General features: G+C 56.2%; 48 protein-coding genes and 1 pseudogene (2 of these 49 cut by a window edge). 28 read left to right on the top strand and 21 right to left on the bottom strand.

The window, feature by feature from the left end:
- From HNR55_RS10370 to HNR55_RS10305, 14 genes are all read left to right on the top strand, one after another.
- Nucleotides 1–1,431, top strand: partial view of an AMP-binding protein gene (locus HNR55_RS10370; RefSeq protein WP_166115110.1) — the 3' portion only. It extends 231 nt beyond the left edge of the window; the window shows 1,431 of its 1,662 coding nt (coding positions 232–1,662); its start codon lies beyond the left edge, outside the window; its stop codon occupies nt 1,429–1,431.
- A complete protein-coding gene (locus HNR55_RS10365; RefSeq protein ID WP_166115108.1) occupies nt 1,415–2,317 on the top strand; it encodes an LpxL/LpxP family acyltransferase in 903 nt (300 codons plus the stop codon). The genes HNR55_RS10370 and HNR55_RS10365 overlap by 17 nt, the downstream gene beginning before the upstream one ends.
- Nucleotides 2,314–2,889: a LolA-related protein gene (locus tag HNR55_RS10360; RefSeq protein WP_166115105.1), complete on the top strand. Its 576-nt coding sequence runs from the start codon at nt 2,314–2,316 to the stop codon at nt 2,887–2,889. Before HNR55_RS10365 ends, HNR55_RS10360 begins: the two co-directional genes overlap by 4 nt.
- The gene (locus tag HNR55_RS10355) at nt 2,886–5,222 is read left to right on the top strand and encodes an MMPL family transporter (protein WP_253545772.1); all 2,337 of its coding nucleotides are present in this window, start codon (nt 2,886–2,888) and stop codon (nt 5,220–5,222) included. Before HNR55_RS10360 ends, HNR55_RS10355 begins: the two co-directional genes overlap by 4 nt.
- Nucleotides 5,219–6,409, top strand: a complete 1,191-nt coding sequence (locus HNR55_RS10350) for a beta-ketoacyl-[acyl-carrier-protein] synthase family protein (RefSeq protein ID WP_166115102.1) — start codon at nt 5,219–5,221, stop codon at nt 6,407–6,409. The genes HNR55_RS10355 and HNR55_RS10350 overlap by 4 nt, the downstream gene beginning before the upstream one ends.
- On the top strand, nt 6,409–7,200 hold the full coding sequence (locus tag HNR55_RS10345) for a beta-ketoacyl synthase chain length factor (protein WP_166115196.1): 792 nt from the start codon (nt 6,409–6,411) through the stop codon (nt 7,198–7,200). Before HNR55_RS10350 ends, HNR55_RS10345 begins: the two co-directional genes overlap by 1 nt.
- Entirely contained in the window at nt 7,194–7,664 is a 471-nt protein-coding gene (locus HNR55_RS10340) for a phosphotransferase (protein WP_166115099.1), read from the top strand. The genes HNR55_RS10345 and HNR55_RS10340 overlap by 7 nt, the downstream gene beginning before the upstream one ends.
- Nucleotides 7,661–8,380: a 3-oxoacyl-ACP reductase FabG gene (gene fabG, locus HNR55_RS10335; RefSeq protein WP_166115096.1), complete on the top strand. Its 720-nt coding sequence runs from the start codon at nt 7,661–7,663 to the stop codon at nt 8,378–8,380. The genes HNR55_RS10340 and fabG overlap by 4 nt, the downstream gene beginning before the upstream one ends.
- Nucleotides 8,377–9,645 (top strand): tryptophan 7-halogenase, encoded by a 1,269-nt coding sequence (locus HNR55_RS10330; protein ID WP_166115093.1) that lies wholly within the window; start codon nt 8,377–8,379, stop codon nt 9,643–9,645. The genes fabG and HNR55_RS10330 overlap by 4 nt, the downstream gene beginning before the upstream one ends.
- A gap of 1,545 nt (nt 9,646–11,190) precedes the next feature.
- Nucleotides 11,191–11,880: a cupin domain-containing protein gene (locus HNR55_RS10325; protein ID WP_166115090.1), complete on the top strand. Its 690-nt coding sequence runs from the start codon at nt 11,191–11,193 to the stop codon at nt 11,878–11,880.
- Between the two features lie 445 nt (nt 11,881–12,325).
- Nucleotides 12,326–14,782, top strand: a complete 2,457-nt coding sequence (locus tag HNR55_RS10320) for a TonB-dependent receptor (RefSeq protein WP_166115087.1) — start codon at nt 12,326–12,328, stop codon at nt 14,780–14,782.
- Between the two features lie 24 nt (nt 14,783–14,806).
- Complete coding sequence (locus HNR55_RS10315) at nt 14,807–15,517, top strand: HAD-IA family hydrolase (RefSeq protein WP_166115084.1); 711 nt, start codon at nt 14,807–14,809, stop codon at nt 15,515–15,517.
- Nucleotides 15,518–15,530: 13 nt separating this feature from the next.
- On the top strand, nt 15,531–16,859 hold the full coding sequence (locus tag HNR55_RS10310; protein WP_166115081.1) for an MFS transporter: 1,329 nt from the start codon (nt 15,531–15,533) through the stop codon (nt 16,857–16,859).
- A gap of 21 nt (nt 16,860–16,880) precedes the next feature.
- Nucleotides 16,881–18,164 carry an NAD(P)/FAD-dependent oxidoreductase gene (locus HNR55_RS10305; RefSeq protein WP_166115078.1) on the top strand — a complete coding sequence of 428 codons (1,284 nt, stop codon included), beginning with the start codon at nt 16,881–16,883 and terminating at the stop codon, nt 18,162–18,164.
- Between the two features lie 137 nt (nt 18,165–18,301).
- Here HNR55_RS10305 and HNR55_RS10300 read toward each other — a convergent pair whose 3' ends face one another.
- From HNR55_RS10300 to HNR55_RS10240, 14 genes and pseudogenes are all read right to left on the bottom strand, one after another.
- Nucleotides 18,302–19,231, bottom strand: a complete 930-nt coding sequence (locus HNR55_RS10300) for a 2-hydroxyacid dehydrogenase (RefSeq protein WP_166115075.1) — start codon at nt 19,229–19,231, stop codon at nt 18,302–18,304.
- Nucleotides 19,232–19,270: 39 nt separating this feature from the next.
- Nucleotides 19,271–20,158 carry a GNAT family N-acetyltransferase gene (locus HNR55_RS10295; protein WP_166115072.1) on the bottom strand — a complete coding sequence of 296 codons (888 nt, stop codon included), beginning with the start codon at nt 20,156–20,158 and terminating at the stop codon, nt 19,271–19,273.
- Nucleotides 20,155–20,652, bottom strand: coding sequence for an Lrp/AsnC family transcriptional regulator (locus HNR55_RS10290; protein ID WP_166115069.1), 498 nt, complete (start codon nt 20,650–20,652; stop codon nt 20,155–20,157). Before HNR55_RS10290 ends, HNR55_RS10295 begins: the two co-directional genes overlap by 4 nt.
- Before the next feature lie 79 nt (nt 20,653–20,731).
- Complete coding sequence (locus HNR55_RS10285; RefSeq protein ID WP_166115066.1) at nt 20,732–22,192, bottom strand: NAD-dependent succinate-semialdehyde dehydrogenase; 1,461 nt, start codon at nt 22,190–22,192, stop codon at nt 20,732–20,734.
- 25 nt (nt 22,193–22,217) lie between these two features.
- Nucleotides 22,218–22,478 carry an oligopeptide/dipeptide ABC transporter ATP-binding protein gene (locus HNR55_RS17285; protein ID WP_242005552.1) on the bottom strand — a complete coding sequence of 87 codons (261 nt, stop codon included), beginning with the start codon at nt 22,476–22,478 and terminating at the stop codon, nt 22,218–22,220.
- Between the two features lie 234 nt (nt 22,479–22,712).
- Nucleotides 22,713–23,887 (bottom strand): annotated as a pseudogene (locus HNR55_RS16975) (ABC transporter ATP-binding protein); the annotation flags it as partial.
- A 119-nt stretch (nt 23,888–24,006) separates the two neighbouring features.
- Entirely contained in the window at nt 24,007–24,822 is an 816-nt protein-coding gene (locus tag HNR55_RS10275) for an ABC transporter permease (protein ID WP_166115064.1), read from the bottom strand.
- Complete coding sequence (locus HNR55_RS10270) at nt 24,819–25,775, bottom strand: ABC transporter permease (RefSeq protein ID WP_166115062.1); 957 nt, start codon at nt 25,773–25,775, stop codon at nt 24,819–24,821. Before HNR55_RS10270 ends, HNR55_RS10275 begins: the two co-directional genes overlap by 4 nt.
- Complete coding sequence (locus HNR55_RS10265; protein WP_242005544.1) at nt 25,772–27,397, bottom strand: ABC transporter substrate-binding protein; 1,626 nt, start codon at nt 27,395–27,397, stop codon at nt 25,772–25,774. The genes HNR55_RS10270 and HNR55_RS10265 overlap by 4 nt, the downstream gene beginning before the upstream one ends.
- Before the next feature lie 93 nt (nt 27,398–27,490).
- Complete coding sequence (locus HNR55_RS10260; protein WP_166115059.1) at nt 27,491–28,159, bottom strand: haloacid dehalogenase type II; 669 nt, start codon at nt 28,157–28,159, stop codon at nt 27,491–27,493.
- 181 nt (nt 28,160–28,340) lie between these two features.
- Entirely contained in the window at nt 28,341–29,498 is a 1,158-nt protein-coding gene (locus HNR55_RS10255; RefSeq protein WP_166115055.1) for an NAD(P)/FAD-dependent oxidoreductase, read from the bottom strand.
- On the bottom strand, nt 29,495–30,880 hold the full coding sequence (locus HNR55_RS10250) for an FAD/NAD(P)-dependent oxidoreductase (RefSeq protein WP_166115052.1): 1,386 nt from the start codon (nt 30,878–30,880) through the stop codon (nt 29,495–29,497). Before HNR55_RS10250 ends, HNR55_RS10255 begins: the two co-directional genes overlap by 4 nt.
- Nucleotides 30,865–31,164 carry a (2Fe-2S)-binding protein gene (locus HNR55_RS10245; protein ID WP_166115049.1) on the bottom strand — a complete coding sequence of 100 codons (300 nt, stop codon included), beginning with the start codon at nt 31,162–31,164 and terminating at the stop codon, nt 30,865–30,867. Before HNR55_RS10245 ends, HNR55_RS10250 begins: the two co-directional genes overlap by 16 nt.
- 54 nt (nt 31,165–31,218) lie before the next feature.
- Nucleotides 31,219–32,598: an aminotransferase class III-fold pyridoxal phosphate-dependent enzyme gene (locus tag HNR55_RS10240; RefSeq protein WP_166115046.1), complete on the bottom strand. Its 1,380-nt coding sequence runs from the start codon at nt 32,596–32,598 to the stop codon at nt 31,219–31,221.
- 245 nt (nt 32,599–32,843) lie between these two features.
- Here HNR55_RS10240 and HNR55_RS10235 point away from each other — a divergent pair, with 245 nt between their 5' ends.
- From HNR55_RS10235 to HNR55_RS10225, 3 genes are read left to right on the top strand one after another with little or no spacing between them, the layout of a single operon-like run.
- Nucleotides 32,844–34,322, top strand: a complete 1,479-nt coding sequence (locus HNR55_RS10235) for an aldehyde dehydrogenase family protein (protein WP_166115043.1) — start codon at nt 32,844–32,846, stop codon at nt 34,320–34,322.
- A gap of 7 nt (nt 34,323–34,329) precedes the next feature.
- Nucleotides 34,330–35,499 carry an amidohydrolase gene (locus HNR55_RS10230; RefSeq protein WP_166115041.1) on the top strand — a complete coding sequence of 390 codons (1,170 nt, stop codon included), beginning with the start codon at nt 34,330–34,332 and terminating at the stop codon, nt 35,497–35,499.
- 45 nt (nt 35,500–35,544) lie between these two features.
- Complete coding sequence (locus HNR55_RS10225) at nt 35,545–36,612, top strand: tartrate dehydrogenase (protein WP_166115038.1); 1,068 nt, start codon at nt 35,545–35,547, stop codon at nt 36,610–36,612.
- A gap of 58 nt (nt 36,613–36,670) precedes the next feature.
- On the opposite strand, the gene HNR55_RS10220 is transcribed toward HNR55_RS10225, so the two are convergent.
- The 4 genes from HNR55_RS10220 to HNR55_RS10205 all read right to left on the bottom strand — a co-directional run bounded on the left by HNR55_RS10220 (nt 36,671) and on the right by HNR55_RS10205 (nt 41,324).
- Nucleotides 36,671–37,570 (bottom strand): delta(1)-pyrroline-2-carboxylate reductase family protein, encoded by a 900-nt coding sequence (locus HNR55_RS10220; RefSeq protein ID WP_166115035.1) that lies wholly within the window; start codon nt 37,568–37,570, stop codon nt 36,671–36,673.
- A 50-nt stretch (nt 37,571–37,620) separates the two neighbouring features.
- Entirely contained in the window at nt 37,621–39,243 is a 1,623-nt protein-coding gene (locus HNR55_RS10215) for an ABC-F family ATP-binding cassette domain-containing protein (RefSeq protein ID WP_166115033.1), read from the bottom strand.
- 240 nt (nt 39,244–39,483) lie between these two features.
- The gene (locus HNR55_RS10210; RefSeq protein WP_166115029.1) at nt 39,484–40,296 is read right to left on the bottom strand and encodes a family 1 encapsulin nanocompartment shell protein; all 813 of its coding nucleotides are present in this window, start codon (nt 40,294–40,296) and stop codon (nt 39,484–39,486) included.
- Nucleotides 40,297–40,307: 11 nt separating this feature from the next.
- The gene (locus tag HNR55_RS10205) at nt 40,308–41,324 is read right to left on the bottom strand and encodes a Dyp-type peroxidase (RefSeq protein ID WP_242005543.1); all 1,017 of its coding nucleotides are present in this window, start codon (nt 41,322–41,324) and stop codon (nt 40,308–40,310) included.
- A 382-nt stretch (nt 41,325–41,706) separates the two neighbouring features.
- Here HNR55_RS10205 and HNR55_RS10200 point away from each other — a divergent pair, with 382 nt between their 5' ends.
- A complete protein-coding gene (locus HNR55_RS10200) occupies nt 41,707–44,121 on the top strand; it encodes a recombinase (RefSeq protein WP_166115027.1) in 2,415 nt (804 codons plus the stop codon).
- Nucleotides 44,122–44,196: 75 nt separating this feature from the next.
- Here HNR55_RS10200 and HNR55_RS10195 read toward each other — a convergent pair whose 3' ends face one another.
- Nucleotides 44,197–44,694: a lipocalin-like domain-containing protein gene (locus HNR55_RS10195; RefSeq protein ID WP_166115025.1), complete on the bottom strand. Its 498-nt coding sequence runs from the start codon at nt 44,692–44,694 to the stop codon at nt 44,197–44,199.
- Nucleotides 44,695–44,892: 198 nt separating this feature from the next.
- Between HNR55_RS10195 and HNR55_RS10190 the strand changes: the two genes are divergently transcribed.
- Nucleotides 44,893–45,804: a LysR family transcriptional regulator gene (locus HNR55_RS10190; RefSeq protein WP_166115022.1), complete on the top strand. Its 912-nt coding sequence runs from the start codon at nt 44,893–44,895 to the stop codon at nt 45,802–45,804.
- A 13-nt stretch (nt 45,805–45,817) separates the two neighbouring features.
- Here HNR55_RS10190 and HNR55_RS10185 read toward each other — a convergent pair whose 3' ends face one another.
- On the bottom strand, nt 45,818–46,738 hold the full coding sequence (locus HNR55_RS10185; protein WP_166115019.1) for a LysR family transcriptional regulator: 921 nt from the start codon (nt 46,736–46,738) through the stop codon (nt 45,818–45,820).
- A gap of 119 nt (nt 46,739–46,857) precedes the next feature.
- Between HNR55_RS10185 and HNR55_RS10180 the strand changes: the two genes are divergently transcribed.
- From HNR55_RS10180 to HNR55_RS10165, 4 genes are read left to right on the top strand one after another with little or no spacing between them, the layout of a single operon-like run.
- Complete coding sequence (locus tag HNR55_RS10180; RefSeq protein WP_166115016.1) at nt 46,858–48,495, top strand: MFS transporter; 1,638 nt, start codon at nt 46,858–46,860, stop codon at nt 48,493–48,495.
- 16 nt (nt 48,496–48,511) lie between these two features.
- Nucleotides 48,512–49,588, top strand: a complete 1,077-nt coding sequence (locus tag HNR55_RS10175; RefSeq protein ID WP_166115013.1) for an HlyD family secretion protein — start codon at nt 48,512–48,514, stop codon at nt 49,586–49,588.
- Between the two features lie 4 nt (nt 49,589–49,592).
- The gene (locus tag HNR55_RS10170; protein ID WP_166115188.1) at nt 49,593–51,116 is read left to right on the top strand and encodes an efflux transporter outer membrane subunit; all 1,524 of its coding nucleotides are present in this window, start codon (nt 49,593–49,595) and stop codon (nt 51,114–51,116) included.
- Nucleotides 51,117–51,125: 9 nt separating this feature from the next.
- Nucleotides 51,126–51,857 (top strand): pirin family protein, encoded by a 732-nt coding sequence (locus tag HNR55_RS10165; protein WP_166115008.1) that lies wholly within the window; start codon nt 51,126–51,128, stop codon nt 51,855–51,857.
- Between the two features lie 22 nt (nt 51,858–51,879).
- Here the strand turns inward: HNR55_RS10165 and HNR55_RS10160 are convergent, their stop codons facing one another.
- A complete protein-coding gene (locus HNR55_RS10160; protein WP_166115005.1) occupies nt 51,880–53,628 on the bottom strand; it encodes a Na+/H+ antiporter in 1,749 nt (582 codons plus the stop codon).
- A 408-nt stretch (nt 53,629–54,036) separates the two neighbouring features.
- Between HNR55_RS10160 and sodC the strand changes: the two genes are divergently transcribed.
- From sodC to HNR55_RS10135, 5 genes are all read left to right on the top strand, one after another.
- A complete protein-coding gene (gene sodC, locus HNR55_RS10155; protein WP_166115186.1) occupies nt 54,037–54,561 on the top strand; it encodes a superoxide dismutase[Cu-Zn] in 525 nt (174 codons plus the stop codon).
- Between the two features lie 232 nt (nt 54,562–54,793).
- Entirely contained in the window at nt 54,794–55,822 is a 1,029-nt protein-coding gene (locus tag HNR55_RS10150; RefSeq protein ID WP_166115002.1) for an MYG1 family protein, read from the top strand.
- A gap of 276 nt (nt 55,823–56,098) precedes the next feature.
- Entirely contained in the window at nt 56,099–56,917 is an 819-nt protein-coding gene (locus HNR55_RS10145; RefSeq protein ID WP_253545778.1) for an MBL fold metallo-hydrolase, read from the top strand.
- Nucleotides 56,918–57,163: 246 nt separating this feature from the next.
- Nucleotides 57,164–57,373: a hypothetical protein gene (locus tag HNR55_RS10140; protein ID WP_166114802.1), complete on the top strand. Its 210-nt coding sequence runs from the start codon at nt 57,164–57,166 to the stop codon at nt 57,371–57,373.
- Nucleotides 57,374–57,584: 211 nt separating this feature from the next.
- On the top strand, nt 57,585–57,671 hold the start of the coding sequence (locus HNR55_RS10135; RefSeq protein ID WP_166114996.1) for an OprO/OprP family phosphate-selective porin. The gene runs 1,596 nt beyond the window's last position; the window shows 87 of its 1,683 coding nt (coding positions 1–87); its start codon is at nt 57,585–57,587; its stop codon lies beyond the right edge, outside the window.

Here is a 57,671-nt window from a genome sequence, read left to right as displayed (position 1 = left end):
CTGAGTAGTGAGCGGAATCCTGCACGGTTGGCCGAACTTGCTCTGGAACATAATGCCGTCTGCGCCAGTGTTGAGGGGGATTCCGAGAGCGCCCTGCTGGCTGGTAGCGGGCTGGTGGTGCCAGATGTTCTGGCAATGTCTTCTTCCGCCGGGCATGCGACCCGGCTCTGCCATAATCCTGTCATCAGGGCGGATGCTCTGGTGGCTCTGGTTTTTACTTCGGGCAGTACGGGGCAACCGGTCGGGCATCGTAAATATTGGGGTGGGCTGGTGACACGCAGTGTGACCGCCCGTGTTCTGCTGGACCCCGATGATGCTCCTGCCTGTCTGGTCGGCACAGTGCCACCTTATCATATGTACGGGTTCGAGGCACTGGTTCTGCAATGCCTGAATACACGCGTCACAGTGGTTGCTGGGAGCGGGGGGTATCCGGCGGACTGGCAGGCCAGTCTGAGCCGGGCGTTTGCTCCGCGTATTCTGGTCACAACACCTCTGCAACTGAGGACCATGCTGCGTTCGGGTCTGACATGGCCCGCCATCCGGCGCGTGGTTTCGGCCTCGGCTCCTCTGGCCTCCGATCTGGCTGCTGAGGCGGAAAAGGTTCTGGATACAGAAGTAACCGAAATTTACGGTTCGACTGAAACAGGCTCCATGGCCATGCGGCGAACGGTAAGCGGGGCGCACTGGCGATGGTATGAAGGTGTCACCCCGCATGAGAGTGCGGACGGTGTTGAAGTTTCGGCACCGGGTGTGCAGGGCTATCTGCTCGCCGATTTTATTCAAACTCAGAGCGATGGTACATTCCTGCTGCTGGGCCGCATGAAGGATGTGGTCAAACTGGGTGGCAAGCGGGCCTCGCTTGCTGCGCTGAATGCCGTGTTAAACGCCATTCCTGGCGTGGAGGATGGGGCATTTCTTCCTCCTGAAGGTGATGCCAGCAATGTTCTGGCGCGGATGCAGGTTTTTGCCGTCTCTTCCACCTTGAGTGCCCAGAGCATTCTGCTGTCCCTGCGGGAGCAGATTGAGCCGGTTTTTCTGCCGCGCAGTGTCAGGCTGGTGCCCGCCTTGCCCCGTAATGCCTTGGGCAAGCTGACCCTGCAGGCGTTGCGCGCCATGGCAGGGCAGGCCATGCAGGAGGAGGAAGTCGGGTCTTTTACGCTGTCTTCTGATCATCCCTGCCTGCCGGGCCATTTTCCCGGTAATCCGGTTGTACCGGGCGTTTTGCTGCTGGAGGCCGGGCTGGAACAGTTGGGGCAGGCCGGGTTGCATGTGGATATGGTCAAGTTTCTGCATCCGGTTCTTCCGGGCCAGAAAGTGATTTTTCTGGCCCGGAGTACAGGCCCCGTTGTGCGCCTGACCGCCAAGTTGAATGATCAGCCTGTCATGCGGGCCGTGTTAAAGGCAAAACAAGAGCATGCCACGCACGGCTGACAGGCGCTGGATTGTACCGGAGCGGGGGAACCGCTTTGCCATGCAGGTGGCGCTGCTTCTGGCCCGCAAGGTTGGAAGGCGGCGGCTGGAGTGGCTTCTTGGCCCCATTACGCTGTATTTTTTTCTGTATAACGGGGCGGCCCGTAGGGCATCGCGCGCTTATTTGCGTCGTGCTTTGCCCATCCGCCCCACAATAATCACCATTATGCGGCATATGCGGTGCTTCGCACAGGTTGTGCTGGACCGTATCTTTTTTCTGCAAAACACCACGGACATGCCCCATGTGCGGGTTACGGGGCGGGAGAGTTTTTTACAGGTCCTGGCGGGTGGGCGAGGGTGCCTTCTGCTGGGGGCGCATATTGGGTCGTTTGAGGCGCTCAGGGCCTTGGGGCGGGAGCATTCCATAACATTACGTATGCTCATGTACCGTTCCAATCTGGGGGGAGCCACGGATGTGCTGGAGACGCTGGACCCCACGTACGCGCAAACCATTATTGCCATCGGGCAGGTGGATACCATGCTTCGCGTTGCGGAAAGTCTGGGGCGTGGGGAGGTAGTTGGTATTCTGGGCGACAGGGCGCCCGATACAGACCGGTGTATCCGCACAAAAATGCTGGGAGGGGATATTTTCCTCCCCGAAGGGCCTTTTCGGCTGGCGCTGGTTACAGGGGTTCCCATTGTGCTCGTGAGCGCCATACGTGCGGCAGATGGTGTTTATGACGTAAATTTTGTGCCGTTTGATGTGTCTTACCCCACATCCCGGCAGGGACGGTCCGCTTTTGTGCAACAGGCGGCGGAGCGATACGCCTGCTGGATGGAGGCGCTGTGCCGCAGGCACCCGTTCTCATGGTTTAATTTTTATGATTACTGGAAAGACCTGCCGTGAAAGTTTTTTCTCTTCTGGTGGCATGGGGGCTGCTTGCAGGCATGGGGCAGGCATGGGCGGCCGATAACGGAGCAGACCTGAGCGGACAGATCATTGCACATCTGGGGCAGGTGCCCGAGCGTGCCCAGCCTTTCCATGAACAGAAGGATATGGCGGCTCTTACGCACCCATTGCTCTCCAGTGGCGTGCTACTGTTCCATCGCCCCGCATATCTGGAGAAAAACACGCAGGCTCCACGCCCCGAAAAACTGGTGATCGACGGGAGTATGGTCTCCATCCAGCGGGGAGCGGGGAGTGTGCATAATGTGCCGCTGTCGCAAAGCCCTGCTCTGGCACTGCTGGTCACAACCATGCGTGCTCCGCTGGAAGGCGACATGGCAAGCCTGGCGCATGATTACACCCTGAGCGCACAGGGAGACCTTGGCGCATGGACACTCAACATGGTGCCTCTTTCCCCGCAGGCGGTGCATCTGGTGCGTCTGGTCGTGCTGAAGGGGCGCAATAACGCCATACAGAGCCTGAAGATTGTACAGGCCAATGGGGATGTGCAAACCCTGACCCTCGACCCGTGAGGCCGCGTAGAAAGCCCGGGGTTCTGGCCATTACACTGGCGGTTTCGGCTCTGTTTGCCGTGCTGGTGTTCCTGAATATCCCGCTGCGGATGGATATGGCGGGGTTTTTGCCCAAAGGGCACGATGACGGAACACGCTTTTTATTGCGCGAAGTGCAGGGCGGTGTGGCGGGTACTGTCATCATGCTGGGGGTGGAGGGAGCCCCCGAGCCTGAGCTTGCGCGGCTTAGTCTGGGCCTGCATGCAGCCCTTGCTGGGGATTCCCAGTTTGTCTCCGTCCTGAATGGCGTTTTCGCCACGGATCAGGCCGAAGCCTTGCGTAATCTCCTGTTTGAGCATCGCTACCAGCTTGTCCCTGATAATTCTGTGCGCAAGCTGGATGCACTGGCACTGGGGCAGGCGTTTTCCAATGTTCTGGATGGGCTGGATTCCGCCGCAGGTTCCATTTTGTCGGACGCACTCCTGCGGGACCCGACAAACGCTTTTGTGCAAACTGTGCGCGCATTGGAGCCGGATGTGCGTGTCCGGGTGGTGCAGGGCGTCTGGTTTGCGCCGGACCGGCCTCGTGCCCTGCTGTTGTTACGCACACGGGCCCCGGGTATGGACCTTGCCCGGCAGGCTCGTGTTGAACAGACCATAACGACGGCATTTGCCGCCTTGCACCCCGGTTCGGCCAGACTGCTCATGAGCGGCCCGTCGGTTTTTGCAGTGTCCAGTGCCGCGGGCATGCGGCGCGATGTGGATATGATGGCGCTGTGCTCCTTTGTGCTGGTTGTGGGTATTCTTTACTGGCGGTTCCGCTCACTGTGGGTGCTGGCAGCTATTGGTGTGCCGTTTTTGCTCTCGCTGAGCGCTGCCATGCTTGTTGTGCGTCTGGCCTTTGGCTTTGTGCATGGCATTGCATTCGGCTTTGGCATGACCATGCTGGGTGTTGCGCTGGATTACCCGGTGCTGCTTATCGGGCATCGTGACCATGGCGAAGGCCCACAGTCAACCCTGCACCGTATTGGCCATAGTTTGCGGTTGGGTGTTGCAACGGCTGTGCTGGGGCTGACCGGCATGGTGTTTTGCGGTCTGCCGGGGCTGGCGCAACTGGGCGTATTTGCTGCCGTGGGGCTTGTGGTGGCAGCGCTTGTTACCCTGCATATCATGCCCGGACTGGTCGTGGCAGCGGATCTGGCACCGTATGTGAGCGGGCCCTCCAGACCTTTGGCTGTGGCGGAAGGCTGGCGGCGTTACCGGGTTCTGGCCTGCCTTCCTGTCATGTTCTGCGCCGTGGCGTTATGGCGTTCTCCCCCACTTATGGACACACGCCTGACAGCCCTTAGCCCCCTGCCAGAAGAAACCCTGCGACTGGACGATTCATTACGCCGTGATCTTGGTGTGCCGGACTCTTCACTCATGCTGGCAGTCTCAGGGCAGAATGCGCAGGCAGTGCTGGAGCGGGAGGAGGCTCTGGCGCCAGTATGGGCGCAATTGCAGCAAAAGGGTGCTCTGGCTGGTGTGCAGGAGGCCGCGCGTCTGCTGCCTTCGGTGCAGATGCAGCGCAGCCGGGCCAGCCAGTTGCCGCCCCCGGCCGCGTTGCAGGTAGCTATTGCACAGGCAAGGGAGGGACTACCCTTCAGTGCAACGGCCTTTGATGCATTTGTGGCTGATGTGGCGCGTGCACGGCAAATGCCCCCGTTGTTACCGCAGGATATGCTGGGAACGCCGGTTGGGGCTGCAATGGCTCCCTTGCTGTTTGCACGGGGTGGACAATGGTTCGGTCTCGTTTTTCCGGAAAGTGTGAAGGACCATCAGGCTGTAGAACGCGCACTGGCTGGGCAGTCGGATGTTCTGGTGCTGGATATGCGCAGGGAGGTGGATAGCCTTTCTGCCTATCATACCGGTCGTACCCTGCGCTGGATGGCAGTCGGGAGTGCGTTAGCGTTTGTCGTGCTGCTGGTTGGCCTGAGCGATGCCGGGCGCATGTTCCGTGTAATCGCGGCTGTGGGAGCGGTGCAGATTACGGTGCTGGGGGCGTTTGCCCTGTTACATCAGCCTCTTACACTCATTCATCTGATTGCCCTGCAGTTTGTGCTGGGCGTTAGTCTGGATTACGCTCTGTTCTTCGCACGCTCCCAGCTGGACGCGGAAGAACGGGCCAGAACCATGCGCACATTGCTGACCTGCAATGCCATGACCGTGCTGACTTTTGGCCTTCTGGCAGCCTGCCAGACCCCATTACTGCGCGAAATTGGGATAACCGTTGCGTTTGGTGTTGCGCTAGCCATGATCTACGGCTTTCTTCTGGCTGGACAACGCCCGAATATTGGACCACCAGACCGACCATGAAACCACTCGCCATAACCGCTGGAACAGTCCTGAGCGCAATCGGGCGAGGATTGGCCGAGACCGAAGATGCGTTGCTGGCGCGCCGCTCTGGGCTGACGCCATGTGACTTTGCCGGAATAAAAACAGGCTATGTCGGCTGTGTGCCACAAGCTGGTACGTATGTGCTGGAGGGAGTTGCCCCTAGCTTTACGTGCCGCAACAACCAGTTGGCGGATATGGCCTGTGCGCAGGACGGGTTTGCGCAGGCGGTGCGGAATGCCCGCCAGTTTTATGGTGCCCACAGGATTGCCGTGGTGCTGGGCACTTCCACGTCTGGCATTCTTTCAGCCGAAGATGCCTATGAGGCACTGGACCCGGTAACCGGCGCCCCGCCCATGAAGTTTGATCAGGCGCATACGCAGGACCTGTTCTCACTTCCCCGGTTTGTCGCCGCCCGACTGGGGCTGGAAGGGCCAATACTGAGTGTTTCCAACGCCTGTGCGTCCTCATCCCGTGCGTTTGTGGATGCCCGTCACTGGCTGGAGGCTGGGTTGTGCGATGCCGTTGTCGTTGGTGGGGCAGACAGCCTGTGCCGTATGACATTACGTGGGTTTGCCGCCCTCGGGCTGGTGAGTGCGGAACCAACCCGCCCGTGTGACGCGCAGCGCACCGGCATTTCCGTAGGGGAAGGAGCAGGTTTTGTTCTGCTTGAGCGTGAAGGAGCGCGCTCTGGTGCTGACGTCATGGGCCGGTGGGTTGGCTATGGGGTGAGTAGTGATGGCCACCATATGTCCTCCCCCGACCCGCTGGCACGCGGGGCTGTGGCGGCCATGCGTGAGGCGCTGGAACGGGCCGGGCTGGATGCCACACAACTGGACTATATCAATCTGCATGGGACCGGTACGGTTGTGAATGACGCCATGGAGGACCACGCCGTGCATACCCTGTTTGGCCGTAGCGTGCCCTGTTCTTCCACCAAAGGCTGGACGGGGCATACTCTGGGGGCCTCCGGGATTATCGAGGCCATGTTTGCACTTGTTATGATGCGGGCGGGATTTGCGCCGGGCTGCCTGAATGTGCAGCAGATTGACCCCACATTTAACAGCCATGTGCTGACAGACACACTCCATAAGCCGGTCCGGCGGGTGATGAGTAATGCTTTTGGTTTTGGTGGAACCAATTGCAGCCTGATTTTTGAGGGCGTGTGATGCAGGTTTCTGTGCAGGGGATTTCGGTCTGGGGGCCGGGTTTGTCTGGGTGGCCACATACCGCCCGTGTTTTGCAAGGGCAGGAAGACTGGGAACCCGCACCGGTGCAGGTTCCGCCTGCGACCTGCCTGCCCGCCAATGAGCGGCGGCGTTGTGGCCCGTTAACCCGCCTGGCAATTGCACTGGCGGAGGAAGCCTGCGCACAGGCGGGCGTGCAGGCGGCAGACATAAGGGGGGTATTTGCCAGCTCCAATGGGGATGGGGCCGTGGTGGATAGTATTTTAACCGCTCTGAGCACACCCGGAGGGGAGGTTTCTCCAACCCAGTTTCATAACTCGGTGCATAATGCGCCTGCGGGGTACTGGACCATAGGGCATGCCAGTCTGGCCCCCGTTGTGGCATTGGGGTGTTATGACTGGTCCTTTGCACAAGGGTTACTTAAGGCGGCGGCCGAATGCGTGGTGGAAAATGCTCCCGTGTTGTTTGTGGCTTATGACCTGCCCATACCCGGGCCAATTGGCAAAGTCCGTATTACGCACAACACATTTGGTTGCGCTTTTGTGCTGGTGCCACAGGCCAGGCAGGGCGCGGTTTGCACGCTGGATATAACCCATGCTCCCGGTGCCATGGCGCAGGATACAACCTTGCCACCCCAACTTGCAGAGCTTGCGCGGAGTAACCCCGCGGCAGGGGGGCTGGCATTACTCCAGCAGATTGCCAGCGGGCAGGAGGGTACTGTGCATATGACCTGCCAGCCGGGGACCATTCTGGCGGAGGTAAAGCCATGTTAGAGCGTGTAAAGCTGGAGCGTGTGGATATTCTGGCCTTAATCCCGCATCAGGGGGCCAGTTGCCTGCTGGATACCTGCTCCTTCTGGTCGGATACCACGTTGCGCGCGCATACAACGGCCCATTTGCGCCCCGATAACCCATTGCGCCATGCTGGACGGCTGGGGGTGCTGGTCGGGGCGGAAATGGCCATGCAGGCCGCTGCCCTCCATGGTGCCCTTACAGGGCAGACCATGGCCAGAACAGGCGGTTATCTAGCAGCCCTGCGCGACCTGCAGGCGCAGTGCGACAGGCTGGATTGTGCGGAGTATGGCCTGTTGCAGATTGACGTCCTGCGTGAGCAGGTCGATAGCGCTGGTATGGTCTATGGGTTTTCCGTCCATTCCCAATCTGGGGATTTGCTTTTGCAAGGTCGCGGAACGGTCATGTTTCAACGGGTTGCAACTGGCGCAGGGGCGACGGAATGAAGCGCGCACTTGTAACCGGTGGTAGCAGCCCGATCGGGGCCGCAATTTGCCATAAACTGGCGGGGAATGGCCTGCATGTTCTGCTGCATGCCCATGCCTCGCGCAGCAGGGCGCAGGAAGTTGTGGAGCGCATACGGGCCGAAGGTGGCTCCGCTGAATTATGGTGCTGCGACCTGACAGATGCAGATGCGACGAGGCAAGGTCTGGCCCCCGTGCTGGAAGCGGGCGTTCCGCAGATTATCGTCCACAATGCAGGCACCCATGATGACGTAACGATGGCGGGCATGGCTCCGGCCCAGTGGCGGGATGTGCTGGCCGTATCGCTGGATGGTTTTTTTAATGTGGTGCAACCACTGCTGCTCCCCCTGACCCGTACCCGCTGGGGGCGTATTATTGCCCTGTCGTCCATTACCGCGCAGATGGGGAACAGAGGGCAGGTCAATTACGGCGCAGCAAAAGCCGGGCTGGAGGGTGCGGTACGCTCCCTTGCGCGCGAAGTTGGCAGCCGTGGCATTACAGTGAATGCCATCGCGCCGGGCATTATTGCGTCCCCCGCTACGGCAGCGGTTATGAGCGAAGCTGATATTGCCGCTGTGGTTCCGGCCCGCCGTGCGGGACAACCGGAGGAAGTGGCTGATCTGGTCGGGTTTCTGGCCTCGGAGCAGGCTGCCTACATTTCGGGGCAGACCATTGGGGTTAATGGGGGTATGGCATGAGTGGTTCGGATATGACTGCGCGGGAATGCGATGTTCTGGTTATTGGCGGCGGGCCTGCGGGGAGCACAGCGGCCACGTTGCTGGCCCGGCAGGGTGTGTCAGTCATTATGCTGGAAAAAGACCCGCATCCCCGCTTCCATATTGGTGAATCCCTGCTGCCTTGCAACATGGAACTGCTCCGCGACATTGGCGTGCTGGATAAGGTGCGCGAGATCGGGGTGTTCAAGCCCGGTGCCGAATTTGTATCAGACCGGGGTGAAGGGCGGCTGGCTTTTCCCTTCAGCCATGCGATCCGCCCGAAGGATACGCATGCCTATCAGGTCAGGCGCTCGGAGTTTGATGAAATCCTGTTCCGCAACGCTCAGGCTCATGGGGTGGAAGCCCTTGAAGGCTTGCGGGTAGCAGAAGCCCGTTTTACGCCCCGCCAGCCAACGCAGGTTGTTGCGCAGGATGAGGCCGGGCAAACCCACACCTTTACGCCCCGTTTTGTGCTGGATGCATCGGGGCGGGACGGATTTCTGGCGCGGCGTTTGCATACGCGGCATGCCGATAAAAACAACTCCACAGCCGCCATTTTTGCGCATTTCCGCAATGTTGAACGCCGTGAAGCCGATATGGAAGGCTATATTTCCATCCATCTGGTGGATGACGGATGGTTCTGGATGATCCCCCTGCGTGACAATATTATGAGCGTTGGTTTTGTGGGGGACAAAAATGCGTTCAGCTCCCATACCGGCCCCAAAACAGACCTGTTCTGGAAAAAAGTGGCGGAAAGCCCCAGTGTCTCACAGCGTCTGGCGCCAGCGGAACAGTTGGGGGAACTGACAACCACCGGAAACTACTCCTATTGCGCGGACAAAACATGGGGGGAAGGGTATTACATGATCGGGGATGCGTTTGCGTTCCTTGACCCTGTGTTTTCGTCCGGTGTGCTGCTGGCCATGAAGAGTGCTTACCGTGGGGCACGGGTGGCGCGGGCATGGCTGCGCAGTCCAGCGCAGGGGCGCAAGGCCGCCCGGCATGAGGAAAATTGCACACGGCAGGAAATGCGCCGCGTAGCCTGGCTGATTTACGGGATTAATGACCCGGTGCAACGGGAGTTATTCCTCAATCCCCGGAATATCCTGCGTATGCGTGATGCCATTATCTCGCTGCTGGCGGGGGATTTTGTGGGGCGTTGGCGGGTGCAGGCACCTCTGCTGGCGTTTCGCTCCGTGCTGGCGGCCATGCGCTGGAAATGGGCGAAGAAGCGGGCAGCAAACTAAGCCCTTTTGCCACAAGAGCCTGCTGGTTGTCGAGCCATATGTAATAGGCATTGTAAAACGCAGCAAAATCCGCAGGCTCTTTTTTCAGCCACTCAGCGAGAGGCCGACGTTCCGCTGCAATCCGTGCGTAAAGTGCTTGATACCAGAGCAGGTTGGCACGCAGGTCATGGTAACGCGGTTGAGCCAGGTAACGGCTGAATGCCCGGTTGTAGTGGCCAAGCAGCGGGTCATCATAAAAAATAAGGGACAGGTTGGTGTTATAGACCGCATTGGGGGTCTGTACGGGGTTAGAGTCCAGAATAATCCCCGGTTCCCCCGGTAGCCAACCATCACGCAACAGGGTCTGGCGGGTTTGCGGGTCATGGAACAGTGCGTGGAGATCCCCCGGTTTGTGGCGGTCTGCCCGGTCCAGCAGGTTGACCACCTCGTTTTTGGGAACAGGGAAGGTCAGCGCCGCCTGAAGAATGAACTGATGAACAGGCAGTTCATGCCAGAAGTCCGTTGCAGCGAGTGCATTATGGATAAGATGGTTGCAGTTATCCTGCATGACATTGGTTTCAAATGTCTTGGGGCCGTAGCGGTACAGTGCGTTGCGACTGTTCAGAAAATCGACAATCTGAACCATCTGGGTCGAACTGACCGGTAATCGGGCGCAGTATCGTGCCCGTCCGTAGCTTATAGCGTAATCCGTGCCGATGGAAACTTCGTATTTCCAGTCTTCTGGCGGGGTGCTGGCTGGCCTGTCTGCCAATGCCCAGTCCCGGAACGTAATGGCACTGTATAAGCCGCGCTTCTGTGCCGCATTTTTTGTGCTCTGGTAGGCCTCCCGCGTCAGGCCGTCTCCGGGTTTGAGAATGCCATTATAAAAAAACGCACGTCCGGGTATGCCAACCCAGTTTGCATTTACAAAATGGGCGTTCATGCTCACCCCGGTCTCACCCTGCGGGCAGGTTTTGAGCACAGGGTAGGGGGAGGAAGGGTCCAGACAGGCCCCATGCAGGAACAGGACGGCATGCCCCCCCGGTCCTCCGGCAATATCTGCCCCGTAACCGGGTTTTTTGGAAATTTGTGAAACAGCACAGAGTTCTGCCCATTGGGGGAACATCGCGTTGTAGGCGTTTTCCTGCGGCAAGGGGCCGGGGGTGTTAAAATTAGGTGGTGTGCAGCCCGCAAGAAGACAGAACGCGACAGATACCGCGCAGGTAGCTTTGGAAGAAGGCACACACAGTCTCGAAATCAAAATGGAAGGAACACGCTTGACCTCTAAACTGGCCGTTTCTGGGAGATAAGGCAAGCGGCAGGATTATCACAATAAAGGGCATGTCCAGTCCGGGGCATCCGGGTGCCTCGTACTGTAAGGCACAGGAGTTTGCAGTATCCGGGCTTAACAGGGAAGATGTATGGGATACGGCTTTGCAATAAATTTAAATAACGTTTTTTGCCCTGAAACCACCATTTCCTGCGCAGTGGATAAGGTTATCCTCACTGGTAATAGGCCTGCCCGGCCTGAGCGATTTGAACCATGCGCAACAGGAATTGAGAAAAATGCTCGATATGCAACGTGCCCTGGACCTGAAGGCACTGGCGGCAACATGCCCTCTTACAGCCGGAGATTACATAACAGCCCGCTACGCTCTGCCTGTAACAGATGGTGCGGTTCAGCTTGAACTGATAGCACCGCAGGGGACTGGGCATGTTGACGCCGTTGATAAAGATGTTTTTCTGTTTGTACTGAATGGCCAGTTTTCCATCAATGACACCTCCATGTTTGAAGGGCAGGGAAGCAAGGTCAATGCAGGCACGGCGTTTGAATGGTCTGCCACGCCGGGTACCCGGCTGTTTGCCATGGGGGTAACGGAAACGGAAAAGGGAGAGCCCGGTGTGGTTGAAATTGATACCGCAGCGGCTATGTCTCCCTCTAATCCGCCTCCGGCCGAATATCTGATTGGCCCTACTCCGGAATGCCAGAGCGCGCCTGCATGGCGGTCGTGCAAGGGACAGTTCTATGGTGGCACATGGTCAGCAACCCCTTATTACAGGAAAAAGATTCCTTATGTGCATGACGAGTTCATGTACCTGCTTGAAGGTTGTGTCTCTTTTGTCAACGCGGCTGGCGAAAAACAGACTTTTAAAGCTGGGGATGCTTTTCTGATCTGTCGCGGGGCGAGCTGTTCGTGGGAGAGTCTCGAGGTGGTAAAAAAAATATATGGTATTTTCCGCCCAGCAGAACTGTAAAAAAGTGGGTATCTGAGGATGTGGTGACATAACCTTCTCCTTCAAAAAGTATCATAAAGGCTGCCATTCCCTGATGGCAGCCTTTTTTTATGCTTACTTTCAAGGATGCTCCGAGCCGTCCTGTATCAAAGCAGATCACCCGCGACAGGGCTTCTTTCAGGTCGGCAGGAAAGGGCGGTCTTAGGCCATTATGAAAGGATGGCAAGCTTCGGGAGAATTTCGCTCATTCCGATATAAAAACGATATGATGTACTGTATAGCTTGGCAAATCGGAGTATTCCGCTGCACTGATCCGCACATAATCATTCGGACAACTGGCGCTGTCTCACGCTTTACCGCCCTATTTTGGGTGTTCCGGAGGATAGGCATGGCAAACACTCAAACTTCTTTTGTTTCGCGGAACTGTACGCTGGCGCGGTTCCCGCGCAATGTGGCGCAGAGGGGTATGTCCCGTTCTCTGGCTCTGCTGCTCTCGGTTTCCTCATTAGCCAGTTTTGGCGGGCTATATTGTTCCGGTATCGGAACAGCATGGGCGGAAACCGATCAGTCCACACAGGTGGCAAAACGGCAAGCCAGAGCGCTGCCGCGTAAAAACTCCGTGGCGTCCAAGACAGGTACCGCCGAACGCCGTGCAACAGCAGTTGAATCAGCTGGAACGGAAGAAGTGGGCGTAACAGGGCACGTGACCCTGTCCAATGGGGTGACCAACAGAACGCCCGGTGGGGGCATGATGCCGCCGCAGACCATTGCCAAATCCCGCAGTGGTCTGACGCGTGATTATATTGCCAAGCAGAGCCCCACCAGCAACCCCGCCGCCCTTGTGGCCAGCCTTCCCGGCGTTGTGTATGCAGGTAATGACCCGCTTGGCACGAATGATGACCAGCAGGGCCTGACCGTGCGTGGGCTTAACCAGCAGGAAATCGGCTTTCTGTTTGAAGGTATTCCTGCAGCCGCTCCTGTGTATCTGCTGCCTTATACCTCTGCGGCAGCGGATAACGAAAACATCCAGTCCCTGACACTTACGCAGGGTTCGCCAGATACACGCTCCCCACTCTATAATGCGGTTGGGGGTGAACTGTCTGAAACCATGCATGATCCTTCACACCATTTTGGTGGGTTGATTGATGCTTCTTATGGGTCCTTCAGCCTGCGCCGTCATTTTATCCGTGTTGAAACGGGTGAAATTGGGAAAACAGGTGTACGGGGCTTTGTTTCCTTCTCGCACCGTGTGGCGGATGAATGGCGCGGTGTGGGCGGCACCCAGCGCTACCATGTTGATATGAAGTTTGTGAAAGACTGGGGACGCGATAACCACGCAGCCTTTGTCATGAGCTATAACGATGCCCAGCAGTATTACCTGCGTGCGCCCACCAAGGCTCAGTGGGAAGCGCAGGGCGTCAACTTCAATTATAACGATACGCCGTTTGGTTCCTCACCGGGGAATTACTACAAGTATTACGAAAACAGGATGAAGAAGTTCATTCTGGGCGCGCCGATCAATATGAAGTTCGATCACGGGCTGGCGCTGGATGTTACGCCGTATTTTACCTACTCGTGGGGGTATGACAACGGCGGCACCACGCTGGATCGGAATAACAGTTATCTGGGTCCCAACCCGGCAGGGCCTCTTCAGGTTCCGGGTACAAATAACACGATTATTGCGGACTCTATTGATACCTACACGCTGGCGTATTCGGGTATTAACGCCGCCCTGTCCTGGACGCGCGGGCATAACACGGTGACCGGTGGTGCATGGTATTCCTATTTTGACCAGTCCGAACCGCAGAACTATCAGGCTGTCAACCCGGATGGCAGTGTGCCGAGCATGTGGGGCAACAACCCCATTCTGACTGCCAATGGCAGTGTGCTGCGGACATATGACATTCACCTCATCCAGCAAACCAATGCGCTGTTCATCAACGATACGTACAAGGCGTTCCATGACCGGCTGACACTTACAGCCGGGTTCAAGGAAGTCATGGTCACACGTTCGCAAACCAACAATGTGCCGGGGGTGACTTACGCTACCGGGCAGAGTGTTGCCGAGCCGCTGCCACAGTTCATGGCCAGCTTTAAAATTACACCGAACGACCAGATCTATATTAACGGCACCTCTTCTTTCCGTATGCCTGCCTCGATCATGACCTATGCGGACCGCTACAGCATCAGCAGTGGCAAGCTGTCCACCCGTCATGCTACCAAGATCAACCCTGAATTTGCTATTGGTGAGGAAATTGGTTACAGGCACACGGGTTTTGCAAACGTATCTGTTTCCCTGTTCAACTACAATTTTACGCACAGGCAACTGAGCACAACCACCTATCAGGGGGGACTGCCTGTTTCTGAATCGATTGATGCAGGTGGGCAGACCATGCGTGGCGTACAGCTCGAAGTCGGGCTGCGTCGGTGGCACCACTTCAGCCCCTATGTTTCGGGGCAGTATGAACATGCGACCATCGACAATAATCTGTCCGCGGGCACCAGCGATGGTTCCAATACGACAGTTGCCCTGCCCACCAAAGGCAAAAGGGCTGTCAATACGCCTGAATTCACGGCGGCGATTGGTCTGAACTACGATGATGGATCCATCTTTGCCGGGTTCAACATGAATTATATTGGCAAACAGTATTCAACGTTCATGAACGATGAGTCCATTCCCAGTTATGAAACGTTTAATGCCAATATTGGTTACCGGTTCAAGAATATGTGGCTTGCGAAACATCCGCAGATTCAGCTGAACCTGCTCAATATTGCCAATAGCGGGTACCTGTCTGGCACAAGCAGCATCAAAACCAATGCCCGGAGCATGGTGGTGAATGGCCATACGGTCGCCGGGAGTGCTCCGCAGTACTATGTTGGCGGTGGTTTTGCCGGTGTCCTTTCCTTCTCAACAGGTTTTTGAGCATTTAGTGACGGAGATTTTGACGTGGCCCGTTTTCCCAAAGCATTAACCTTCGATGTTGTCGGTACCCTGATCGACTTTGAAAGCGGGATGATGGACGCGCTGCAAAGGTTGTGTGGGGTTACCATAGAGCGTGAGGCATTCCTGAGTGCTTACAGGGGAATGCGTGCACGCGGGCAGACCCTGCCTTTCCCGCAGGATTTAAAGCCCATTTACCTGCAACTGGCTGCGCAGTTTGGCCTGCCTGAGACAGAGGCTTACGCAGATGCATTTGTTTACGCGGCCAAAGACTGGCCCGCGTTTGCAGATAGTGTGGAAGCCATGCAGCGCCTTGGCAGGCACTTCAGGCTCGTTGCCATGACCAACACGCAACGCTGGGCTTTTTCAGGCATGGAAAAAACGCTCGGCATGCCCTTCCATGATTCCATCACGGTGGATGATGCGCTGTGCGAAAAACCGGATACCGCCTTTTTTGGCTTTGCCCGGGGCCGCCTGAGCCGGGATGGTATTCTGCAAGGAGATATTCTGCACGTTGCACAAAGCCAGTATCATGACATCGGAATAGCCCGCAAACTGGGCTACACGGTATGCTGGATTGAGCGGCGCAAAGCCATTGGTGGGTTTGGTGGTACCATTGCGGTCGAAACCCTGACAAAGCCAGACTACCATTTTTCCACCTTGAAGGAACTCGCAGACCTGGCGGATCAGGGCGGCCTGCAAATGTTATACTCCTGAGAGGATACAAGGCATGGAAGTCCGGACCCTTGATGACATACCAGCATCGGCCTTTCATTTACGTCTAGCACTTATTGCTGGTGGTGGTCCTTTTTGCGACGGCTATATTCTGGGTATTATTGGTGTTGTACTTCCGTTGCTGGTTTCCAGTTTCCATCTGGGAGCCAACGCCACCGGGTTTGTGGGGGCTGCCTCTCTGGCCGGTGTTTTTGTGGGAGGGCTGGCGGGAGGGGTCACCTCTGACCGCTTCGGGCGCAAGATCCTCTATACCGTGAACATTCTTATGTTCACGGTCTTTTCCGCCGCCCAGTTTTTTTGTGTCAGCTTTGCCGGTCTGCTGGTCTGGCGTTTTCTTATCGGCATTGCCATTGGCGCGGATTACCCGATTGCGACAGCTTACGTGACCGAGTTCATGCCCCGGCGCTGGCGTGGACCGGCACTGAGCGGACTGATCACCTTCTGGTGGCTGGGGTATGTGTGCAGTTTTATTGTCGGGTATGCACTGCTTTCGTTTTTTCCCTGTAACTGGCAGCTTATTCTTGGCTCCAGCTTTGTACCATCACTCTTTTTGCTGCTGTGCCGTGCGGGTATGCCGGAATCTCCTCTCTGGCTGCTCAGCGTTGGGCGGGTGGCGGAAGCGCGGCATATTGTTAAAACATTCCTGAATATGGATGTTGCGTTTGAAGCGCCTTCTCCTGCGGGAACAGATGGGGGAATACGGCAGGTTATGACTCTGCTATGCAGCCCACGCTACAGGGGATTGCTGCTTTTTGTGAGTGTGTTCTGGATACTGCAAAGTGCTCCTGCCTTTTCCATCCATACCCTGCAGGCGCAAATTCTGGCGCAAATGCACCTGACCAATCCAGTTCTTGCAGCCTGTGTGGTCACATGCTTTACGTTCCTTGGTATTCTGCCGGTCACATTCGGGCTGATCAACAGAATTGGGCGCAGAACGCTCCTGATCTGGTCTTTTGTACTGGCTGCACTGTCGCTGCTCTTTATTGTTGTCTGGCCGGGGCAGGCAGGATGGGCGGTTCTGGTTGCTTTTATTGTGTATTCAGCCGTGGAAGCTGCTGGGAGTGGCCTTCAGTTTGTGTATCCTAATGAGCTGTTCCCAACAGAAATACGCGGCACTGCGGTTGGTTTTGCCTCCTCCGTCAGTAGGCTGGGGGCTGCTTTGGGTACTTTTCTACTCCCTGTCGGAGTGGCCCATTTTGGCGTGCAGGCAACCCTTTTTGGCGCTTTTGCTCTTCTTGCCCTTGGGGCACTTATATCCTGGCGTTGGGCACCAGAAACAGCTGGGCTCAGCCTTTCCCAGGCTAGTCATATTACCCTTTCCTGATAAGGTTATGAGGAACGCGTTATGAAGTTAACCTCTTATTGGCTGGAAACAGCCCCATCATTCACAGCCAGCCCCATTGCCGCTCTGCCCGGCTCAGTGGATGCCGTGGTGGTAGGGGGGGGATTTAGCGGTCTTTCCGCTGCCCTGCGGTTACGCCAGTTGGGTGCATCTGTTGTTCTGCTTGAGCGTGAGCGCGTAGTGGGCGAGGCTTCGGGCAGGAATGGTGGCCATGTAAACAACGGCCTTGCGGGCAGTTTTTCCTTCGCATGCAAAAATCTGGGGGTAGATAAGGCAACATCCCTTTACAGGGTCTTCAACGCGGCGGTTGATGCGGTTGAGACTGTTGTGCGGGATAACGCGATTGACTGCGATTTTGAGCGCTGCGGCAAGCTCAAGGTTGGCAACTTGCAGGTCCATCGGGCTGCTCTGTTGTCTGATTATGAAAAACTCCAGAAAGAAGCTGACCCAGACGTGAAGTTTATAGATGGGCAGCAGATCAGGAGTGAACTGGCATCAGATCTGTTTAACAGTGGGCTGATCTATCCACAGAGTGCGCGCATGCATATGGGCCGCTTTGGTGTGGGACTGGCCCAATCGGTCATGAAGGCGGGCGGCCTGATTTTTGAAAACACGCCCATGACCGGGATCAAATCCGGTAAGGGAGGGTTTGAGGTCTCAACCCCTCATGGTCGGATTTTTGCAAAAAACGTGCTTATGGCAACTGGCACCAGCAGGCATGGTCCATCCTGGTTCCGCCAGCGCATTATGCCGGTGGGGAGCTTTATTGTCGCAACCGAGCCCATGGATGCCACAACTCTTGAGCAGGTTATGCCCGGTGGCCGCAATGTTGTGACCATGCAGAACATTCATAACTATTTTAGGGCAACGGCGGATAACAGGCTGATTTTTGGCGGTCGTGCCAGTTTTTCGCGTTCACGGACCACAACGGATATTGCAAGCGGGCATATGCTGCTTGCCGCCATGCGCCGTACACTTCCTGCCTTGCCAGATGTCAAAATAGATTATTGCTGGGGTGGGGACGTGGATATGACCGTTGACCGTCTCCCACGTGCTGGGCAGTGGAATGGTGTGTATTACACCATGGGCTATAGCGGGCATGGTACACAGATGTCTGTTTACATGGGCCAGCGTATGGCTGAAGCCATGAGCGGCATGAGCGGTACCAACCCACTTGCAGGGCGGTCCTGGCCAAAGATTCCGTTTTATGGTCTGGCGTCACACTTCCTGCCGGTTGTGGGGGCATATTACCGGGCCAAGGATTATGTGCAGAATCTGGAACCCTGAATGCTTCATGCTTTCCTCCGATTACTCTTTATATCGGGGTAACCGGAGCGCTATTGACAGCCAAGGGTAATCAAACAAGGGGACGGAGCAGGCGGGGATTATAATCCCCGCCTGTTTTTATGTTGCCAGATAAAAGATTAATAGCCTTTGGAACGATCGACTTTGGAGGGGAAATCCCGCTCCCCAGCCAGATAGCGTTGCACGGTATCAAGGAGCACACGTCCTGCGGTTTCTGCCTGACTATTGCTGGCCACATGGGGAGTGATCAACACATTGGGGTGCGTCCATAAAGGACTGTCCGCAGGGAGAGGCTCGGGGTCCGTTACGTCCAGAATGGCCGCTCCAATCTGGCCGCTATCAAGGGCAGCAAGCAGGTCTGGTGTCACAAGATGCGCGCCCCGTGCGACATTGATGATTTGCGCCCCTTTTGGCAGTTTTGCAAACAGATCGGCGTTGAGCATGCCCCGTGTCGCGTCTGTCAGCGGGAGCAGGCAGATCAGGATATCTGTTTCAGCCAGAAAAGCGTCCAGTTCCTCCGCACCTGCGTAACAGGTTACGTTGGTTACAGAATGGCGTGAGCGTGACCAGCCACGACAGTTAAACCCGGCATGAGCCAGAGCGCTGGCCACCGGGGTGCCGAGTGTGCCCAGACCCATAACACCCACCCGGCGCTGTGAGGCTATTTTGTTATGTCGGGTTTTCCAGACATGCTGCTTCTGCTCGGCCAGGTAGGTCAGTATCTCGCGGTGCAGTGTCAGGGTTGCCCACAGAACGTACTCAACCATCCCGTCCGTCAGGCCGGGTTCGATCATGCGGATAATGGTCACATGCTCGGGTATTGCGCTCATATCGAACTGGTCAACACCCGCTCCGACTGAAAACAGGACCTCAAGGTTGGGAAAGCGCTGGAGCAGGTCCGCCGGAGGCTCCCATGCGGCAATGAAGCGCACATCCTCCGGGTTCCCGGTTTCCGGCCAGATATGGAAGGAAAGGTCAGGCAGCGCTTTTTGGAACAGTGGCTTCCAGGCTTCTGCACGCGCACGGGTGGATTTGAGCAGAAAAGACATAGCGTAGTTTCCTACAAAATAAGAACAGTCGTCCCAGCCTCAACACAGCGCCTGGCTGCACAGGGCATAGCAGGTGGGGGATTGTATGGTTGCATCTCTGGCTTCAGCCATCTCGGTGGACATGGAGACAACAGAGCCCACACATAACAGGCCCCACTGGTCGAGCAGTCCTGCCACGGTTTCGTCCTGTGGAATGTCCACGCGCAGGAACTGCCCTGCGCAGGTTCCAGCCCAGTAGGCCAGCATGGGCAGGGCAAAAGCCTGATCCAGTGCAATAATCGGGCCTGTGGCCTGCCCCCAGCCAAATTTACGGCAGAAGGAAAAACCCAGAATACCTTTTTCTGAATCCACAAGAATACCGCGTCCGTCCTCCATCAACCGCGTGAGCAGGATAGAGCGGTCGAGTTTGAGAGCCGCTTTGTCCATAGCGCAGATCGCGTCCAGATCGGCAACGCCCATAGGCCGCATACGGCAGCCTTCTGGCAGGGGGATCAGGGGGACGGTGGAAACATTGCCCTGATGTTGCATGACGACGCCCGTGGAACGAAAGCCGCTTTTTTCGTATAGCGGCACTCCGGCGGATGTGGCGTTCAGGTGGAGCCTATAACCTGGCAGGGCTTGGCGGGCCAGAGCCATAAGGTGTTTGCCTATGCCATGCCCCTGCCATGCGTGGCTGACAATAATCATGCCCAGACTGGCTGCCTGGGGGCCCCAGGCCCACCACAGGAGTGTCCCCACAATGGAACCGTCCATGGTTGTGGCGACAAACCCATTGCCCAGAGCAAGCATCTGCTCCCAGTCTTCCAGCCTGTGGGGCCATGCCAGATCCTTGGAGAGCTGCCACGCCTGAGGAAGATCTTCCGGGGTCATGGGGCGGAATGCGAGCTGGGTCTGCAGGATTGGGGGGGAGGTTGCGGTCTGGGTCAAATTTTCTGCTCCGGGAAAAAGTCCTGAATCGGAAAAGACTCTTTTACAATAGGGGATTTTATCACGATATAACTGAAGTACTTCTCGATCCCGATATTTAGCTCAAGAAGGTTTTCCATGATCGTCTGGTAATGTTCCACGTCGCGGGTAATAAACTTGACCAGGTAGTCATATCCACCGCTGATCAGGTGGCATTCCACAACCGTATCAAGCTTGCTGACATGGTTTTCAAAACGTGCAAAATCATGGCGTCTGTGATCAGACAGGGTGATTTCCGTAAACACGGTCAGGATGGACGTTATCTTACGGATATCAATCTGGGCGCCGTAGCCTGTTATGTAGCCAGCAGCTTCCAGCCGTTTGACACGGATCAGGCACGGGCTGGCCGAAAGACCAACCCTGTTGGCAAGTTCGACATTGGTCAGACGACCATTGCGCTGCAACTGCGTAAGAATTTTAAGGTCAATTCTGTCCAGCTTTGGGGTGGGCTGCATGGCAGAGACGATCTCCAGCGCAAGGATGGGTCAGCCCCGGCGCGGGGCTGATGAAATACTGATCAGAATGTTCCGGATGTTAAACGTCAAGCCCGCCAAGGTGCAGACTTTTTGTTTCCAGAAATTCTTCCATGCCCGCATGTCCTCCTTCGCGGCCAAGCCCGGATTCCTTGATCCCGCCAAAAGGCACGCTTTCCATGGAAATGGCGCCGGTATTGTGCCCGATCATGCCAAATTCCAGTGCTTCCCCCACGCGCCACAAACGACGGATGTCGTTGGTAAAAAAGTAGCCAGCCAGCCCGAAAGGCGTATTGTTGGCAATGTCTATGGCTTCTTCTTCCGTTTTAAAGCGGAACAGGGGCAGCACGGGGCCAAATGTTTCCTCGTGGGCCACGCGCATTTCAGTGGTTACACCTTCAAGCACGACCGGCCAGACAAAACGGCCCTCCGTGCGCAGGGGGGCACCCACGTAACGGGCCCCCCGGCTCAAGGCATCCTCCACATGGGCGCGTACTTTGGCTACGGCAGAATCGTTGATAAGCGGCCCGATCGTGCTGCCCTCGTCCATGCCAGCACCAACCTGCAAAGCCTCAACCTTGCGCATGACGGCCTCTAGCAGGCGGTCCCATATGCCGTCCTGCACCAGCACGCGGTTGGCGCAGACGCAGGTCTGCCCGGCATTGCGGAACTTGCTTTGCATAATGCCTTCGGCTGCGGCGTCCACATCCGCATCATCAAACACAAGGAAGGGCGCATTGCCGCCCAGTTCCATGCTACATTTTTTTACGGTCGCGGCAGATTGCCCGAGCAGGATTTTGCCTACACCCGTAGAGCCGGTAAAGGTGAGCTTGCGTACAACCGGGCTCTCGGTCAGGACTTTGCCCACTGCTGCGGGCAGACCTGTAATCACGCTCAGCAACCCTGTGGGCAGGCCAGCACGTTCACCCAGCACGGCAAGAGCAAGGGCGGAAAAAGGTGTCAGTTCAGAAGGTTTGATGACCATGCTGCATCCTGCGGCAATAGCAGGGGCACATTTGCGGGTGATCATGGCCAGCGGGAAGTTCCACGGTGTAATGGCGGCCGTGACCCCAATAGGCTGTTTAAGCACCAGTACGCGTCTGGCGGGGTCTGTCGTGCTTAGAATACTGCCCTCGTTCCGGCGGGCTTCTTCGGCATACCATTTCAGGAAAGATGCGGCATAACGCACTTCTCCCCGTGCTTCAGCCAGAACCTTACCCTGCTCTGCGGTCATGATCGTGGCAAGGTCTTCCAGATTGTCCATGACAAGCTGGTACCATGTGGCCAGAACTTCGGCCCGCTGTGTGCCGGTTTTGCGCCTCCAGGCCAGTTGCGCCACGCGTGCGGCTTCAATCGCCTGTTGGGTATCCTGTGCGGTGCAGGCAGGCACGGATCCAATAATGGCTCCTGTTGCCGGATTATCCACATCAATCCGCTGGTTGTCTCCCGCATCACACCAGATACCGGCTATAAAAGCCTGCTGGCGGAAGAGTGTGGAATCAGTCAGGGCAGGTTGCGCCATGGTATTTCTCCTCATGAAAGGGGGATCAGGATAGGTCTGATGCCTGTAAGTGGCAGTTAATCCGTGCGCCAGAAGGCGCCTGCCACGTTGGGGGTAGGGTTTGGGCACAGTCTGCGACAGCGATCGGGCATCGCGGCATGTAGCAGCAGCCATGAGCGGGAACCGGGGTCGTTCTGCCCGGTTTTAATCCGTTTTGCCGAATAACCCCGTCCAGCCAGCCGGGCTGCATTTCTGGCACGGAGTTTTCCAGCTTGCGGGTATAGGGGTGGTGTGGGGGCGTGTTCATGGCAGACGCCGTGGAGAACTCCACGCAATGCCCGGCGTACAGAACAGCCACATGGTCACAGACAGAACGGAGCGCGTGCAGGTCATGCGTAACAAAAAGCCACGATAGCCCCAGTTCACGCTTGAGTTCCATCATCAGGTCCAGAATGGCGGCGGCCACAACGGTATCGAGCGCTGCGGTAATTTCATCGCAGAGCACAAGCCGGGGGCGGGCGGCCAGAGCACGCGCAAGATTGACACGCTGTTTTTGGCCACCGGAAAGCTGGGTGGGGTAGCGCCCGGCCACAGCAGCAGGCAGGCGTACCATGTCCAGAACCCGGTTCAGGGCTGCGTCCGAGGCATCTTCGTTATAAAATGTCAGAACACGACGGAGCGTGGCACCTACGCTCAAGGCCGGATTAAGCACCAGATCCGCGTTCTGCGCGACCAGTTGCAGGTGCTGGCGCTGCTGGGGGGTACGGTCCTCAATTTTGGGGGGGAGGGGCTGGCCAGCAAAAGCATGTTGCCCCCTGACCAGGGCTGAATACCGGCTATGGCCCGGATAAGGGTACTTTTGCCACACCCTGATTCGCCGATAATCCCCAGTGTTTCACCCGCGCGAACGGGCAGGCTTACGTTGTTGACAATGGTATATCTGGGGTGACCGTTGGCCATAATGGCCCCATAACCGACCATCAGGTTCTGCACATCAAGCAGCGGTGTTGCGGGCTGCAACGCATTGTGGTTGCGCAGCTGCGGCTGGCTGGCTGCAACAAGCTGCCGGGTATAAGGCTGGGTGGGCTGGCTCAGGATCTGTCTGGTCGGGCCTTCTTCCTGCACACTGCCATTTTTGAGTACAACCGCGCGGTCGGCCATCTGGGCAACAATGGCCAGATCATGGGTGACATAAACACCCGTAAACCCGCACTTGCGCATGGCGACCCTAAAAGCTTCCAGCACTTCGATCTGTGTCGTTACATCCAGTGCTGTTGTGGGTTCATCAAAAATAACCACTTCAGGTTCGGTTATCAGTGCCATGGCGGCCATGATCCGCTGGAGTTGCCCCCCTGAACATTCATGCGGGTAGCGCGCGCCAATGGTATGGGGCGTGGGCAGGGCCATCATTTCGAACAGTGCTATGGCATGGTCCACGGCCTCCTTGCGACGGAGGATGTGGTGGGTCAGGGCCGGTTCGATCACCTGTTCCATAAGGGGCAGGGCGGGGTTAAAGGCGGCACCGGCATTCTGGGCAATATAGGCAATGGTTTTGCCCCGAAAACTGCGTAATTCGCCTGCATCCATGCTGCGTACGTCGTGTCCGGCTACCCGTAACTCCCCCTGCGCTATGCGGCAGCCCGCGCGGGCATAGCCGGTCAGGGCAAGAGCAATGCTGGTTTTACCTGAGCCGGATTCACCGATTAAGGCCAGCATCTCACCTTCGGCCACGTCAAAACTGACATTGGAGACAATGGTGGTTTCCGGTCCTGCGGCCCTGCTGCCAGTCAGACAGAGGTTCCGGACCGTAATAAGGGGCAGGGTAGAATACCCGTTCATTGGCGTCGCCCTTTACTGTCCAGAGCAAGATTGAGCCCCACTGTCAGGAACGCAATGGCCAGTGCAGGCGCGATAACGGCTGGTGCTCCGTAAACAAGACCCAGCAGATTTTCCCGCGTGAGGGAGCCGAGATCTGTCTGCGGGGGTTGCAACCCGACACCCAGAAAGCTGAGATTGCTCAGTAATCTTACGGCATAAATAAACCGTAGCCCCACATCGGTCAGCACCGGTCCTGCCATGTTGGGCAGGATTTCCCGCAGGACCAGATAGCTCGTTTTTTCTCCCCGCATACGTGCGGCAAGGATGAAGTCTTTCTGCACGATGGAGAGTGCCAGCATCCGGCATGTGCGGTAGGAGCCGGGCAGGTAAATGCACGCCATTGCCAGTACAAGCACCGGCATGGAAGAGCCAAAGGTTGCCACAGCCACAAGCCCGCTTAACAGCGAGGGGATGGAAATCACACCATCCATGAAGCGTGAGAGCAGGGTATCGGTCATTCCTCGTTTAAGGGCGGCCATCATGCCCAGAAAGGCGCCAACGCCGCAGGCCATGGCGGTAGACGCCGCACAGAGCAGTACGGTGCTGCTGGTGCCATAGAGCAGGCGGGTCAGTACATCGCGGCCCAGATAGTCCGTGCCCAGCAGATGCTGGAGCGACATGGGAGCGAATACAGTGGTGCTAACCACTTCTCCGGGCAGGTAAGGGGCAATCCATGGCCCGATAAGGGCCAGTAGCAGCCACAGCATGGCGAGTAGTAATGGCGCCTGCAAAAACGGGGTCAGGGAGCGTGGCAGGGGAAGGGTAAGCATCATGCACCGTTCCTTTCCTGCGCGGAGAAGAGGGCGACAATATCGGCCAGCGTGGTCAGCAGCAGATAGGCGGCGCAAAAAATGAGTGCACAGGATTGTACCAGCGGAATATCGCGCGATGTCACACTATCCACCATCAGACTGGCGATCCCGGGGTAATGAAAAACAGATTCCACAATGACCACGCCTCCAAGCAGATAGGAAAGGCTGAGCGCCATCACGTTGAACAGTGGCGCTACAACATTGGGTAAAACGTGGCGCAGGATAATGGCGGTGGGGGATACTCCCTTGAGTATGGCCATTTCCACCCATGATGAACTGAGCACATTCACCATAACGGCACGTGTCATGCGTGCCATCTGCCCCACAATTACACATCCCAGTGTGGCGACCGGCATGGAGAACGCCGCCAGAAACGATCCGATGGAATGAATATCGCTAATACTGGCAAGGGCGGGCAGCAGGTGCAGTTGCACGGCAAACACCAGAACCGCCAGTGTTGCGACCAGAAACTCGGGAACAGATACAACGCAAAGTGTCAGTACGGACACACAACGGTCAAAAACCGTATTACGGAATATGGCCGAAAGCGTGCCAAGCAGCAAAGCCGTGGGAACCGCAAAAAGCGTTGTAATACCGGCCAGTAAAAGCGAGTGCAGCAGGCGTTCGTGCACCATGCTCATGACAGACTGGTGGCTGACCAGTGACATGCCAAAATCACCCCGGAGCAACCCACCTGCCCAGCTTGCAAAACGCAGAAGAACAGGTTCGTCCAGCCGCAGGCTGTGGCGCAGGGCGGCAACCGCATCAGGCGTTGCCGCCTGCCCCAGAAGGGATTGCGCCACATCGCCGGGCAGGGCGGAGGTAATAAAAAAGACTGCGACCACAACAAAAACAAGAGATACGCAGGATGCGCCAAGCCTACGGGCAATGGCTATGCCAAGCTTTGCCGTCATGGAGCGGTTCCCCCTACTGCAGAGGGGATTGTCTGTTCATCCACCCAGATGTGACGGGCAAAATTATACCCCATCAACTGCCCCCCCTGATGCGGGCGTAAACCCTGTATGCGGGGGTGAAAGCCATCCAGACTGGTAATGAAGCTTGGAATGCACACGCCCGAACCCGTATGGATCATGGCTTGCATATCGTTATACAGGGCATGCCGTTTTGCAGAATCTGGCTCCTGGCGGCTGAGGGCGAGCAACTGGTCGAACTGTGGGTCGCGCCAGTGGGATTCATTCCATGGGGCAGTCGAGGTAAAGCTGAGCGCAAAGGTCATATCCGCGGAGGCACGGGGGTTAACATTGCCAAACCCCATGGGAAAACGCATCCATGACTGGCTCCAGTACCCATCAGCGGGCATACGGCGTACATCCAGCTTCAATCCGATGTTCTGGGCTGCATTCTGGAGGAGCACGGCCATTTCCACAGACCCGTTTGCTGCGGGAGAGCAGATGAGTGGTGGCAGGCTCTGGTTGAGAAAACCGTTTTTTTTGAGCAGGAATCTCGCTTTGTCCGGATCAAATCTGGTCTGGGGCAGGGTTGTGTTGCAATCACGGTGTTCGGGGGGGAGGGGCTGGTCGTTGCCTGTGCGGCAAAAGCCCAGATAAATGGAACTGCGCATCTGTTCGCGGTTGAACAGCAGCTTCATCGCCTGCACAAAATCCGGGTTCTGGCCCGGCCCCACATCCTGACGAATAGCCAGATTGGTGTAAGTTCCTGTCGGACTTTCCAGCACTGAGATATTGCGTTTGCGGATGAGTGCTACAAGCCGGGGGTCCACGGAGGCAATAATGTCCACATCACCCGAGAGCAGGGCATTATGCCGTGCCATATCATCGCTGATGGAAATGAGTTCGAGAGAATCTACCCATACGCCGTCAGATTTCCAGAAATTGGGATTGCGCAGCGCTACTGAACGGATGCCAGGCTGGAAAACGGCACAGGTAAACGGACCAGTACCATTGGCTTTATGAAACTGGGTTGTACCCTCGCGGATAATGGCAAAATTGGTTAACCCCAGAACAGAAGGAAATGCAATATTGGGTGCATCCAGTTCGATCACGACGCCAAGTGGTCCATCGGCTTTTACGGTGCGCATGGCCATGGCCAGATAATGGACCTGCGACCCAAGTTCAGGGGCTTTATGGCGAAGGATGGAATACACAACATCGGCCGATGTCAGGGGGGCTCCATCATGGAAGCATACGCCCCTGCGTAACTGGATATGCCATGTTTTAAAATCGGTGCTGTCGATGCTCAGGGCAAGGGCGGGATGTGGGGTCAGGGTCTCGTCCAGTGCGACAAGACCATCGTAAAACATATTGCCCCGCATGTAATCAGTCGCCATGGACTGACGCGCAGGGTCCAGCGTATCGCTCAGGGAGCCTGAGGTGGAGGCGGCCCGCACATGCCCACCGGTGCGGGGTTGTGCGTTGTGCGGCCCGGCTCCCGCCAGACCGGCCCCGTCAGCATTGCCGCCAGCCGCCCACGCCGCACCTGACCACGGTTGCACCGCACAAAAACCTGAGGCCAGCAGGCATGTTCCCTGTTTCATCATGTTGCGTCGGTTCAGCATCAACACGCTCCAACTGGGGGAAAACAGGGGGAAAGGAAACAGAACGGGGCGAATACTGTATTGGAATAATCGCCCCGCTTCCGGAGTGAAGGCTTACAGGCCCAGAACGCCGGGGAGGCCACCAATGTCAGGGATTTCGGTGTAACCGTAATACGGCGTGGAGGGTTCATGCCCGCGAGCGACAAAAACCTTGTTGCGAATACCCAGATCATGCGCGGTCATCAGGTCATAACGCAGGGAGGATGAAACATGCAGGATATCCTCCGGGCCGCAACCCAGCTTGTCCAGCATGTATTCAAACGCACGCATATGCGGTTTGTATGCCTGCGCGTCTTCCGCCGTAAAGACAGCATGCACAGGTGCGCCAAGCTTGGCTACGTTGGAGTGGATTTGTGTATTGGAGGCGTTGGAAAGGATGACCAGAGGCACTTCCTTGGCAACCTTGGACAGCCCTGCGGGCACATCATCCCACGGACCCCATGTGGGAACAGCTTCATAAAACTTGTTGGCTACTTCAGGTGCGAAGGGAACATTCCACTTTTTGCAGGTGCGCTCCACGGCATTGAGCAGCACGTAACGGTAGGGCTGCCATGGGCCCAGAACCTCGTCCAGCCGGTAGGCGGCAAAGTCCTTGCAGAACTGTTCCATGCTTTCGGGGGGAACGACATCCGCGTAAAGCTCGCGCGCCATGTCGCTCATACGAAAGCGGGTCAGTGTGCCGTAGCAGTCAAATGTTACGAATTTTGGCCTGAACGTCGTCATGATGTTTTTATCCGTCTGGTTAACGTTACGGTATGACAACATAAACCGAATGGAGAATGCTACTGCTTTCTTGGTTTATGCAGCAGAGCCTTCTGTATGTTGGAAAAGGGACCACAGATAATGCGGTGGACTTATCTGGCCTGATCTGCCCGCCCCAAACCGGCAGGCAGATCAGGGAATGTTATGGGTCGACCGGGGCCGCAAACCGGGCAATGCTGAACGGTTCAAGGGGGATTTCGGTTTTGCCCGTAGCCAGAAGGTCCGCCATGGTGGCCCCTACACCCGGCCCGAGCTGAAAACCATGACCACAGAAACCAAAGGCGTAATAAAGGCCCGGCACACGGGCACTTGGCCCCATGACGGGTAGGTCATCATCAGTATAGCCCTCAATGCCGCTCCATGTCCGGATAATGCGCAGGCGGGCAAAATCGGGTAGAATGCGCTCCAGATGTGGCATCTGCCGTACGAGGTTCAGCGGGTTAAGCTGTGCACGTTTGGTATTCAGGTCCACGGTGCTACGCAGCCCGCCACCAAATACAATATTCCCACGTTCCACCTGCCGCAGATATACGCCTTCTTCTTCCACCCACGAAGCATAGCCGATAACCGGGTGAATACGGTAAGGAACAGGTTCTGTTACCCCCATCTGGGGTGCTTTGGGGGTGAGGGGGAGGTTTTCGCCAAAAGCGGCAGCCATTTTTTGCCCCCATGCCCCGCTGGAAATCTGGAGCAGTGGGGCAGTAAAGCGTAGACCATCAGCAGTTTCCACCACAAAATCTTCTGCCGTGCGCGTAATATTGCTGACTTCAGCCCGTTCCTGCACAGTTGCACCTGCCCGTCGCGCCGCGCGGCCAAAAGCAGGAGCGGCAAGGCGGGGGTTGGCGTGCCCGTCAAGCGGAGAAAAAGAAGCACAGTCTACATCAGGCGCGAGCATGGGAAAGCGCTCCACAGCCTTGCAGCCATTGTAAAGCTCCAGTTCCAGACCGTAGGGTTTGCAGTCCTGCGCGTATTGTTCCAGTCGGGCACTGTCCTCGGCTTTAAAGGCAACGCGCACATGCCCACTGGGCAGGAATTCCACATTTTCGCCAATCAGGCGGGGGAGGTCGCCCCACAGGGCGCGGGACCTGTTGGCAAGGGGGAGCTGAGGCAAAAAGCGGCCCTGTCGGCGCACATTCCCAAAATTGGTGCCAGAGGCATATTGGCCGACCAGATCGCGCTCAAGCAGAATAACGGACAAACCCCGCTGGCGCGCAAAAAACGCGGTTGCAGCCCCCATAATACCGCCGCCAACAATAATAACATCGGCCCGTGCAGTGGTGTTTGTAACAGGCTGGCTCATGTCATAATACCCCGGATTTTGGCGGGTAAGGGTTTAATGGGTGCTGCACTGCGGATACGGCCTGCCTGTTCAATGGGCATTTTTCGGGCGGCTGCCAGAACTTCCGCTCCGGCAAGGCCGCACATGCGCCCCTGACAACGGCCCATGCCCACACGTACAAAAGCTTTGGCACGGTTGAGCTCCGGCGCATCCAGCGAGCCAGCTGCCCGGCGGATATCACCTGCTGTCACGTTCTCGCAGCGGCAGATAACAGTCTCGTCCGGTAAGGAGGCAGCATTACGCCATGGCCACGGAAAACCCGTTTCCAATCCTTCACGGAAGGCTGTCATAGGCTCCAGCGCCTTACGCAAACGCGCGACTTCCTGAGGGGACACACTAAAGCCCAGATCAGCAAGGCAGCGCAGGGCGGCCAGAGCTCCAGCAGATTCAGCACCATCCGCGCCGCGTATGCCAGCGCCATCACCGGCCGTATAAACACCGTGCTGAGAAGTGGCGCCATCCACGTCCGTAACGGGCAGCCACTGGCGGGATATGGGGTCGAAAGCGAAGTCGCATTTCAGCAGATCGGCCAGTTGTGTTTCCGAGCGCAGGCCATACCCCATGCCTACGGCATCACCCACGGTATGGCGTAGCTGGCCTCGGCTGTTGCGCCAGGTTACTCCCCTTACGCGCAACCCGCCTTCATCATCCCGCTCTTCTATGCGCACAGGCTGTATCCCTGCATGCAGGGCCACGCCTGCACGCATGAGCTCGGCCATATAACGCACACCCTGCGCCAGTATGGCGGGGCGGTGGCGCAGGCCGCGCAGGCCTTTAAGGCGGGTTTTGAGGGTTGATGTATCCAGTACCGCGCGCGGTTTTATCCCGGCCTTCAGATATTGCCACGCAACCAGATACAGAAGCGGTCCCGTGCCCATAAAGACTGGGGCCGCACCAACGGCGCAGGCCTGTGCTTTGAGCGCGATCTGGGCCCCCCCAAGGGTAAATACGCCGGGTAATGTCCAGCCCGGACAGGGCATGATGCGGTCGGTCGCACCTGTGGCAATGATCAGCGCGTCATAGGAAATGGCATCTACCCGCTGGTTATGTTCGACCAGAACCTGCTGGTCCACAACGCCCCATGCCAGTGTTTCGGGGCGGTAGTCGATACGGGGGAGCAAGTCTGCAAAAGCCTTGTGCAATGCTGTGGCGGCACGTGCGGAAGCTCCATAGAGCTTTGAGGCAGGGCGTATGAAATTTTCCGGTTGCCTGCGGTAGATCTGGCCACCCTGCTGGCGGTTTTCGTCCAGCACAATCGGGCGTAGGCCTGCCTGGGCAAGGGTTTGTGCCGCGCGTGTGCCAGCAGGCCCCGCTCCGACAACAATAACTACTGGCTTGTCCATGGCACCTCTGCTGTCACTATACGTAGGCCGGGGGTGGCCGGGGTGGAACAGGCGCGCAGTTCATCGCCGCTTTCAGTCCATACGCGGCAATCCTGACAGGCTCCCATAAGGCAGAAACCCGCGCGTGGTTTTTGATCGAACTCGTTCAAACGGAGTTGCGCGCCAGCCAGAAGGAGCGCGGTCAGAATAGTATCTCCCTCAAGCGCTGTTACGGGCTGTCCGTTGACTGTGATGGTAATGGGTGACCGTTGTGTTTCGGACACACGTCGGAAAAGTCCCTTCATGAGGGTGGATCTCCTGCCATGGCCGTGGCGGTGTTTGCGCCACGGCTCGGTGTCTCAGGCAATTGCTGCGGCTATGTCCTTGTCGTCCAGCAAGGTGTTCAATACGACCTCGATACGATCGCACAGAATATCTGTCTCTTCCAGCGTCATGCACAATGGAGGAGCCAGCCCGATGATGTCATCGCCAAAGGCGCGGAACAGAACGCCATTTTCGTAACCAATGCGGGCCAGTTTTTTAGAAATGCCCAATGAGGCGGCTGGCTTGGTTTTGGCCTGTTTGTCCGTCACCAGTTCAATGGCTGCAAGCATGCCCATGGACCGGGTATCGCCCACCAGAGGGTGGTCTTTCATGCTGGCAAGGCGCTTCGCCAGATGCACACCGGAGCGCACGCCGTTTTCAAGCAGCCCGTTCTGGTAAAGATCCAGCACGGCAAGGCCAATGGCAGCACTCACGGGGTGGGCGCTGTAGGTCATGCCGTGGCCGACAGCAACACCTGCGGGGGTTGCATCGCGGATTGTGGCATACATACCCTCGCTCATGAATACGGCTCCCATAGGGGCGTAACCAGATGTCAGGCCTTTGGCGACGGTCATCATGTCCGGCACAACATTTTCATGCTCACAGGCAAACAGGGGGCCGGTGCGTCCAAAACCGGTAATCACTTCGTCTGTTACAAACAGAATATCCAGTTCCCGGCAGGCGTTGCGCATGGCACTCAGCCACCCCACCGGGGGCACAGCAACACCGCCCGACCCCTGCACGGGTTCACAGAAGAATGCAGCGACGTGTTCAGGCCCGCCGAGTTCGGCCACCTTGTTGTGGAGGTCAGCCACACAGGCAGCAATAATGGCGGCGGCATCCGGCCCTTTGGGGTGGCGGTAAGGGTCGGGGCTGGGAATGTGATGCTGCCAGGCTAGAGGCACATCCGCATTACGGTGGAAAGCCGCAAGAGCTGTAAGGCCAGCACCGGTATAAGTGCTGCCGTGGTAGCCACGGGCCAGACCAATCACATGGCGTTTTTCTGGTGTGCCGCGGGCATGCTGGTAAAAACGGATAAAGCGCAGGGCGCTATCCACGGCATCTGACCCACCTTGAGAGAAAAAGACCCGGTTAAGATCACCGGGGGTTACGGCAGCAAGGCGGGAGGCAAGGGTAATGGCGCTCTCGCTTGCAAAACCAAAATAGCCGGTGGCGTAGGGCAGGCGGGTCATCTGTTCTGCGGCGGCCTGCACAACACTTTGCTGGCCATAACCCACGTTAACGCACCAGAGCCCGGCAAACCCGTCGAGCAGTGTGTTGCCATGAATATCGGTCAGCCATGATCCCTGACCGGATTGCAGGATACGAGGTCCATGTTCTTCCTGATCACGCCATGATGAGACGGGATGAATCAGGTGAGCGCGATCGAGTGATACGAGTGTCTCTGGAGTCATGGCAGTTAGTATCCGTTGTGTTGTTGGCCTTGTTTTTCCTATGCTGCTACAGGCGGAAAATATGGTGCCGTAACCAGTCGTTATGATAGCGGATTGTGCTGTTCTGGGGATGAGGGCTACCAGAAAGCATTAAATTGCTCTTTGCTCCGTTTTAGTATTTGCGCCAGCGGTGGGGATAAGAAAAACTACGATACCGCAATGACCTATATGGTGTTTGCAACAGCCACAATGCAGGGGAGTAGAGCGTGAGCAATCTTGGTTTTCGTCCAGAAGATGTAGCGCTGCCCGTTGGGCATTTTCTGGCAGGCAAGCTTGTGCCCGGTGGAGCGGATATTGCTGTCACCAGCCCAGGGAATGGCCGTGTTCTGGCATATCTGCCAGAAGCCGGAGCTGATCTGGTGGACGAGGCCGCACAAACTGCTGCCCGCGTGCAGCGCGAAAGTGGGTGGGCAAGCTGTGCCCCGCGCGAGCGTGCAAAAGTTCTGCGTCGCTGGGCTGATCTGGTCGAACGCAATGCCATGGAACTGGCCCGGCTGGAAACAGTCTGTTCCACTCGCCCCATTGCCCAGACAGTTGGCTGGGATATTCCTTTCCTTGCTGAAGGGATAAGGTTTTTTGCAGAGTATTGCGATAAGGTTGGTGGAGACGTAGCCGCAACGGCCACCAATCTTCTGGGTATGACCGTTTATGAGCCCTATGGCGTGACCGGGGCCATTGCACCATGGAATTTTCCACTGGTCATGGCGAGCTGGAAAGTGGTGCCCGCCCTTGCCGCAGGGAATGGCACGGTGCTCAAGCCATCTGAAATGACGCCGTTTTCAGTGGTCAGGCTGGCGGAGCTGGCGGTTGAGGCCGGAATGCCCGCAGGGTTGTTCAATGTTGTGCAGGGCACTGGCCTTGCAACGGGGGAGGCCATTTGTCGGCATCCGGCTATTGGCAAACTCAGTTTTACCGGGTCCACCCGCACGGGTATTGCAGTCATGAAGGCCGCGGCTGAAAGTGGGCCAAAACCAGTTACGCTGGAACTGGGGGGGAAAAGCCCTCAGTTGGTGTTTGATGATATTACGAGTGTGGATGATGTGGCGGACCGCATTTTCCGCGCCTTTACGGGCAATGCCGGACAGGTGTGTGTTACTGGCTCCCGCCTTATTGTGCAGCGCGGTGTGGCCGAAGCCTTGATTGCAGCACTTGTTGCTCGGTGCGGGCAAGTAAAGGCATTGGCTCCGTGGGATGAAAACGCCACGTATTCCCCCATTATTTCAGAACCTCAGGCAGACCGTATTCTTGCATTGGTGCAAGGTAGTGCGCATGCCGGGGCTCAGGAACTGGTCGCATGCAAACGCATGGATACGAACACTGGTGGAGTTTTCCTCTCCCCCGGTATGATGATGGTGCAGAATGCAGAATGCCCCATATGGCAGGAAGAGGTGTTTGGTCCCGTTCTGGCCATACAGGTGTTTGATGAGGATGATCAGGCATTTGCACTGGCTGAACATCCTGTTTATGGGCTGGCGGCTGGTGTGCATACTGCCTCCCTGCCCAGAGCCATGCGCGCCATTCGTACGCTCAAGGCTGGCACGGTGTGGGTTAACCGTTATGGCCGCTCTTCAGATTTTGTTATTCCAACGGGCGGGTTTGGCGGTTCCGGTATTGGCAAAGACCTAGGCAGGCAGGCGTTTGAAGCTAATCTGAGGCTTAAAAGCGTGCTCATGGCGGCGGAGTAAAACAGTTATGGAAGCATTGACTGTTGATGCGGCTTTTCTGGCTGAACTACGCAGGGATTTGCATGCGCACCCCGAACTCAGGTTTGAGGAGCACAGAACATCGGCCCTTGTTGCCGAACATTTGCGTCATCTGGGCTACACGCCCCATACCGGCCTTGCCAGAACAGGGGTTGTCGCCACGCTGGATACAGGGATTGCCGGTCCCGCCATTATGCTGCGCGCCGATATGGATGCCCTGCCAGTAAGCGAGGCAGGACAAGCGCCATGGGCATCCTGCACACCCGGGGTCATGCATGCCTGTGGGCATGACGGGCATACGACCATGCTGCTCGGTGCAGCGGCACTGCTTAAGGCGGACCCACCGCCACGTGGCCGGGTGCACTTTGTTTTCCAGCCTGCGGAAGAGGGCGGGGCTGGTGCACAGGTCATGATAGATGAAGGTCTGTTTGATCTCTTTCCAACGGATTACTGTTTTGGCCTGCATAACTGGCCGGGGCTGGAAGCCGGGCGCATGGGGGTTCGTTCTGGCCCGATCATGGCTGGTGGCTGGCGCTTTGCAATCCAGATTACAGGCAAGGGGTCTCACGCCGCCCAGCCACATCTGGGCACGGACCCGCTGACCATTGGGGCTGCATTGGTGCAGGAGGCCCAGTTACTGGTGGCGCGCCGCACGGACCCCACTATTCCTGCCGTGGTGTCCTTCTGTGTTTTTGATGCAGGAACCACGGATAACATATTGCCAGAAACGGCCCGGCTGGCAGGCACCCTGCGTGCTCTGGACCCGGTGGTGCTTGATGAACTCAAGGATGGGCTGCAACGCCTGTGCAATGGGCTACAGATGGCTCATGGCGTTAACATACAGGTCAATTTTCATCAGCCTTATCCCGTTACGGTTAACGAACACCATGCCACACAGCTTGCACGCAAAGCCATGCATGCACTGGACGTGCAAATGGGTGGTCCTGCGCCGGATATGGATATTACCCCCAGTCTGGCTTCCGAGGATTTTGGCTTCATGCTGCAAAAGAAGCCTGGAGCCTATGCCATGATCGGGAATGGTGAGTCTTACAAACTTCATTCTCCTGATTATGATTTTGACGATTCAATCATAACCAGAGGGGTGCGCTACTGGCACACTCTTGCCCATACATGTGCCGCGCAAGAGCATGCCCCCTGATTGAAAAAGACGTGTTTGTTGCACTGGTAATAAGGATAAAGTCACGTGAGGACTTATGAAATAGCCGTTATTCCGGGGGATGGTATTGGCACGGAAGTCATGCCAGAAGCCCTGAATGTTCTGGAGCGTGTGGCGGAAGTTTGCGATTTTGGAATAAAATTTCGCAATTATGACTGGAACTGCGAAACTTGGCTGCGCACCGGGCAGATGATGCCAAAGGACGGCATTGACCAGCTCTCGCAAAGTGATTCCATTTTGCTGGGTGCTGTGGGCTTTCCGTCCGTTCCAGATCATATTTCGCTTTGGGGGCTGCTTATTCCCATTCGGCGGGAGTTCCACCAGTATGTCAATCTGCGCCCGGTCCGGCTTTTGCCAGGTATTCCGTGCCCATTGGCCAATAAAAAGCCCGGCGATATCGACTTCTGGATTGTGCGCGAAAACTGTGAAGGCGAATATTCCCAGATTGGCGGCGTGTTCGGTGAAGGCACACCATCCGAAGGGGCCATGCAGACTGCGGTATTCACCCGTTATGGCACAGACCGTATTCTCCGTTACGCGTTTGATTATGCCCGTAAACTAGGGCGTTTGCACGTGACGTCAGCCACCAAATCCAATGGTCTCTTCCATTCCATGCCCTACTGGGATTCCCGGTTTGAAGCGATTGGCAAAGAGTATCCGGATGTGCGGATGGACCAGTACCATATTGATATTCTGGCCGCACGGTTTGTCATGTCCCCCGAGCGGTTTGATGTGGTTGTTGGCAGTAATCTGTTTGGGGATATTCTGTCTGATCTGGGACCGGGCATTACGGGCACAATAGCAGTTGCCCCCTCGGCCAATATTAACCCCGAACGGGCTTACCCCTCCATGTTTGAGCCCGTTCACGGCTCCGCACCCGATATTGCTGGCCGCTTTATTGCCAATCCCGTTGGGCAGATCTGGGCTGCGGCCATGATGCTTGAACATCTGGGTGAGCCAGAAGCCGCAGGGCTGGTGATGCAGGCAATTGAAAAAACGCTGGAAAATCCGGCAGCGCCCCGTACCCCAGATATGGGAGGCACTGCGGGCACGCGTGAACTTGGTGCCGCTATTGTGCAGAATATTCCTGCGTAAATACGACACTCCCCACAGTCCATGGCCTCGTGTGATGGTGCATGGACTGTGGGGACACTCAGGCCGGATTAGTGCGCACAACGCGGCAGGCAGCCAGATCCCACGCGGCACACCCAACGGACTTGAAAAAGACAGCCCGCTCCAAAGACGGCGGAGTATGGAGTGCTGAAGCAAGAGAGCGCACGTGCGACCAGTCCACACCAGCCTGAAGCAGATCTCCGGCTTCGCTGGGTGCGCCTATCGGATCATCAACATAAAGCTGGCTTGCATGCACTGCGCGCGGTCCAACTTCAATCATATCTGGCCGAAAAGCACCAACGCCAATAATCAGACTGTCTGGGGTTGGTTGTTCATTGTACAGGCACGCCTTACTTGGCGTAACAGTGATAATGACATCGAACCGGGTATCCTGCGGGGCTGCCGGGCGCAGGTCGAGAGGCAGGGCTTGGTGTTGTTCGCAAAAATCTTTTGCCCGTTCGGGGGTTCGGCCGCGTACAAAGACTGTTGTCTGGGGGTACAGGCTGGCCAAGGCTGCACAATGGGCGCTGGCCTGTGCACCTGTGCCAATAATCAGCACTTTATGGACCGGTTTGCGGGCTAGCAGGCGTATGCCCAGCATGCTTATGCCAGCGGTGCGGCGCATGGTTACTGTTGGACCATCGAGCGAGAACAGGAGTTCGCCCGTTTTTGCATCCGCGCAGGTTACCTGCCCCTGAATGGTCGGGCGTGAGGTGCCTGCGTTATCGGGGCATATGGTCAAGAGCTTGGTGACCAGAATATCCGGGCTTGCACAGGGCATGGCCATGAGCAGGCCCGTCCCTTCCGGTGCACCAATAACCGTACGTTCGGGGCAGATAATGGCACCATTGGCGTAGTCCTGCACCGCAACTGCCAGCGCATCGACCAGACTGGCAAAAGGCAGGCATTCTGCGGTCTGGGCTGCGGAATAGTGCTTCATATCCGAATGGCCTTTCAACCCTCAACCAGTTGCCGGGTTCTGCTGATGTTTTACTCGTGCAGTCCCGGTGCTTCCCGCCCGGTTCGGGCGACGTATTCGGTGTATCCCCCATCATAGCGGTGCAGGCCATCTGGGGTGAGTTCCAGCACACGGTTGGAAAGGGCTGCCAGAAAATGCCGGTCATGCGAGACAAACAGCATGGTGCCATCATAATCGGCCAATGCGGCAATCAGCATTTCCTTTGTAGCGATATCCAGATGGTTGGTTGGTTCGTCGAGCACCAGAAAGTTCGGCGGGTCATACAGCATCAACGCCATGACCAGCCGGGCTTTTTCGCCACCGGAGAGTACCTTGCAGCTTTTGTCCACGTCATCACCGGAAAAACCGAACCCGCCTGCAACCGTGCGCAAAGCCCCTTGATTGGCCAGAGGGAAGGTATCGCACAATGTTTCAAACACCGTGCGCTCGCCGTCCAGCAGATCCATGGCATGCTGGGCAAAGTAGCCCATTTTAACACTGCCACCCAGCGTAACGATGCCTGCATCGGGCTCGGTGGTGCCTGTTACCAGCTTGAGCAGGGTGGATTTGCCCGCACCATTCACGCCCAGCACACAGCAGCGTTCCTGCCGCCGGATTAACAGGTCCAGACCTTTATAAATAACGCGTGAGCCGTAGCTTTTATCCACACCGCGCAGGTTGACCACGGAATCACCCGAGCGGGGAGCCTGCGGGAATGTAAAAGACAAAGCCTGCCGACGCTTAGGTGGTTCTACCCGATCAATTTTATCCAGTTTTTTAACCCGGCTCTGCACCTGTGCCGCATGGGATGCACGAGCCTTGAACCGTTCAATAAACGCGACTTCCTTGGCCAGCATGGCCTGCTGCCGGTCAAACTGGGCCTGCTGGTGTTTTTCATTCAGGGCGCGCTGTTGTTCGTAGAACTCGTAATCGCCTGAAAAGCTGGTCAGGGCGCCCCCGTCAATTTCGATCACCTTGTTGATGATCCGGTTCATGAACGCCCGGTCATGCGATGTCATGAGCAAGGCACCATCATAACCTGCCAGAAACTGCTCCAGCCAGATCAGGCTTTCTAGGTCCAGATGGTTGCTTGGTTCATCCAGCAGCATCACGTCTGGCTTCATCAGGAGGATACGGGCAAGTGCGACACGCATTTTCCAGCCACCGGACAGGAGTGCCACGTCTCCGTCCATCATGTCCTGGCTAAAGCCCAGCCCATGCAGCACTTCCCGCGCGCGGCCATCCAGTGCGTAGCCCCCGAGTTCTTCAAAACGGGCCTGAACCTCGCCAAACTGCTCCAGTATGGTATCCAGTTCATCAAACCGCTCGGGATCAGCCAGAGCGGTTTCCAGTCTGGCGAGTTCTGCTCCCACTTCGGCTACGGGGCCAGCACCATCCATGACCTCGGCAACCGCGCTGCGGCCTGCCATCTCCCCTACGTCCTGATTGAAAAAGCCGATGGTAATGCCCCGGTCGGTCAGCACATATCCTTCGTCCGGTTCCTCCCGCCCTGTAATCAGGCGGAAAAGCGTGGTCTTGCCTGCACCATTGGGGCCAACCAGTCCGATTTTCTCGCCCTTTTGCAAGGCAGCAGACGCCTCGATAAAGATCACACGGTGACCATTATGTTTACTGATATTGTCGAGACGGATCATGGAACCTCGGAAAAACACGCCTATGGGAGAACAGCAAAGCAGTCTTATCGCGTAACACCGGGGCTTCGTAAACTGCTGCGGGCATTAAGTTTCGCGCAGACCACGCTTTGCGTAGGGACTGATATGCACGCAAAAAGGCGGCTCTATGAACGGTAGGACGTTCTGGACGCTCCCGTACCGTAACATAGGCCGCCCTTTATCAGCCTGTCTGACGTTCAGACAGGCTGAGGGGAAGAGACGTCAGGAGGCAGAGGCTGTATGTTCAAGGGTAACTGTTGCTTCGCTGGTCAGTACACGGAACATGAAGCTTTCCTGAAGGTAGAGTTCCACGGTTTCGGCCGTATGGCTCAGATAACCAATAGAGAAATCCTGACCGATATCGAGCACAAAATCACCCCCGCGCATGGAAACGACAAAAGCCCCGTCCAAGGCGGGAGCCCAGATGATTTGGCCGTCAATCATGCTTTCGATATGTTTGCAAACGGGGTAGCCATCATCATCTCCGCCGCTGACAGCCAGATACGCCTGTGCGCCCAGAACAACCGAATAGGGGCCATTGACGCCAGCAAGGCGCAGGGTGTTCAGGGCTTCTGCAACAGCGTGGGGGTAGTCCTTGGCCTGTTCCGGCAGCTTGATATGCGTGTTGGAAGTGCCTTTGCGCAGCCCACAGATACCTGCGGCCTCAAAGCCGTTGAATATGGCGTGGTCTTCGGCAAAAGCAATTTTTTGCGCCGCGTCCTTGACTGTCTGCCAGTCTGAATCCAGAGCGCCGCGTTCCACGGCGTCAATTTCTTCACGGGACAGGGTGAAAGGAATGCGCAGTTCAACCAGAGGCAGCACTTCCCGCTGGGTAGCCATTACACCAGTATCCGAGATGTTGATTTTTTTGCCACGACCAGTTCCAACGCCAGCAAAAGCGATGCCCTTGGGGTCTGGAGTATCCACGACACGGCGGCCCGCCAGATGGCGGCGGATGGTGCGGGTGGCTTCCTCCTCAATCTGGGACCAGGCTTCGGCGGAAATGGGGGCAAGGTGTTTGTGCAGGTTGTTCATGTCTGGCGTCCTTAACTCTTGAGTGATCCAATGCCTAGGGAACCGTCTTGCTTGTCACGCGGTGGAGGCTGAGGGGCAGGGGCAGCGGGTTGTGCCTGCCCTTCCATGTCCGGAGCAGCGTCCAGAAATTCGCAGGTGGGTGTAAAGAACAGCGAGCCGGTTACTGCGGTGCTCACGTCCAGCAGTCTGTCATAATTGCCCGGTGGCTTGCCAATGAACATGTTCTGGAGCATCTGCTCCGTTCGGGCCGGGGAGCGGGCATAGCCAATAAAGTATGTGCCAAACTCCCCTTTGCTTATGGTGCCAAATGGCATGTTTTCACGCACGATCTGGAGTTGCTCACCATTTTCTTCAATATTGGTGAGAACATTATGGGCGTAGCTGGGCTTTGCGGCTTCGGGTAATTCGATATCCGATACCTTTTTACGGCCAATAATGTGCTCCTGCACTTCGGTGGGAATGGCATCCCATTTTTTGATGTCGTGCAGGTATTTTTGCACAATCACGTAGCTTCCCCCTGCAAAGTTGGGGTCTTCTTCACCAATGATTGTGGCATTCGTAGCAACCTGACCAGAAGGGTTTTCAGTTCCGTCCACAAAGCCGAGCAGGTCGCGGGCATCAAAATATTTAAAACCGTGGACTTCATCCACAACGCTTGCAGCACCTTCCAGCCGGGCCACAAGTGCCGTAGCCAGTTCAAAGCAGAGGTCCATCTGGGATGCACGGATATGAAAAAGCAGATCCCCCGGCGTTGCAGGGGCATGGTGCACACCATTGATCTCACGGAAGGGGTGGAGGTCTTTGGGGCGCGGTGCGCCAAAAAGCTGGTCCCATGCCTGTGACCCAATTCCGGTAACACAACTCAGCCTGCCATCTGAAATCCGAAAACCAACTCCACGCACAAGAGACGAAATATCCCCCAGAAGGTTCAGAACCTGCGGGTTGACCGAAGTATCGCTGTTAAGGGTCAGAACCAGAAAAACTGCGGCCTGAGTCAGCTTTGGATCAGCAAGTTGAGGTGTGGACAACGGACACAAGCTCCTAGCAGAAACGCACACGGTAACAGTGGCAAGCAGCATAAGCCCATGAGGCGGGATGGCAAGATACAAGATGCGTGATGCCTGCGGGCAGGAGCATTGCAGGCGTTGCACCGGGAGATGGGGGCTGCGACAGTCACAAGAGCCCTGCAGGAATGAGTCGCGTCCCCAGCCTTAAAATTAATAATGCGATGCATTCGTAAAAAATAAGGAAGAAGTTCAGGGAAATCCTGCCGTTACCGCAGCAACGGGGTTTTGTGCGGAATTTTGTACGTGCCAAATACCAGATATGGTGCAATCTTCCCAATCAAGACACAACATGAACGATTTTTGGCCGACTTCCTGCGGCTAGGCGAGATGATGGAGTCAATCTATGAACGGGCATTTTTTACACGCGAGCACTCTTGCCGCGCGACCTGTGGCAGCGCCGCGCTACCCGTTTGAAGAGGCTTTTGGCCTGCGTCCCGCACCGGCCCGTGCGCTTGATCGTGGCATGGGGGAGGCGGTCGGGCGGCGAACAGTCTTCCGGCCATCGGATCATGAAAGTTTTGGGACAGTGGCCAGCAGAGTAGCCGCAGGCAATACGGGCCTGCTTGCTTCTGTGGATGAGAGGGAAACCCGGCAACTGCGCAATGCCATTGCCACCGGCGCGTTGCTGACATCCGGCAGGCACCTTCAGCACGGGGATAAGGATCAGCCCGGGCGCAATATGGAAGTGTTTACCAATTGCGCAACGGCTATCAGCTCCTTTGCCAAGTTCTACCTGTTGCTGAATGGCTCGGGGGTAGGTCGTGCGTATGATGATGAACTCTGCATTGTAGATTGGGCACAGGCTCCCGACCTGTATTTTGTGCTGGGGAATGATCATCCGGATTATCCGCATGACCGGGCAGGGTTGCTCCATTTTGGTCTGGAAATGCAGATATTGCCCTGGGGCACACTGCTGGATGCGTTTGATGCCGACATGGAAGCGCAGGTTAGCAGTTTTTTAAACCAGTTTGTTCACACCTCCATGCCAGAACAGCCCGATGCCCTTGTGCATGTTATAGAAGATAGCCGTGAAGGATGGGCCAAAGCGGTTGAAATGATCGAGGCTATGGCCTTTCAGGGCGCGCAGGGGCGTCCTCTGGTGCTGGATTTCAGCCGCATTCGCTGCGCGGGAAGCCCTATTGCCGGTATGCAGGGGCGGCCCGCCTCTGGTCCGATCTCGCTCCTGCGTGGGCTGTTGAATGTGCGCGTCCATGTGATTGAACCCGCACGTAGCAACGGCATGCCCAAATGGGAGCAGGCGTTACGTGTGGACCACTACCTGTCTGTTGAGGTGCAGGTCGGTGGTGCTCGCCGTGCTGCGCGCATGGCCACCAAATCCTGGCGGGATACGGAAGTCCTCCGTTTTATTCGCGCCAAGGAGGAAGGGGGGTTATGGACAGCCAACCATTCGGTCATGGTGGATCAGGAATTCTGGCAGTGTGTAAATGATCCAGCGCAGGTGGGACCGCTTGCAGAGCATGCAAGAGCGGTGTTTGCGGAAGCAACCCGTTGCGCTTGGATTAACGGTGAGCCCGGTTTCATTAACGGCGACAAGCAGGAAGATAATCGTACTGGCAGTGCGCGTCGTAAACCCGTGTATGCGGATGGCAGGGACTTCCGCTCGTCCCGCTATCAGGCAACGCATGCCGCGGCATTATTGGCGGAGCTGGCTGGTTGCGCGGCTAAGGCGCATTTTCCGGTTACGACCAATCCGTGTGGTGAAATAACGCTTCACGTAACTGGTGGCTATTGCGTTATCGGGGATTTTGCACCGCTGCTGGCATGTCCTGTGCCTCTGGAGGACGTTACTCCGGGCGAACTTCCGCTTGAACTGGAACAGGCGTGGGACGCACGGGTAAGGGATTCCGTACGGCTGGGCGTTCGTTTTCTGCTGCGGGCAAACCGGATGGATGCATTGTATGCGCAGGAAGTGGCCAGAACAAACCGCATAGGCATTGGCCCCACCGGGCTACATGAATGGGCATGGCTGCGGTTTGGCCTTGGCTTCAAGGATATGCTGGACGAAAAACGGGCAGCATCTTTTTGGAAGACTGTGCACCAGCTTTCCTGCATCGCCAAAGCAGAGGCCAACGCTTATGCGCAGGATATGGGCGCGGAACGCCCGGTTACGGTCACCACGGTCAAACCCGCAGGAACAACTTCCAAGCTGTTCGGCCTGACCGAAGGGGCACACCTGCCTGCCAGACGGCAGTATTTGCGCTGGGTACAGTTTAAAGGCGTGCGGCGTGAAGATGGTGTATGGGAAAACGGTACGGACCCGCTTTTGTCTACCTACGAGGCAAAAGGCTACCCTGTTCGGTCGTTACGGAGTTTTCCCGGTATGAGCATTGTCGGATTTCCAACGGTGCCCCTGATCCAGCGGCTGGGTATGGGAGAGCGGGTTCTGACGGCGCCGGAAGCCACGCCGGAGGAGCAGTTTCGCTGGCTGGAACTTTTGGAAAAATACTGGATTGGTGCAGAGCAGGGGAATCAGGTTTCCTACACGCTCAAAATTTATACGGATCGTCATGATCTGGAAAATTTTCGTGCCATGGTCGCCACGTACCAGCCGGGGGTCAGGTGCTGTGCTGTGCTGCCAAGCCGTGCGGATTCAGACCTTGGCTACGAATATCTGCCGGAAGAGGAAGTTTCCGCAGGTCGTTTTGCAGCCATTACCGCAGGAATTGCGGACGAAAAAGTGCAGGAGGTTGTGGACTGGGCCCATCTGCAATGTGCAAGTGGCGCATGCCCGGTCTGACCGGGTCAAGCTGCCACATGCAAACCATGCTTTGCTAACGCATGGTTTGCATGCACAGTGCTCTACGTGGCGGCATTATGCCGTGCCTGCCCGGCGGAAGCGGATAATGCTGCGCGACAGCCGCCCGGCCGCCCAGTTGGGCATTTTACGCCATGGGGTAACAACATCCGCGTAATCACCGTCAAGGGTGACTGTTCTACGCTGTTCGGTACCAACCCATTCTGGTGCCCATGCGGTCTGCACGCTGGTAATCCACTGGTCACCTTCAACACGGTAGCGCCCGATATAGGCTACCAGTGTTTTCATCAACTGGGAGCGGTCGGCATCTGTTGTTGCGGCAAGGCGGTTACTGCCTTCCAGGTTAAAAGCGACCCAGCCATCGGGGGTAAAGACAACACGGCCGCGGGGCGCTGGCCCCATTGCGTTGATAAAGTTGCCGGTTTCTTTCTCTTCCACCTTGTAAGACACGAGTTCCCATGTGCCGATAAGGTTCTGTCTCAGGATGTCTTCGGGCGATAAGGCAGGGTCGTTATAATCTTCCTTGATCCGCTCGGCGGTCGCTTGCATTGGCATTGTCTCATTCCGTTGCTAGTTCGTATCATCTGTCCGTGTTTTGACAGATAGGCAAAGGATGTTTTGCGCTTTACCATGATGTTCTTGGCTCAATATGCCTCTCCTTTCACATCTTCGGTAGTGACAATTAAGGAAAAATAATATTACGCTAAACGCAAAGCTGGGCGACCAGAGCGTGTTATCAAAGGAGCAGACACCGTGTCTTATGACGAAACCGGGGACCTACGTTTTTTCATAAGTCTGGTGGATGCAGGCAGTCTTTCCGCCGGGGCGCGCAGTCTGGGCACATCTCCTGCGGCGGTATCCCGCCGTCTGGCACGTCTGGAAATGCGGCTGGGCAGTATGCTGGTTATCCGGAACACCCGCCATTTTGGACTAAGCGAGACAGGACGTTTGTACTACGAACGTGCCTTGACCATTGTGGCCGATATTGACCAGTTGGAAGAGGAAATATCGTCCAGCACCAACGCGCCGCGTGGCACGTTGAGCATTGGTGCTCCGGTGGAACTGGGCCGCAGGCAGATCGCGCCGTTTATTGAATCCTTTAGCGCCAAACACCCACGCCTGATGATTAATCTGGCTCTTGCTCCTGAAGGGAACTATGACTTTAACGATTATCTGGACGTGGTGCTCCGTCTTGGTCTGCCAGAAACACCGGGGGCGGTGGTAACCCGCCTTGCTTCCACAATGCGGGTGCTGTGTGCATCCCCTGCCTATATTGCGCGCCATTCTATGCCAACGCACCCGCGTGATATTTCCAGACACGACTGTTTATGTCTGCGCAAAAACAAAACCATGGCTCTGTTAAACAAGTGGGTCATCGGGAACGAGACAGCAACAGATGTGGTTATGGTGGAACCTCGTCTTTCCACCACCAACGCCGAGATTATTCACGACTGGGCGCTCTCGGGGCAGGGCATTGCCTATAAGCTGCTCTGCGACGTTTATCAGGACCTTGAAGAAGGAAAACTGGTGCGTATTTTACCAGACCTGCAGGGCGAAAAAATTGACCTGTACGCTGTTCTGCCAACGCGGCAGCACACGCGCGCAAGTGTTAAGGCTTTTTTGAGTGATCTGCGACCCTATATCCGCACAGCAGGTTTTTTGTAAAACCGTCTGATTATTATGTGTAAGACCCCAGAACCTGCCGTGAAACGCGGAAAAGGGTTTCGCGCATCCAACGATGCACGGGGTCCGTGTCCCGCCGTGGGTGCCATGCCTGAAAAACATCAATGCTGGGCAGGGATAACGGAAACTCAAAAGTTGCCAGTTTTAGTGCCTTGATCGAAATATGTTCCACAACAATACCCGGTAGTGGAAGAATAAGGTCAGACTCCTTCACGCTTTCCACCATGCAATGGTAATTGGGCACCACCATGGCGATACGCCGCGTCAGCCCGAACTGGTTGCGTAAAATCCAGTCAATCGGGCCTTGAGCACGGCCACGGCGGGAAACGCTGATATAATCGTAAAGCACCATGCTCTGGGGGGTAACAGGCTTTGCCAGAATAGGGTGGTCGCGACGTACAACGCCCCGCATATGGTCACGGAACAGGGTCTGGCGCCTGATTTCGGGCTTCATCACATCTGTTGCGCCAATATAGAGGTCAACGCGACCATTGCGTAGCGGGTCGGAAGCCGGGTCATCAATCTCTGGCGCCCAGACCAGTTCGCAGCGTGGGCATTCTTTTTTCAGGGCCTGCAGGAGTGGCAGGGCGAGGGAGGCCACAACCAGATCATTCGCGCGGATGGTAAAGGTAGGCGCCATGTTGGCCAGATTGGCCAGCGCGCGTGTTTCTATCAGGCTGTCTGCCGCCCGAACAAGTTCCTGCACCCGGTCCAGAATGCCTGCGGCAAAGGCAGAGGCGCTCATGCTACGGCCGGACTGCACCAGAATGGGGTCAGCAAAGACCGCGCGCAATTTGGCCAGATGGCGGCTCATGGCTGGCTCGCTTACCTTCAGCCGCCTTGCCGCCAGCGAGACGCTTTCCTCTTCTATCAGAACCTGAAGGAAGCGCAGCAGATCTAGGTCGTAGCCTCTCATGGCTACGAAAATAAACGTTATCTGGCGCAGGCACCACAATTTATTATTCCGAAAAGTGGAATCGTCAGTTGCTATGAATGGGGGTTGTTTCTGGCATTCTGATCGGGAACATGTGAGGCATGACAAATGCCGCTCCTGCACCAGCGGCTGGTGCGTCTGTAATCCATGCGTCACCACCGCAGTTTTCCTATATTCCGCCATTTGGCCTGCGCACCGTTATCGGGTGTCTGGGCATGCTGCTTGCCGTGCATGTCGCAGGTTTTAATGAGCACGTGACCGACATTGGCCTGTCCGACATTCGTGGGGCCATGCATATTGGTCATGACGAAGGGACGTGGCTTATCGCCATTTACGAAGCGTTCAACATCGCAGCCATGGCGTTTACCCCCTGGTTTTACACGACGTTCTCGATCTACCGGTTTTCCATTTTCGTGACCGCGGTTCTGGCGCTGCTGTCCATTCCGGCACCCTTTATGCCGGACGTTACATCGCTTTGTATTCTTCGGGCGTTTCAGGGGCTATCGGGCGGGTGTCTGCCGCCGGTGCTCATGACCGTGATGCTGAAATACCTGCCACCGCAGCTCCGTGTGTTTGGCATTGGAGGCTACGCCATGAGTGCCACTTTTGGCCCTAATCTTGGCCTGCCGCTGGAAGCATTCTGGTTTGAGCATGTTGGCTGGCACTGGCTGTACTGGGAGGTCATACCCACAGCAGCCCTTGCCATCGCCATGATGGCCTATGGCCTGCCGCGTGATCCAATGCATTTTGAACGGTTTGAGAAGTTCAACTGGCTGGGCATTCTGGTCGGGCTGCCATCCATCTGCTCTCTGGTGATCGTGCTGTATCAGGGGGACAGGCTTGACTGGTTCCGTTCCCCCATCATTACCAATCTTACCTTCTGGGGAGGGGCGGCATTTATTGTTTTTGTGATCAATGAGGCGTTTCATCCCAGCCCGTATTTTAGAATTCAGTACTGGCGTTCGCGCAATATCCAGGCATCCCTGCTGTCGCTGGTGGGTATTCTGGCCATTTGCTCCATTATGGCGGAAATACCGGCGGCGTACCTGCAATCCGTGCGGGGTTACAGGCCGATACAAATGGTGCCGGTATCTCTGGTTGTGGCTTTGCCGCAGTTGATCATGCTGCCCCTGATCGCCTGGATATGCAATAACCGCAAGGTGGACTGCCGCTTCGTACTGGCGGGCGGCATGGTGTGTCTTGCCGTTTCCGCCTGGTTAGGCACGTGGCTGACGGTGGACTGGGTGCGGGATAATTTTTACCCGCTTCAGATCCTTCAGGTATTTGGCCAGCCTATGACCGTTATCCCCACCCTTATGCTGGCGACAATGGCTATGGGGCCCGCAGATGGGCCATTTATTTCCGGTATGGTGAACATGCTCAAAGGGTTGGCCAGTGCGGTCGCTTTTGCCATTTTTTCAACCGCTACCCGCAGACGCGAGCAATACCATTCTACCATGCTGCTCGATCACCACGGCACACAGCAACTGGCGCTACAGGGTATGGCTAATCCAATTGACCAGCAGCTTGGTGGCACATCAGTCGATGGTGCGCATGTTGCGTGGAATGGATTGCAGGTTTTCCACACCTTTGTGCATGAGCAGTCGCTGGTTCTTGCACTGACCGATCTGTACTACGTGCTGATCTGGGTCTGTCTCGGTTATGCCGCCATGAATCTTGTTCTGCCGCATCGCGTGTATCCGCCGCGCGCACCTGCCCCCAATACTCCTGCTCATTAAACCGGAACAACAGATCATGATTTACAAAAAACCTCTGCTTTATGCCGGATGTGCCGCTGGCGTCCTTGCCCTTGCCGCATGGGGCGGCGCACATCTGGTTAATGGGGATGGTGTCAACCAGTACACAAATGATGCGTATGTTACGGCCGATTTTACAACCGTAGCTCCCAAGGTCGCGGGCCGCATAGACCGCGTTATTGCTCAGGACAACGAGCGTGTGCGTGCAGGTGAGGAACTGGCCCATATTGAGGATGATGACTACCGCGCAGCCCTGGACGTTGCCAAAGGCAATGTGGCGGCGGCTGAAGGAGATGTTGCAAACCTGAGTGCGGAACTGAGCCGTCAGGACGCCCTTATAGCACAGGCCCGTGCGGCTGTTCTGGCAGATCAGGCTGACCTGATGTTCGCACGCCAGAACACCACACGCTACCGCAACCTCTCATCCGGCGGGGCCGGTACCATTGAGCAGAAGCAGTCTTCCGAAGCGCATGAAAAAGAAGCACTGGCAGCCATGACCCGCGACCAGGCGGGGGTAGATGCCGCAGTACGTCAGGTTGCGGTGCTTCAGGCGCAGCTTGAACATGCCAGAGGCGTTCTGCTGCACGCGCAAGGGGCCGCCAAACAGGCGGAGCTCAACCTGTCCTATTGCTCCATTCCAGCACCGGTGGACGGGGTTGTGGGTGAGCGTGGTGTGCGCGTTGGGGCCTATGTCCATCCGGGCACGGGTATTCTGGCGGTGGTGCCCACGCAGTCAGCTTATGTGCTTGCCAATTTTCAGGAAACGCAACTCACCAACGTTCAGGCAGGCCAGCGGGCAACTGTCTGGGTGGATACGTTCCCCGGTCAGCCACTCAAGGCCCATGTGGATTCACTGGCCCCTGCCACTGGCGTGGCTTTTGCCCCCATTCAGCCAGATAACGCCACCGGTAACTTTACCAAGGTCGTCCAGCGTATTCCGGTCAAGCTGACATTTGACCCTGACCAGCCCATGGCGGCTAAGGTCAGGGTTGGTATGTCGGTGGAAGTGAATATTGACACAGCCTCAAAACCCGAAGGGTCGCATGCCCATGATGCACGCTATATCTGGCAGTAACGGCATGAAGCACCTGCTCCTTACCGGCCTTTCATTCCTCGCCCTTGCGGGCTGCACTGTAGGGCCGGATTATCATAAACCTCAGGTCAGTGCGCCCGCGACATGGCGGGCGACACAGCCTCCCGCGCAAAGCCGGATCAGCACGGCCTCAACCGATCCTGCCTGGTGGACCCTCTTCCATGATCCGGTTCTGTCACGGCTGGAGCGGGAGGTTGCTGCGTCCAATCTGGACCTGCAGGCTGCCAGTCTGCGGTTGATGCAGAGCCGGGCGGAGCGGCGCATTGCCAGTGCTGCCCAACTTCCCCACATGGAGGCCAATGCCTCCTACGCGCGGGAACGGGCGAGCAGCAATGGTATTCTGGGGCTGATGGGGAACATGGAGCAGGCCGGGGCGGGAAGTATTGCCAGTGGTGCTCAGGGTTTTGGCCCCGCTGCGTTACCGGGGAGTGTTGGCAACCCTTCTTTTAACCTTCCACAATACGGAATGAATGCTTCATGGGAGGTGGATCTATGGGGGCATGTGCGCAGGCAGGTCGAGGCGGCAACTGCTGCTGTACATGCCACGGAAGAATTCCGGCGTGACATACTGGTCTCCCTTATGGCTGAAACTGCCCAGACCTACATAGACCTGCGCGCCACACAGGCGCAGATTGGTATTCTGGACCATAATATCGCCATTGCCCGCCACAGTGTGCAACTGACCACCATGCGGCTGGAGCAGGGGGCTGCAACCCGGCTGGATGTGGCGCAGGCTACGGGGCAGTTGCACATGTTTGAATCCCGTGCCGCCCCCCTGCAGGCGCAGGCCACACATTTGCTGAATAGCCTGAGCTTTCTGGTCGCGCGTGAGCCCGGTGCCCTTGATGCCGTATTGGGTAAGCCAGCGGCAGTGCCCCCAGTGCCGGATTATGTGCCCATAGGTCTGCCATCGGAACTGGCACAGCGGCGGCCGGATATTCGGATGGCGGCAGACCGGCTCCATGCGGCCACAGCCAGTATAGGCGTGGCTGTAGCCGATTTTTTCCCGCGTATTACACTGTCTGGCAGTCTGGATGTGCAGGCGCTCCAGTTTAGTGGACTTGGGTCATGGGCGTCCCGCCAATATGGGTTTGGTCCTACTGCGACACTGCCAATTTTTGAAGGCGGACGGCTGACGGGACAACTCCACCTGCGTAAGGCGCAGCAGCAGGAAGCTTCGGTTTTATTCCAGCGCACAGTACTTAAGGCATGGCAGGAAATTGATGATGCCATGGCAGATTTTACCGCCGCCCAGAAAAGACGGGATGAACTGGCGCAGGCCGTACAGCAGAACGAGGTAGCTCTTGATGTTGCCCAGGCGCAGTATGTGCAGGGTTCATCCGACTTTTTGAATGTGCTGAGTGCGCAGAACGTCTTGCTGGCTTCGCAAAGTGAACTGGTCGAGGCCACCGCGCATGTAGCGGGTTCTGTTACGCATCTCTACCGTGCCATTGGCGGTGGCTGGGAAATACTGTACCCGGACGCCGGAGAGACTACCAGACATGTGTGAGAATACGCCATGATAACCATCCGTCGGGCGGATAGTCTGGGTCTGGCCCATTCTAATACGCTTACCTTGCGGTGCCATTTTGCCTTTGCGGATTATCAGACACCGCAGGATGAGCATGAGGGACGGCTAAGGGCGATCAATCTTGGAACAATCCCATCGCAAGGCTGTTACCAACTGGGGCCAGAAGCCAATGTGGATATTATAACATGGCTACGCTCAGGTTCATTGCGGACAGGTGTGGAGGGTTTTCCAGCAGAAGCCATACATTCTGGCGGTCTGCATCTGCTCAGCACCGGGGCGGGTGTTCACGGCTTGGCGTGGCAGGCCGGGGCGGACGGGGCCTCGTTTATCCAGTTCTGGCTTCTGGCTGATACGGAGGGAGGAGAGCCCACGCAGGAAGCGAGAGAGGCTTTTCCAAAGCTGGAAGATGGCGGTTTTCGGATTGTTGCCTCCGGTTTTCCCGAAGATGACCCGGAGGAGATGGAGGTCATAGCTGACGGCGCCCCCGTAACACTCAGGGCGCTCAGCAGGGTATTACATGCTCACATTCCCGCAGGGGAAGGAGCTGCTTACCAGACAATGCAGGGCCGAGACCTGTATGTGCTGGTGGTTCGTGGCGGCATTACCATATGTGGCATGTCTCTGAGCGAGGGGGATGGCGCAATGCTGACCCAGACGGAGCGCGTGGTTGTCATGGCTACACAGGACGCTGTTGTTATTTTGACCGATGTTGCATCCTGAACATGGTGCACAGAGCCATCATTCAGCCCGTATAAATGAGCGGGTTGAACATTTTGGGGCCGTCCGTGTAGTGCAGATGTCTCGGCAGGGCGCGAGCACTACCCGAAAGCGCAGTTTCTTCCAGATCGAGGTCATGGGTTAACAGACGTTCTATTTCGTCACTCACCTGTCCTTCCTGACGCATGCGCGCCAGAGCCTTACGCTCTGTCCGGAGCAGATGGAGGCGCAAGGCTGCTTCAAACCGTCGCCTTGCCAAAGCCGTATCCCGGTGTGGGCCGTCAGGGTTCTGGCAGTCTTCGGCTTTAAGTTTGTCATCAGGGGCGTCTTCCAGAAGCCGTAGTCTGAAGCGGTATTCAGCAATCAAGGCTGCTGTCACTTCTGCACGTTGCTGTGCAGTAATTTCATCCAGCTGTTTGGTGACAAGGGCAGACTGGCGCTCCATTTCCGCTATGGCTTCCAGCGCAAGCAGAGTCCGGGCTTCATCTGCTTTCCGGTTAACCGGGTCTCCACCATCATGGCGAAGGCGGCGGCTTAAAGGTGGCAATACAAGTGCTGCGATCAGGAGAGACGTCATAATGACACCAGCAGCAAAGGTTACAAGCAGATCCCGCATGGGGAATGCCGGTAAACCGTTTTCTGCAATGGGAAGGGAGAGGATACCCGCCAGCGTTACCGCGCCTCGAACGCCGCCTATGGTCATGGCCGCTGTTTCCGTAACGGAAACCCGGCCTGTCTTATGCCCACGTATTTTTGCAATCAGGTAGCGTGTGCTGCTTATGAAAAATATCCAGACCAGACGGAGCAGAAGCAGCATGCTGGTCAGCAGGATAATGGTGCCAACCAAAGACCAGGTGCTATCGCCCGCCTGATTGGCGGTGTTGATGCCTTGTGTTGCAATATCTGGCAGTTGCAGACCAAGCAGAAGAAAGACCAGACCATTAAAAACAAAAGTAATCATTTCCCATACGGCACTTCCGCGCAGGCGTGTGGCGGTCTGGGCCGAACCAAATACCCTGCTCTGGTTAAGACTTAACCCAGCGCTGACTGCCGCGAGTATGCCGGATACTTCCAGATGCTCAGCCAGCAGGTAAGCGGCAAAAGGCAACAGGGTCATGAGCGTGATCTGTGTTGTGGGTTCGTCAAAACCATGACGGGATAGAATACGGTTGATAAAATTAAAGCCGAACGTCAAAGCCATACCAATTAAAATGCCCCCAACGGCCACAAGCATAAATCTGAAAGAGGCATGCATGACAGAAAAAGTGCCTGTCAGACTGGCAGCCACTGCAAATTTGAAGCAGACAAGGCCGGACGCATCATTCAGCAGGGCTTCTCCTTGCAGAATATGTAAAAAGCGTCTGGGAACGCGCTCTTCATCAATCATGCCACCCACGGCCACTGCATCGGTGGGGGAAAGGATGGCCGCCAGGGCAAATGCTGCGGCAAGGGGGACCACAGGAAGGAGCCAGTGAATAAAATACCCGCCCATGATGGTGCTAAAAATAACCAGTCCTACGGCCAGTAGCAGGACAGGCCAGCGCAATTCACGAAAATCGTGCAACGGCATGAGATATGCGTCAGAAAAAAGCAGGGGAGGAATAAAGAGGAGCAAAAAGGTGTCGGGTTCAAAATCAATATGAAACCCGAGGAGTGATGCCACAATGCCGCAGATGATCAATAAAAGTGGCAACGGCAGGCGCATAAGCCGGGCAGCAGGCCCTGCTACCGCCGTTATCAGCAAGAGTAGAAGCACAACAGATGTCATGTGCATTATTGGAATCCGACCTGCCTGATAGTATTTTATTAAGTGACGTTTCTGGTAAAAAATGATCTGTACATAAAGCCTGACCTGCCACAGGGTTGCGTAACAAAAATCAGAAAAACGTTGGACAACAGGCCATGAGGCCAACATTGGCGCATCGGTATTCCAGAATTACTGTGGGAACCCGCTAGGGTAAAATGCGTTTTTATCTGGATTTCCAGACAGTCGCACCGGGATGCGGCGTGCCTGTGTCTACACAGGACTGTTTTGCCTATCCGATCAGACGTGGTGGATTGCCGCACGATGTTCTAGGGTTCTCTGGTAAACACACGGACTAAACCCCGTGGCCAGCATTTAATGACACGCCAAGGGGGACAAACCCTCTTGATTTCTGACTGAAAGGACATGCCCATGGTTATGGTTCATTCAAAGCATCTGGTTCTTCTGGCCTGCACAATGGCTCTGCTGCCATCTCTGGCCCGTGCGGCCGATACTGCTTCGGGCACTCTGGTGGGCGCGGATGGTACGGCACACGGCACTCTTGCCATTACCGATGCACCCAAAGGCGTTATAGTACGGGTGGAAGCAAAAGGGCTGACACCGGGTTGGCATGGAATGCACTTCCACGACAAGGGCGTGTGCGAAGGGCCAAAGTTTACATCAGCTGGGCCACACGTGCATGCAACGTCTCCGGTTGTGCATGGACTGCTGAACCCCAATGCGAACGATGCAGGCGATCTGCCTAACGTGTTTGTTGGAGCCGACGGCACAGCAACGGTAGAGCTTTTCTCCCCTCTGGTTGCACTGAAGGCTGGCAAAGGTAAGCCTGCCCTACTGGATGCGGATGGCTCGTCACTGGTCATTCATGCGCATCCCGATGATTACCAGAGCCAGCCGATTGGCGGGGCAGGGGATCGGGTAGCCTGTGCGGTTATCAAATAAACAATAATTCCCGGATATATAGCCCGAGTTTATGCCCCGTGCGCCATCCCGCAGGACTGAGGGATGGCACATACTGTGTTTTTGGGGGCAAACACAGTTCCATACCTGAGCAGGAACCCGGAAAAACCGGATTAAGTTCATATATTCTGACGAAGCCGGTTGTCTGATACCAGAGCGTGCGGCATGAGGAAGCTTATGAAAATCTATCCTCAGTCTGTAGCAGGTCATCGTAATGTCTGAACATACCCCTATTGGTCTCGGTCATGAGGCTACCATCACAACCGCACTGACCCATTCGGGCAACTTCCATGTTGATGAAACTCTCGGGTATGTTGTGCTCCATTATGCGCTGGCCCCAATGGGGGATCTGCGCGCCCGTATCCTTGGCGAAGGCCCCGATGACTGCCTGAAGTTCTTCCGCTCGCGCGATCCCGAGCGCATTCAGGCCGCTGATATCGTGTTCGATGTTGGGGGAGTTTATGACCCTTCCAAAGGCCGTTACGACCACCACATGAAGGATAAACCCCTGCGTGAAGATGGCACGCCATACAGTGCCGCCGGGCTGCTGTGGAAAGACTACGGCAAGGCTGCTGTACGCAATCTGGTGCGTATCAATGTGGATGACGCCACAATTACGGCTATCTGGCAGAGTATTGATAAATCACTGGTTGTGCCGATCGATCAGGACGACAATGGCATAGCCAAGATGGGCAAGCTGTCACTGGCGGATATTGTTTCGGCCTGTAGCCCCCCGTGGGACACGGGGGAACTCCATGGCCCGGAAGAAGCCAAGCGGCGTGAAACCCTTGGCTTTGCCAATGCGGCAACCGCAGTCGCATCGCATCTGGTCAACACGGTAGATCGTGTTCGTGCCAGCCTGAAAGCGACCGAGCGCGTTTTGTCCGCTTATAAAAATGCGCAGGACAAGCGTATTCTGCTGATGGAAACGGGCATGCCAACCGAAAAAGTTATTTTTGAGCATGATCTTCCCGTTATTTACGTGGTTTCTCCCACGGGTGCTGGACAATGGAATGTTAAGGCTATTCCGCCAGAACGCGGTGCTTTTGGCCAGCGCATATCCCTGCCAGAAGCATGGGGCGGCCTGAACGGGCAGGGCCTTGCCGAAGTCTGTGGTGTTGCCGATGCGGTATTTGCTCATCCCGCGCGCTTTATTTGTGGCGCGGCAAGCCGGGAAGGGGCTTTGGCCATGGCTCGGCAGGCCTTGGAAATTGATGCAGAGCTGAAACAGCAACAAAGCTGAGAGCCGAAAACACAACCCCCGCTTTATGCATGGTGCGTCTGTATCATCGGGCGCACCATGTTTAGCTTTTGGGAAAGGGAGTGCATGGTTTTTCTAACGCGCAATAAATACTATGCAGGCCCTAGAACAGACCATTTTGATGGAACCCGTTTTTTCAATCCCGGTCAGCCTTCTACAGACCGCTCCTGGCGTGATCTGTGGCGCTGGAGGCGTACGTCACAACGTACTCCATGGCCAGCTTTCGTTCCCATAACAACAACTGTGCCAGAAAAAAGCGTGGATGCCCTGCGTATCACCATGGTTGGCCATGCTACAGTGCTTATTCAGGCAGCGGGGCTCAATATCCTGACCGACCCGGTATGGTCGGAGCGAGCCAGCCCATTACGCTGGGCTGGTCCCAAACGGGTTAGTGCACCGGGCATAGCGTTTGAAAATCTACCACCGATTGATGTGCTGCTGATCAGCCATAATCATTATGATCACCTTGATCTGGCGACACTCAAACGGTTACAGGCCACACATAATCCTTTGATGATCATGCCCTTAGGGAATGATCACATTGTTAAAAAAGCTATCCCGGAAGCCCGTATTCTTACTGGAGACTGGTATGAGCAACAGGTTATTCCCCCGGCATTGAGTGTAACGCTGACACCAGCATACCACTGGTCTGCACGTGGTGTTTTTGACCGGCGAATGGCATTGTGGGCAGGGTTCTGGCTGAATATCCGCGGTCAAAAACTCTGGTTTGCCGGAGATACAGCCTACGGCGATGGAGCATTATTCCACACCCTGCATGCCCGCTATGGTGCGCCAGACGTAGCCATCATTCCAATTGGCGCTTACGAACCGAGATGGTTTATGGCAGGACAGCACGTCAATCCACATGAAGCGGTGCGTATTTATAAGGACATGCAGGCAAAGCAGGCCATAGGGATTCATTGGGGTACTTTTCAGCTTACGGATGAAGGTATCCGAGCACCGGAAAAAGCTCTTCAAGCCGCTCTTTTGGCGGGAAATTGCAACGTAGAGCGGTTTAGGGCCGCAAGTCCCGGACAGGTCTATCAGTTTGGTGGTTACCAGGAGAGACACCTATAAAATAACAACAATTATCGTGATATAAAAAAACAACTATTTTGAAAATTATATAGTTGACTGCCGTGGAAATATGGGTGATACACAATCACACGTTAAGCGCGTGGCACATGAGGAGCGCATATAAGATGCAAAACCTGTGGGATCGAATGTGTCGGCTAGGCCGATGTTACGACGTTAAAATATCTAACGCCTGACCTGTGGGTTTTATTACCTTCCGGGTCAGTTATTACCTGGTGGGGAAAAATCATGTTTGAATCGCGTATTATTGAAATTAACGGTACTTTTGTTGGTGCCATTATTCTTGAAGAAGATCGCCGGACCCGTCGTTTTTATGCGGCGCATGAAAGCGTGCAGAGCTTGCATAACAAGCGCTACCCGAATGGGCAGGATTTGCGGACATCTGTTATTCGCAAATTCAAAACCACTTTTGCACAACATAACCTGAGCGCGGTTTAACCGCGCTAGCAGGGGCCAGCAATCGTTTGGTATGATGCCTCTGGTATCATACAGTTTTCGTAATTCATATTGGTTGTGTTGAACATTATCTGCAAAAAGTAGGTAGTGGGGTGTTTGTTGTGTTTTGAATGGTTCGGGGTCAAAACATAATCATTTTGTTTTATGGTATTACGCCATATTAAAATAAAAATTTTTAAGTTTGGGGGAGCTTATGGTGGTGTCTGTTCGGGCTAGTGTTCTGTTAACAACAACAGTTTCAAGCCTTTTTTTTCCATATGTCACGATGGCGGCGACATCG

It is taken from the genome of Acetobacter lovaniensis (genome assembly GCF_014207635.1).
GTDB lineage: Bacteria > Pseudomonadota > Alphaproteobacteria > Acetobacterales > Acetobacteraceae > Acetobacter > Acetobacter lovaniensis.
This window is presented reverse-complemented; position numbering and strand designations above follow the sequence as displayed.

What these genes read in the sequence shown, in the direction of transcription:
- HNR55_RS10365 (WP_166115108.1), top strand. Translation starts at nt 1,415, where the DNA reads ATGCCACGCACGGCTGACAGGCGCTGGATTGTACCGGAGCGGGGGAAC.
- HNR55_RS10350 (WP_166115102.1), top strand. Translation starts at nt 5,219, where the DNA reads ATGAAACCACTCGCCATAACCGCTGGAACAGTCCTGAGCGCAATCGGG.
- HNR55_RS10345 (WP_166115196.1), top strand. Translation starts at nt 6,409, where the DNA reads ATGCAGGTTTCTGTGCAGGGGATTTCGGTCTGGGGGCCGGGTTTGTCT.
- HNR55_RS10340 (WP_166115099.1), top strand. Translation starts at nt 7,194, where the DNA reads ATGTTAGAGCGTGTAAAGCTGGAGCGTGTGGATATTCTGGCCTTAATC.
- fabG (WP_166115096.1), top strand. Translation starts at nt 7,661, where the DNA reads ATGAAGCGCGCACTTGTAACCGGTGGTAGCAGCCCGATCGGGGCCGCA.
- HNR55_RS10330 (WP_166115093.1), top strand. Translation starts at nt 8,377, where the DNA reads ATGAGTGGTTCGGATATGACTGCGCGGGAATGCGATGTTCTGGTTATT.
- HNR55_RS10325 (WP_166115090.1), top strand. Translation starts at nt 11,191, where the DNA reads ATGCTCGATATGCAACGTGCCCTGGACCTGAAGGCACTGGCGGCAACA.
- HNR55_RS10320 (WP_166115087.1), top strand. Translation starts at nt 12,326, where the DNA reads ATGTCCCGTTCTCTGGCTCTGCTGCTCTCGGTTTCCTCATTAGCCAGT.
- HNR55_RS10310 (WP_166115081.1), top strand. Translation starts at nt 15,531, where the DNA reads ATGGAAGTCCGGACCCTTGATGACATACCAGCATCGGCCTTTCATTTA.
- HNR55_RS10305 (WP_166115078.1), top strand. Translation starts at nt 16,881, where the DNA reads ATGAAGTTAACCTCTTATTGGCTGGAAACAGCCCCATCATTCACAGCC.
- HNR55_RS10300 (WP_166115075.1), bottom strand. Translation starts at nt 19,231, where the DNA reads ATGTCTTTTCTGCTCAAATCCACCCGTGCGCGTGCAGAAGCCTGGAAG.
- HNR55_RS10290 (WP_166115069.1), bottom strand. Translation starts at nt 20,652, where the DNA reads ATGCAGCCCACCCCAAAGCTGGACAGAATTGACCTTAAAATTCTTACG.
- HNR55_RS10285 (WP_166115066.1), bottom strand. Translation starts at nt 22,192, where the DNA reads ATGGCGCAACCTGCCCTGACTGATTCCACACTCTTCCGCCAGCAGGCT.
- HNR55_RS17285 (WP_242005552.1), bottom strand. Translation starts at nt 22,478, where the DNA reads ATGAACACGCCCCCACACCACCCCTATACCCGCAAGCTGGAAAACTCC.
- HNR55_RS10275 (WP_166115064.1), bottom strand. Translation starts at nt 24,822, where the DNA reads ATGATGCTTACCCTTCCCCTGCCACGCTCCCTGACCCCGTTTTTGCAG.
- HNR55_RS10270 (WP_166115062.1), bottom strand. Translation starts at nt 25,775, where the DNA reads ATGACGGCAAAGCTTGGCATAGCCATTGCCCGTAGGCTTGGCGCATCC.
- HNR55_RS10265 (WP_242005544.1), bottom strand. Translation starts at nt 27,397, where the DNA reads ATGCTGAACCGACGCAACATGATGAAACAGGGAACATGCCTGCTGGCC.
- HNR55_RS10260 (WP_166115059.1), bottom strand. Translation starts at nt 28,159, where the DNA reads ATGACGACGTTCAGGCCAAAATTCGTAACATTTGACTGCTACGGCACA.
- HNR55_RS10255 (WP_166115055.1), bottom strand. Translation starts at nt 29,498, where the DNA reads ATGAGCCAGCCTGTTACAAACACCACTGCACGGGCCGATGTTATTATT.
- HNR55_RS10250 (WP_166115052.1), bottom strand. Translation starts at nt 30,880, where the DNA reads ATGGACAAGCCAGTAGTTATTGTTGTCGGAGCGGGGCCTGCTGGCACA.
- HNR55_RS10245 (WP_166115049.1), bottom strand. Translation starts at nt 31,164, where the DNA reads ATGAAGGGACTTTTCCGACGTGTGTCCGAAACACAACGGTCACCCATT.
- HNR55_RS10240 (WP_166115046.1), bottom strand. Translation starts at nt 32,598, where the DNA reads ATGACTCCAGAGACACTCGTATCACTCGATCGCGCTCACCTGATTCAT.
- HNR55_RS10230 (WP_166115041.1), top strand. Translation starts at nt 34,330, where the DNA reads ATGGAAGCATTGACTGTTGATGCGGCTTTTCTGGCTGAACTACGCAGG.
- HNR55_RS10220 (WP_166115035.1), bottom strand. Translation starts at nt 37,570, where the DNA reads ATGAAGCACTATTCCGCAGCCCAGACCGCAGAATGCCTGCCTTTTGCC.
- HNR55_RS10215 (WP_166115033.1), bottom strand. Translation starts at nt 39,243, where the DNA reads ATGATCCGTCTCGACAATATCAGTAAACATAATGGTCACCGTGTGATC.
- HNR55_RS10210 (WP_166115029.1), bottom strand. Translation starts at nt 40,296, where the DNA reads ATGAACAACCTGCACAAACACCTTGCCCCCATTTCCGCCGAAGCCTGG.
- HNR55_RS10200 (WP_166115027.1), top strand. Translation starts at nt 41,707, where the DNA reads ATGAACGGGCATTTTTTACACGCGAGCACTCTTGCCGCGCGACCTGTG.
- HNR55_RS10195 (WP_166115025.1), bottom strand. Translation starts at nt 44,694, where the DNA reads ATGCCAATGCAAGCGACCGCCGAGCGGATCAAGGAAGATTATAACGAC.
- HNR55_RS10185 (WP_166115019.1), bottom strand. Translation starts at nt 46,738, where the DNA reads ATGAGAGGCTACGACCTAGATCTGCTGCGCTTCCTTCAGGTTCTGATA.
- HNR55_RS10180 (WP_166115016.1), top strand. Translation starts at nt 46,858, where the DNA reads ATGACAAATGCCGCTCCTGCACCAGCGGCTGGTGCGTCTGTAATCCAT.
- HNR55_RS10175 (WP_166115013.1), top strand. Translation starts at nt 48,512, where the DNA reads ATGATTTACAAAAAACCTCTGCTTTATGCCGGATGTGCCGCTGGCGTC.
- HNR55_RS10170 (WP_166115188.1), top strand. Translation starts at nt 49,593, where the DNA reads ATGAAGCACCTGCTCCTTACCGGCCTTTCATTCCTCGCCCTTGCGGGC.
- HNR55_RS10165 (WP_166115008.1), top strand. Translation starts at nt 51,126, where the DNA reads ATGATAACCATCCGTCGGGCGGATAGTCTGGGTCTGGCCCATTCTAAT.
- HNR55_RS10160 (WP_166115005.1), bottom strand. Translation starts at nt 53,628, where the DNA reads ATGCACATGACATCTGTTGTGCTTCTACTCTTGCTGATAACGGCGGTA.
- sodC (WP_166115186.1), top strand. Translation starts at nt 54,037, where the DNA reads ATGGTTCATTCAAAGCATCTGGTTCTTCTGGCCTGCACAATGGCTCTG.
- HNR55_RS10150 (WP_166115002.1), top strand. Translation starts at nt 54,794, where the DNA reads ATGTCTGAACATACCCCTATTGGTCTCGGTCATGAGGCTACCATCACA.
- HNR55_RS10140 (WP_166114802.1), top strand. Translation starts at nt 57,164, where the DNA reads ATGTTTGAATCGCGTATTATTGAAATTAACGGTACTTTTGTTGGTGCC.